General features: G+C 33.5%; 59 protein-coding genes and 2 pseudogenes (1 of these 61 running past the window's edge). 56 read left to right on the top strand and 5 right to left on the bottom strand.

The annotated features are described in order from the left end of the window. The 14 genes from CP370_RS00300 to CP370_RS00235 form a co-directional block, all read left to right on the top strand. On the top strand, positions 1-175 hold the 3' portion of the coding sequence (locus CP370_RS00300; RefSeq protein ID WP_004894252.1) for a YggT family protein. The gene continues 122 nt to the left of window position 1, outside the view; only the last 175 of its 297 coding nucleotides appear in the window; the start codon falls outside the window, past its left edge; the stop codon is at positions 173-175. Position 176: 1 nt separating this feature from the next. Then, positions 177-974 (top strand): RNA-binding protein, encoded by a 798-nt coding sequence (locus CP370_RS00295; RefSeq protein WP_087712864.1) that lies wholly within the window; start codon positions 177-179, stop codon positions 972-974. Between the two features lie 4 nt (positions 975-978). After that, on the top strand, positions 979-1,767 hold the full coding sequence (locus tag CP370_RS00290; RefSeq protein ID WP_087284137.1) for a DivIVA domain-containing protein: 789 nt from the start codon (positions 979-981) through the stop codon (positions 1,765-1,767). Between the two features lie 228 nt (positions 1,768-1,995). Further along, positions 1,996-4,782 carry an isoleucine--tRNA ligase gene (ileS, locus tag CP370_RS00285; RefSeq protein WP_087712865.1) on the top strand — a complete coding sequence of 929 codons (2,787 nt, stop codon included), beginning with the start codon at positions 1,996-1,998 and terminating at the stop codon, positions 4,780-4,782. Further along, on the top strand, positions 4,782-4,991 hold the full coding sequence (locus CP370_RS00280) for a cold-shock protein (RefSeq protein WP_004894259.1): 210 nt from the start codon (positions 4,782-4,784) through the stop codon (positions 4,989-4,991). The genes ileS and CP370_RS00280 overlap by 1 nt, the downstream gene beginning before the upstream one ends. Before the next feature lie 13 nt (positions 4,992-5,004). Beyond that, positions 5,005-5,568 carry an NUDIX hydrolase gene (locus CP370_RS00275; RefSeq protein ID WP_012846355.1) on the top strand — a complete coding sequence of 188 codons (564 nt, stop codon included), beginning with the start codon at positions 5,005-5,007 and terminating at the stop codon, positions 5,566-5,568. Continuing rightward, entirely contained in the window at positions 5,561-5,851 is a 291-nt protein-coding gene (locus CP370_RS00270; protein WP_087284146.1) for a hypothetical protein, read from the top strand. The genes CP370_RS00275 and CP370_RS00270 overlap by 8 nt, the downstream gene beginning before the upstream one ends. A 15-nt stretch (positions 5,852-5,866) precedes the next feature. After that, positions 5,867-6,568: a 5'-methylthioadenosine/adenosylhomocysteine nucleosidase gene (locus CP370_RS00265; RefSeq protein WP_087712866.1), complete on the top strand. Its 702-nt coding sequence runs from the start codon at positions 5,867-5,869 to the stop codon at positions 6,566-6,568. 101 nt (positions 6,569-6,669) lie between these two features. Then, positions 6,670-7,824, top strand: a complete 1,155-nt coding sequence (locus CP370_RS00260) for a cysteine desulfurase family protein (protein ID WP_087712867.1) — start codon at positions 6,670-6,672, stop codon at positions 7,822-7,824. A gap of 103 nt (positions 7,825-7,927) precedes the next feature. Further along, positions 7,928-8,263: a DUF1831 domain-containing protein gene (locus CP370_RS00255; RefSeq protein ID WP_011161851.1), complete on the top strand. Its 336-nt coding sequence runs from the start codon at positions 7,928-7,930 to the stop codon at positions 8,261-8,263. Positions 8,264-8,280: 17 nt separating this feature from the next. Further along, on the top strand, positions 8,281-9,408 hold the full coding sequence (gene mnmA / locus CP370_RS00250; protein WP_014567600.1) for a tRNA 2-thiouridine(34) synthase MnmA: 1,128 nt from the start codon (positions 8,281-8,283) through the stop codon (positions 9,406-9,408). A gap of 103 nt (positions 9,409-9,511) precedes the next feature. Continuing rightward, a complete protein-coding gene (locus tag CP370_RS00245; protein WP_004894281.1) occupies positions 9,512-10,171 on the top strand; it encodes a histidine phosphatase family protein in 660 nt (219 codons plus the stop codon). A 1-nt stretch (position 10,172) separates the two neighbouring features. Further along, on the top strand, positions 10,173-10,817 hold the full coding sequence (locus CP370_RS00240) for a lipopolysaccharide assembly protein LapB (RefSeq protein ID WP_087712868.1): 645 nt from the start codon (positions 10,173-10,175) through the stop codon (positions 10,815-10,817). Continuing rightward, on the top strand, positions 10,804-13,179 hold the full coding sequence (locus CP370_RS00235) for an ATP-dependent RecD-like DNA helicase (protein WP_012846348.1): 2,376 nt from the start codon (positions 10,804-10,806) through the stop codon (positions 13,177-13,179). Before CP370_RS00240 ends, CP370_RS00235 begins: the two co-directional genes overlap by 14 nt. A 65-nt stretch (positions 13,180-13,244) precedes the next feature. Here CP370_RS00235 and CP370_RS00230 read toward each other — a convergent pair. The 4 genes and pseudogenes from CP370_RS00230 to def form a co-directional block, all read right to left on the bottom strand. Then, positions 13,245-14,055 (bottom strand): annotated as a pseudogene (locus CP370_RS00230) (diacylglycerol kinase family protein). A 144-nt stretch (positions 14,056-14,199) separates the two neighbouring features. Further along, positions 14,200-15,879, bottom strand: coding sequence for a ribonuclease J1 (rnjA, locus tag CP370_RS00225; protein ID WP_012846346.1), 1,680 nt, complete (start codon positions 15,877-15,879; stop codon positions 14,200-14,202). 5 nt (positions 15,880-15,884) lie between these two features. Then, positions 15,885-16,112, bottom strand: coding sequence for a DNA-dependent RNA polymerase subunit epsilon (locus tag CP370_RS00220; protein ID WP_004894289.1), 228 nt, complete (start codon positions 16,110-16,112; stop codon positions 15,885-15,887). Between the two features lie 185 nt (positions 16,113-16,297). Then, positions 16,298-16,852, bottom strand: a complete 555-nt coding sequence (gene def / locus CP370_RS00215) for a peptide deformylase (RefSeq protein WP_004894291.1) — start codon at positions 16,850-16,852, stop codon at positions 16,298-16,300. 246 nt (positions 16,853-17,098) lie between these two features. On the opposite strand from def, the gene typA reads away from it, so the two are divergent. The 9 genes from typA (at position 17,099) to holA (ending at position 26,598) form a co-directional block, all read left to right on the top strand. Next, entirely contained in the window at positions 17,099-18,955 is a 1,857-nt protein-coding gene (gene typA / locus CP370_RS00205; protein WP_012846345.1) for a translational GTPase TypA, read from the top strand. Between the two features lie 113 nt (positions 18,956-19,068). Continuing rightward, positions 19,069-20,253 (top strand): FtsW/RodA/SpoVE family cell cycle protein, encoded by a 1,185-nt coding sequence (locus CP370_RS00200; RefSeq protein ID WP_012846344.1) that lies wholly within the window; start codon positions 19,069-19,071, stop codon positions 20,251-20,253. Further along, positions 20,250-20,585, top strand: a complete 336-nt coding sequence (locus CP370_RS00195) for a YlbG family protein (protein WP_087712869.1) — start codon at positions 20,250-20,252, stop codon at positions 20,583-20,585. The genes CP370_RS00200 and CP370_RS00195 overlap by 4 nt, the downstream gene beginning before the upstream one ends. After that, complete coding sequence (rsmD, locus tag CP370_RS00190) at positions 20,582-21,130, top strand: 16S rRNA (guanine(966)-N(2))-methyltransferase RsmD (protein WP_087712870.1); 549 nt, start codon at positions 20,582-20,584, stop codon at positions 21,128-21,130. Before CP370_RS00195 ends, rsmD begins: the two co-directional genes overlap by 4 nt. 1 nt (position 21,131) lies before the next feature. Beyond that, the gene (gene coaD / locus CP370_RS00185; RefSeq protein ID WP_087285282.1) at positions 21,132-21,632 is read left to right on the top strand and encodes a pantetheine-phosphate adenylyltransferase; all 501 of its coding nucleotides are present in this window, start codon (positions 21,132-21,134) and stop codon (positions 21,630-21,632) included. Then, positions 21,619-22,629 carry a SepM family pheromone-processing serine protease gene (locus tag CP370_RS00180; protein WP_087712871.1) on the top strand — a complete coding sequence of 337 codons (1,011 nt, stop codon included), beginning with the start codon at positions 21,619-21,621 and terminating at the stop codon, positions 22,627-22,629. Before coaD ends, CP370_RS00180 begins: the two co-directional genes overlap by 14 nt. A 57-nt stretch (positions 22,630-22,686) precedes the next feature. Then, positions 22,687-23,373 carry a helix-hairpin-helix domain-containing protein gene (locus tag CP370_RS00175; RefSeq protein WP_087285280.1) on the top strand — a complete coding sequence of 229 codons (687 nt, stop codon included), beginning with the start codon at positions 22,687-22,689 and terminating at the stop codon, positions 23,371-23,373. Then, on the top strand, positions 23,330-25,612 hold the full coding sequence (locus tag CP370_RS00170; protein ID WP_087712872.1) for a DNA internalization-related competence protein ComEC/Rec2: 2,283 nt from the start codon (positions 23,330-23,332) through the stop codon (positions 25,610-25,612). Before CP370_RS00175 ends, CP370_RS00170 begins: the two co-directional genes overlap by 44 nt. Further along, a complete protein-coding gene (gene holA / locus CP370_RS00165; protein ID WP_087712873.1) occupies positions 25,609-26,598 on the top strand; it encodes a DNA polymerase III subunit delta in 990 nt (329 codons plus the stop codon). The genes CP370_RS00170 and holA overlap by 4 nt, the downstream gene beginning before the upstream one ends. A 69-nt stretch (positions 26,599-26,667) precedes the next feature. Here holA and rpsT read toward each other — a convergent pair whose 3' ends face one another. After that, positions 26,668-26,925, bottom strand: coding sequence for a 30S ribosomal protein S20 (rpsT, locus tag CP370_RS00160; RefSeq protein ID WP_004894312.1), 258 nt, complete (start codon positions 26,923-26,925; stop codon positions 26,668-26,670). Positions 26,926-27,119: 194 nt separating this feature from the next. Here rpsT and rpsO point away from each other — a divergent pair, with 194 nt between their 5' ends. From rpsO to CP370_RS09890, 33 genes and pseudogenes are all read left to right on the top strand, one after another. Next, positions 27,120-27,389, top strand: a complete 270-nt coding sequence (rpsO, locus tag CP370_RS00155; protein ID WP_012846336.1) for a 30S ribosomal protein S15 — start codon at positions 27,120-27,122, stop codon at positions 27,387-27,389. 160 nt (positions 27,390-27,549) lie between these two features. Beyond that, complete coding sequence (locus CP370_RS00150; RefSeq protein WP_087712874.1) at positions 27,550-29,325, top strand: ribonuclease J; 1,776 nt, start codon at positions 27,550-27,552, stop codon at positions 29,323-29,325. Further along, positions 29,325-30,182, top strand: a complete 858-nt coding sequence (locus CP370_RS00145; RefSeq protein ID WP_087712875.1) for a hypothetical protein — start codon at positions 29,325-29,327, stop codon at positions 30,180-30,182. Before CP370_RS00150 ends, CP370_RS00145 begins: the two co-directional genes overlap by 1 nt. A gap of 177 nt (positions 30,183-30,359) precedes the next feature. Further along, a complete protein-coding gene (gene tuf / locus CP370_RS00140; protein ID WP_004894320.1) occupies positions 30,360-31,550 on the top strand; it encodes an elongation factor Tu in 1,191 nt (396 codons plus the stop codon). Between the two features lie 158 nt (positions 31,551-31,708). After that, the gene (gene tig, locus CP370_RS00135; protein ID WP_012846333.1) at positions 31,709-33,058 is read left to right on the top strand and encodes a trigger factor; all 1,350 of its coding nucleotides are present in this window, start codon (positions 31,709-31,711) and stop codon (positions 33,056-33,058) included. Positions 33,059-33,174: 116 nt separating this feature from the next. Continuing rightward, on the top strand, positions 33,175-34,440 hold the full coding sequence (gene clpX, locus CP370_RS00130; RefSeq protein WP_087712876.1) for an ATP-dependent Clp protease ATP-binding subunit ClpX: 1,266 nt from the start codon (positions 33,175-33,177) through the stop codon (positions 34,438-34,440). Next, on the top strand, positions 34,440-35,024 hold the full coding sequence (gene yihA, locus CP370_RS00125; RefSeq protein WP_012846331.1) for a ribosome biogenesis GTP-binding protein YihA/YsxC: 585 nt from the start codon (positions 34,440-34,442) through the stop codon (positions 35,022-35,024). Before clpX ends, yihA begins: the two co-directional genes overlap by 1 nt. A 212-nt stretch (positions 35,025-35,236) precedes the next feature. Then, entirely contained in the window at positions 35,237-35,713 is a 477-nt protein-coding gene (locus CP370_RS00120) for a low molecular weight protein-tyrosine-phosphatase (RefSeq protein ID WP_087712877.1), read from the top strand. Then, complete coding sequence (locus CP370_RS00115) at positions 35,713-36,228, top strand: hypothetical protein (protein WP_087712878.1); 516 nt, start codon at positions 35,713-35,715, stop codon at positions 36,226-36,228. Before CP370_RS00120 ends, CP370_RS00115 begins: the two co-directional genes overlap by 1 nt. Before the next feature lie 142 nt (positions 36,229-36,370). Continuing rightward, entirely contained in the window at positions 36,371-38,095 is a 1,725-nt protein-coding gene (locus tag CP370_RS00110; protein WP_087712879.1) for an IS1182 family transposase, read from the top strand. Positions 38,096-38,153: 58 nt separating this feature from the next. Further along, the gene (locus tag CP370_RS09810) at positions 38,154-38,324 is read left to right on the top strand and encodes a hypothetical protein (protein ID WP_164084810.1); all 171 of its coding nucleotides are present in this window, start codon (positions 38,154-38,156) and stop codon (positions 38,322-38,324) included. A gap of 18 nt (positions 38,325-38,342) precedes the next feature. Next, positions 38,343-38,993 carry a DsbA family oxidoreductase gene (locus CP370_RS00105; protein ID WP_087712880.1) on the top strand — a complete coding sequence of 217 codons (651 nt, stop codon included), beginning with the start codon at positions 38,343-38,345 and terminating at the stop codon, positions 38,991-38,993. A 110-nt stretch (positions 38,994-39,103) separates the two neighbouring features. Beyond that, positions 39,104-39,541 (top strand): annotated as a pseudogene (locus CP370_RS10175) (DUF4767 domain-containing protein). Between the two features lie 222 nt (positions 39,542-39,763). Continuing rightward, positions 39,764-41,032, top strand: a complete 1,269-nt coding sequence (locus CP370_RS00095; RefSeq protein ID WP_087712881.1) for a hypothetical protein — start codon at positions 39,764-39,766, stop codon at positions 41,030-41,032. Positions 41,033-41,099: 67 nt separating this feature from the next. Next, the gene (locus CP370_RS09900; RefSeq protein ID WP_232457432.1) at positions 41,100-41,210 is read left to right on the top strand and encodes a DsbA family protein; all 111 of its coding nucleotides are present in this window, start codon (positions 41,100-41,102) and stop codon (positions 41,208-41,210) included. Continuing rightward, positions 41,185-41,415, top strand: coding sequence for a hypothetical protein (locus tag CP370_RS00090; protein WP_232458492.1), 231 nt, complete (start codon positions 41,185-41,187; stop codon positions 41,413-41,415). Before CP370_RS09900 ends, CP370_RS00090 begins: the two co-directional genes overlap by 26 nt. Then, complete coding sequence (locus CP370_RS00085) at positions 41,366-41,686, top strand: hypothetical protein (protein WP_232457434.1); 321 nt, start codon at positions 41,366-41,368, stop codon at positions 41,684-41,686. Before CP370_RS00090 ends, CP370_RS00085 begins: the two co-directional genes overlap by 50 nt. Before the next feature lie 238 nt (positions 41,687-41,924). Further along, on the top strand, positions 41,925-42,929 hold the full coding sequence (locus CP370_RS00080) for an LCP family protein (RefSeq protein WP_087712882.1): 1,005 nt from the start codon (positions 41,925-41,927) through the stop codon (positions 42,927-42,929). A 6-nt stretch (positions 42,930-42,935) separates the two neighbouring features. Continuing rightward, positions 42,936-43,799, top strand: a complete 864-nt coding sequence (locus tag CP370_RS00075; protein WP_087712883.1) for a YveK family protein — start codon at positions 42,936-42,938, stop codon at positions 43,797-43,799. Positions 43,800-43,809: 10 nt separating this feature from the next. Beyond that, a complete protein-coding gene (locus CP370_RS00070; RefSeq protein WP_087712884.1) occupies positions 43,810-44,589 on the top strand; it encodes a CpsD/CapB family tyrosine-protein kinase in 780 nt (259 codons plus the stop codon). Between the two features lie 6 nt (positions 44,590-44,595). Further along, complete coding sequence (locus CP370_RS00065) at positions 44,596-45,366, top strand: tyrosine-protein phosphatase (protein ID WP_087712885.1); 771 nt, start codon at positions 44,596-44,598, stop codon at positions 45,364-45,366. Positions 45,367-45,391: 25 nt separating this feature from the next. After that, positions 45,392-46,051: a sugar transferase gene (locus CP370_RS00060; protein ID WP_087712886.1), complete on the top strand. Its 660-nt coding sequence runs from the start codon at positions 45,392-45,394 to the stop codon at positions 46,049-46,051. A gap of 58 nt (positions 46,052-46,109) precedes the next feature. Continuing rightward, positions 46,110-47,240: a glycosyltransferase family 4 protein gene (locus tag CP370_RS00055; protein WP_087712887.1), complete on the top strand. Its 1,131-nt coding sequence runs from the start codon at positions 46,110-46,112 to the stop codon at positions 47,238-47,240. Beyond that, positions 47,237-48,457 (top strand): glycosyltransferase family 4 protein, encoded by a 1,221-nt coding sequence (locus CP370_RS00050; RefSeq protein ID WP_087712888.1) that lies wholly within the window; start codon positions 47,237-47,239, stop codon positions 48,455-48,457. The genes CP370_RS00055 and CP370_RS00050 overlap by 4 nt, the downstream gene beginning before the upstream one ends. Before the next feature lies 1 nt (position 48,458). After that, positions 48,459-49,412: a glycosyltransferase family 2 protein gene (locus tag CP370_RS00045; protein ID WP_087712889.1), complete on the top strand. Its 954-nt coding sequence runs from the start codon at positions 48,459-48,461 to the stop codon at positions 49,410-49,412. A gap of 10 nt (positions 49,413-49,422) precedes the next feature. Next, positions 49,423-50,457 carry a sulfotransferase gene (locus CP370_RS00040; RefSeq protein ID WP_143467861.1) on the top strand — a complete coding sequence of 345 codons (1,035 nt, stop codon included), beginning with the start codon at positions 49,423-49,425 and terminating at the stop codon, positions 50,455-50,457. 72 nt (positions 50,458-50,529) lie between these two features. Then, on the top strand, positions 50,530-51,384 hold the full coding sequence (locus CP370_RS00035; protein WP_304441330.1) for a glycosyltransferase family 32 protein: 855 nt from the start codon (positions 50,530-50,532) through the stop codon (positions 51,382-51,384). After that, positions 51,384-52,442 carry a glycosyl transferase gene (locus tag CP370_RS00030; RefSeq protein ID WP_087712892.1) on the top strand — a complete coding sequence of 353 codons (1,059 nt, stop codon included), beginning with the start codon at positions 51,384-51,386 and terminating at the stop codon, positions 52,440-52,442. The genes CP370_RS00035 and CP370_RS00030 overlap by 1 nt, the downstream gene beginning before the upstream one ends. A gap of 15 nt (positions 52,443-52,457) precedes the next feature. Further along, positions 52,458-53,627 (top strand): hypothetical protein, encoded by a 1,170-nt coding sequence (locus CP370_RS00025; protein WP_087712893.1) that lies wholly within the window; start codon positions 52,458-52,460, stop codon positions 53,625-53,627. Beyond that, the gene (gene glf, locus CP370_RS00020; protein ID WP_087712894.1) at positions 53,627-54,739 is read left to right on the top strand and encodes a UDP-galactopyranose mutase; all 1,113 of its coding nucleotides are present in this window, start codon (positions 53,627-53,629) and stop codon (positions 54,737-54,739) included. Before CP370_RS00025 ends, glf begins: the two co-directional genes overlap by 1 nt. 5 nt (positions 54,740-54,744) lie before the next feature. After that, on the top strand, positions 54,745-56,178 hold the full coding sequence (locus CP370_RS00015; RefSeq protein WP_087712895.1) for a flippase: 1,434 nt from the start codon (positions 54,745-54,747) through the stop codon (positions 56,176-56,178). Positions 56,179-56,819: 641 nt separating this feature from the next. Further along, entirely contained in the window at positions 56,820-57,347 is a 528-nt protein-coding gene (locus CP370_RS09895) for an IS110 family transposase (RefSeq protein ID WP_232457435.1), read from the top strand. Positions 57,348-57,405: 58 nt separating this feature from the next. After that, a complete protein-coding gene (locus tag CP370_RS09890; RefSeq protein WP_308216145.1) occupies positions 57,406-57,564 on the top strand; it encodes a transposase in 159 nt (52 codons plus the stop codon). The last annotated feature ends 107 nt before the right edge of the window (positions 57,565-57,671 follow it).

Below are 57,671 nucleotides of genomic sequence, written 5' to 3'. Positions count from 1 at the left end.
GGGGCGAGTACTAGGGAAAATTGTTGAGCCTTATTTGGAGATATTTGAACGTTTTATTCCTCCAATAGCTGGAATTTCTTTTGCTCCCGTTGTAGCTTTGTTAGTAATTTATTTTGTAAACAATTATGTCCTTTATTGGATAGCAAATATAATTAGGTACGTGTTTATTAGATAAAATGGAAAAAAGACAAGCTAATAGTTTTTATCAACATTTTGATGAAAGTGAAAGACCGACGGTAGATTATTTCGTCGGTCTTTTTAATCAGTTTTTATTTAAAAATGAACCGATTTTAACTGATTTTCTTAATCCTAGAGAACAATATATTTTTCGAAAAATAGTTGGAGGATATGCACAGTTATACAGCTTTGGTGGCTTTTCAAATGCGGAAAAGAAGCGAATGCTTTTATGTGAGTGGAGTGAAGGGTACAAGCCCGATGAATTCAATATTTCGCTTTTAGAAATTGCTTATCCTCAAAAATGGTCTGAACTCACTCATAGTCAAATCTTAGGTGTTTTGACGCACCTAGGAATTGAATTGGATACTTTTGGTGATATTATCAATGATGAAAACGGAAATTGGCAGTTCTTCGTTAAAGCTGAATTGAAAGATTATTTTCTTGAGGAAATCGATCGAATTGGAAGAACAAAAGTGAAATTATCTGAACTGCCCCTATCCAAAGTTTTAATGCAGGAAGATGATAGCGAAGAAATGACTTCAGTAACGATCTCACTTCGACTTGATGCTGTTATCAGTGCGATTACGAACTTAAGCAGAAGCCAAGTTAAGAAAATTATTGAAGCGGGAGAAGTGAAATTAAATTGGCATCTTGTAACACAATCTAATATAATTATTTCTGTACAGGATATGCTTAGTATTCGCCATTATGGTAGATATGAGATTATTAATCTTGCCACTACGAAGAAAGGTAAAAAAAGACTTGAAATAAAAGTATGGCAAGCAAAGAAAAGGTGATAATATGACATTAACGCCAATGGATATCCATAATAAGGAGTTTAGTACAAAACTTCGTGGATATGATTCCAAGCAGGTAGATGGTTTTTTAGATCGAATTGTTGATGCATATGGGGATGCACTCGATCAAATTGTTGATTTGAAAAATGAAAATGTTGAACTAAAGAAAAAAGTAGATAAATTTGAAAAGGTTAAAGATTCGATTAATGAGTCTTTAATTTCAGCACAAGAAAATGCTGAAGAAATTAAAAAAAGAACAAATAAAGAAGCACAAGAAATTATTCAAAAAGCTAACCAAGACGCTGATGAAATAGTTAATAAAGCTCGAGATGAGGGTGAGAAAAAAAGAGCTGACCTTCAAAAACAATATGATACCTTAAATCATGATTATGAGTTACTTAAGGCAAAAGTAGAAGATTTTAGAGAAGCAGTTCAAGGAATGTTAAAAGATCAGATCAAAGAATTAAATGATTCTGATTGGCAATATTACCTAGATAAATACTATGGCCGCTCCCGCTTATATCCAGCTGACGGTTCACAACCACTTGAGGATGATCCTATTCCAGATGGTCCGGTAGATGATGAAGTACCAGCTGAAGAAACTACTTCTGCTATTTCAGAGGTTGACAATAATACAGTAAATGAAGTAAACTCTGTTCAAGAAAAGGAAGATAATACTGAACTCTTAGATGGAGAAAACTCTGTTAAGGAAAGTATGCATGCTACAGAAGAAAGTTCTGAGCGTCGTGATGCCCCAGTAATTATTTTTCCTGATGATGTAAAAGATAATTAAAATTTAAGTCGACAGTAACAACAAGTAGATACCTTAGCGAGTTAGTGATGGTGAAAGACTAACAACTTTCGAAAGTTAATCAGCTGCCAATTGACTTAAACGTTTTCTGTACGATACACAGAGAATAAGTGGAATAGGGTAAAGTGTATCCTATTCAATTTAGGTGGTACCACGAGAAGCTTCGTCCTATTTGGGATGAAGCTTTTTTTGATTAAGAAAGGATTTTTTATGAGAGTCAAAGATACATTGAATTTAGGTAAAACTAAATTTAAAATGCGCGGTAATCTTCCAGTTCGTGAAGCTGAATGGCAAAAAGAATGGGAAGAAAATAAATTATATGAACAAAGATTAAAACTTAATGAAGGCAAACCACGTTTTGACCTTCATGATGGTCCTCCATTTGCTAATGGTAATATTCACATAGGACACTCCTTAAATAAGATCTCGAAGGATATTATCGTTCGTTTTAAAAATATGAATGGTTATTATGCTCCTTATGTTCCTGGATGGGATACTCATGGACTTCCAGTTGAACAACAATTAGCCAAAAAGGGCGTTGACCGTAAAACAATGGATCGGGCTAAATATAGAGAACTTTGTCGCCAGTTTGCGGAAGAACAAGTTCAAAAACAAATGGCCGACTTCAAACGCTTAGGAGTAATGGCTGATTGGGATCATCCTTACATTACCTTACAACCAAAATTTGAAGCTGAAGAAATTAGAGTCTTCGGTGAAATGTTTAAAAAAGGTTATATCTATAAGGGTAAGAAACCTGTTTACTGGTCCTGGTCAAGTGAATCCACTTTAGCTGAAGCTGAAGTTGAATATCATGACATTAAATCACCAAGAATCTACGTTGCTTTTCCAATTAAAGATGGAAAGGGTATTCTAGATTCAGATACCTCACTAGTAATCTGGACTACTACTCCTTGGACTATTCCAAGTAATGTCGGAATTACTGTAAATCCTAAATTTGATTATTCAGTAGTTGAAGTTAATGGCAAAAAGTACGTCATCGGTTCACAACGTCTTTCAGCAGTTGCTGAAGATTTAGGTTGGAAAGATTATAAGGTTGTTAAGACCCTAAAGGGTACCGACTTTGATAGAATGACTTACCAACATCCACTATACGATGTAACTGGGTTGGTAATGAATGATACTTATGTTACTGCTGATGATGGTACTGGACTAGTTCATAACGCTACTGGTTTTGGTGAAGATGACTACAATGTAGGTCGTCGCTATGGCTTACCAGTATTTAGTCCAATGGATGCACAAGGTAGATTTACTAAAGAAGTGCCTGATCCAGACTTAGTGGGAATGTTTTATGATGATGCTAATAAAGTTGTTGCCGATAAGCTTGAAAAAGCTGGCGCACTCTTAAAGCTTAGTTTCTTTACTCACTCATACCCACACGACTGGCGTACTAAGAAACCTGTTATTTACCGTGCAACTACTCAATGGTTTGCTTCAATTGACAAATTTAGAGATCAAATTTTAGCAGAAATTGAAAAAGCTAATTTCATCCCTACATGGGGTAAGACTCGTCTTTACAATATGATTAAAGATCGTGGTGATTGGGTAATTTCTCGTCAACGTGCATGGGGTGTACCACTTCCAATTTTCTATGCAGAAGACGATACTCCAATTGTTACTCCAGAAACTATTGAACATGTTGCTCAAATCTTTGAAAAAGAAGGTTCTAATGCTTGGTACACTCATACTGCAGAAGAACTACTTCCAGAAGGATTTAAGTCAGAACATTCACCAAATGGTAAGTTTAGAAAAGAAACTGATATCTTAGATGTTTGGTTTGATTCTGGTTCTTCTTGGGCTGGTGTAATGCAAGAGCGTGATGGTTTAGGTTTCCCAGCAGATTTATATCTTGAAGGTAGTGACCAATACCGTGGTTGGTTTAACTCAAGTTTAATTACTTCAGTTGCTGTAACTGGTAAAGCTCCATATAAGCAAGTTTTATCTCAAGGTTTTGTTTTAGATGACAAGGGACACAAGATGTCTAAGTCATTAGGCAATGTAATTTCACCTAATGATGTAATCAAGCAAATGGGTGCAGAAATCATTCGTTTATGGGTTGCCGGAGCAGATACTACTTCTGATGTAGCAGTTTCTCAAGATATTTTACGTCAATCTGCTGAAAGCTACCGTAAGATTAGAAATACTATGCGTTTCATGCTTGCTAATACTTCTGACTTTGATCCTAAGGAAGATGCAATTGCTTATCCAGATATGTCTGGTGTAGATCAATATATGGAAATCAAGTTAAATCGCTTGATTGAAGAGGCAATTGAAGCATACAATAAGTTTGATTTTAATAGTGTTTATAAGAAAGTATTTAGCTTCATTTCTAATGATTTATCTGCCTTTTACTTAGACTTTGCTAAGGACATTCTTTACATTGATGCTGAAGACAGTGAAACTCGTCGTTCAATGCAAACTGTAATTTACGATGTTTTAGTTAAGCTAACTAAATTGATGACACCAATCCTTCCACATACTATGGAAGAAGTTTGGGGTTATCTCAAGGAACCAGAAGATTACGTTCAACTTGCTAATATGCCAGAAGTAGACCATTTTGCTAATGAGGATGAAGTTTTAGCAGATTGGAATGCCTTTATGAAAGTTCGTTCAGATGTGTTGAAGGCACTTGAGGAAGCACGTAATGCTAAGGTAATTGGTAAGTCATTTGAAGCACACGTTACTCTCTACCCAACTGAAGAAACGAAGGCACTTCTCAATAAATTAAACGCTAATATCAGACAAATTTTGATTGTTTCTGATTTAACTATTAGTGATGAAGAAGCACCTGAAAATGCTGAAAAATTGCCAACTGCATCCATTGTAGTGGAACACGCTGCTGGTGAAGTTTGTCCAAGATGTCGTCGTACTACAACCGATGTTGGTAGTGACCCACGTTTCCCAGAATTATGTGCGCGCTGTGCAGCTATCGTTGCTGAAAACTTTCCTGAAGCAGAAAAAGAAGGTTTAGAAAAATAATGCGTAAAGGTACTGTTAAACAATTTGATCCAAACTCTGCGTATGGATTTATTGAGGATGATTTAACTCATTCATCTTACTTTGTTTTTTATAAGTCAATTAAAGAAGAAGGTTATAAAAAACTGAACGTAGGTCAAAGAGTTCGTTATCAATTAGCGCAAGGAAAAAAGGGTCTACAATGTATCAACGTTTATGTTGATCATGACTAAAAGGAGAAATTAAGTGAATCTGAGAGAAACTGAAATCTCAAATAAACCTATTTTCGAGGGTAAACTTATTGATTTAAATGTTGAAACTATTAGTTTACCTAATGGAAAAACAGCTACTCGTGAGATAGTTAAGCATCCTGATGCTAGTGCTGCAATTGCCATCAATGATGAGAAAAAAATGCTTCTTGTAAAGCAATGGCGTGAACCCATTAAACAATTAACTTTGGAGATTCCTGCGGGTTTAGTTGATGAGACAGACGCTTCGCCTCTTGATGCAATGAAAAGAGAGCTGAATGAAGAGGGTGGCTACAAAGCCGAGTATTGGGAAAAGGTAAGTGAATTCTATACATCTGTTGGTTTTTGTGATGAAAAAATTCATTTATTCTATTGTGATACTTTGTCAAAAATTGAAAATAAACGTCCTCTTGATGAAGATGAATTTTTAACTCAAGAATGGTACAGTCTGCCAGAATTAAAGCAGTTAATTGCTTCTGGAGAAATTATGGATGCAAAAACTGTAATGGCAATTACATTTTGGGAAAATATGATTTTAACAGGAAATCAAAGTAATGACTGAAAAACGAGCAGATTATCGTAAAAAACAACAAAAAGAAAAAGTAAGCAAAATTTTCGATAATTTTAAACGATTGAAGAGAGATAGGAATCAAACTGATGCAAGTGATCAAAAAGTTGAGGTTCAAGATTCTTCAAAATTTGAATCAAGAGAGGATCTCGCAAATCGTGCTTTAAAAGAAAAGCGTGAAGATAAGGTTGATCGTTTAAAAAAGCGTCTAAACTATGCCATTTTGATTGTTGTTGTTTTGATAGTTATAGTTTTGTTCGCTTTGTTTAAACTTTAGATTTAGAGGTAAAAAATGAAAATCGCAATTATTGTCCCAATGGAAGAAGAAGCAGAATTCTATAAAAAGCATTTTAAGTCTGAAAATAAAGAAGTCTTTGGCACAACTGAATTTGATCATTTTTCAGTAAATGGAAATGACATTTACTTAGGATTAAGTGGAATCGGTAAAGTTAATGCAGCTATGAATTTGACCAGCCTGTTAACTAAAGAAGATATTGACGTGATTTTTATGACTGGCTCTGCTGGATCACTACAAGAAGATGTAAAGAGAAAAGATTTAATTTTACCTAATAAGTTTATGTACTATGATGCTCATAATACTAGTGCAGGTAACTACGTGGAAGGTCAAATTCCACAAGAGCCTGCAGGCTATACCCTAGATAATTCCTTCCGTGCAAAATTTGCAGCATATTTGAAGGAACACGATATTCCTTTTAAAGAAGGATTGATTGTAACTGGAGATAGTTTTATTGCTTCTGAAGCACAAAAGGATGAGATTAAAAAGAATTTCTCTAACGCATTGGGAGTAGAAATGGAAGGAGCTGCTTTTGCACAAGTAGCTAGACATTTTAATACTCCATTGGTTGCAATTCGTGCTATTTCAGATAATGGAGATGCTAATGCTGACAATGACTTTGATAAATTCGTCAAGGAAGTTGGAGCAAAAGCTGCAAGTATAATTGCATCCTATCTTGAAGAAACGGTTTTAGATTAAACTATTGATAGACTAAGTTCATCGTAACTTAGTCTATTTTTATGTTAAAATAAAAGAGCCACTTCCAAAATGTAAGGAAAGTAAAGAGGTTATAAGATAATATGACTAGGAAAAATGTATACTTAGATAACGCGGCAACTACGCCAATGGATCCAAAAGTTATTGAAAAAATTAGTAGTGAAATGGCTGATGATTTTGGCAACGCTTCTAGTCAACACGCATTTGGTCGTAAGGCACGTCATGTAGTTGAAACAGCTCGTCATCAACTAGCAGAAACAATTAATGCCCAAGATAAGGAAATAATTTTTACTAGTGGTGGCTCTGAAAGCAATAATACTGCTATTTTTGGTACAGTACGTTCTAGAAAAGATATTGGTAAAAAAATTATTACTACTAAAATTGAGCATCCTTCTGTCCTAAATCCTATGAAACGCTTAGCTCAAGAAGGATACGAAATTGTCTATCTTGATGTCGATGAAACCGGCCATATTAATTTAAACGACTTGAAGAGAGAGCTAACACCAGATACAATCTTAGTTTCTATTATGGCAGTTAATAATGAAGTTGGATCAATTATGCCGTTAAAAGAAATTGGTGAATTAGTAAAAGATTCTAATGCATATTTTCATGTAGACGACGTACAAGGCTTCGGAAATATTGAGATTGATGTTAAAGAAATGAACATCGACTTATTATCAACTTCTGCCCATAAAGTTAATGGACCAAAGTTTTTAGGTTTTCTTTATGAAAAAGATGGTCTAAAAGTAAGTAATCTACTTTTAGGAGGTGAACAAGAAACTAAACGCCGTCCAGGAACGGAAAATGTACCAGGTATTGCTGGCTTTGGTATAGCTGCTCAAGAACTAAATGAAATGGATAAGCAGAAGCTGCAAGAGAAGTACCAAAACTTTCAAAAAATAATTTTGGATGAACTTGATAAAAATCAAATTGATTATGAAATTAATGGTACTCTTGAAGGCGAAGTATCCCATCACGTTTTGAACTTATGGTTAAAAGGAGTAGGTACTTACTCGGCTCTAACTAATTTAGACTTAAGTGGATATGCTGTTTCCGGTGGTTCTGCCTGTACAGCGGGTTCTCTTACTCCTTCACATGTATTACAGGCAATGTATGGAGAAGATTCACCAAGAATTGCAGAATCAATTAGAATTAGCTTTGGTAGATTTAATACTGAAGAAGAAATTCAAGAATTTGCATCAGATTTAGTTAAGATGTGCAAGCGTATAGCTAAATAGTAAAATTATTTTTTTGAGAATTTGTCTTAAGGTATAATAATAGTAAAATCATATACTTGACACTTACAAAAAATAAGATAATAATATTGAGAGTGATATTTTTATGGCAAATACAGTAATTATTAACGGCGATAATCGTAAATTTACGATTAATCCTGAAATTAAGCGTTATGCATTGATTGATGCAGGTTTCACAAAAACTAAAAGAGGTAATTTTATGTATAAGCATCCCTTATATAATGAGTCCCCTTATAATGCTACCTGTCAATTAAAGCTAACAATTAATGAAGATTTAGATCATTTAACAATGGTAGTTACAGATACTAATGGTTTACAAAAGGTTAATATTTTTAAGAATAAACAACTAGCGCCAATGGTTGAACTGCTTAACTTCATTTTAAAGGATCTTGAAGATCGCCAAATTATTGCACCTTGCTAAAAGGAGAAAAGGATAAAATGGTAGATAACAGCAAAATTAGAGTCGTTGTTGGTATGAGTGGTGGAGTTGATTCTTCAGTTTCTGCACTTTTACTCAAACAACAAGGCTTTGATGTTGTCGGCGTCTTCATGAAGAATTGGGATGATACTGATGATTCCGGAGTTTGTACGGCAACTGAGGATTACGAAGATGTAAAAAAAGTTGCAGATGAAATCGGTATTCCTTACTATTCTATTAACTTTGAAAAGGATTACTGGGAGCGCGTATTTGAATATTTCTTGGATGAATATAAAAAGGGCAGAACTCCAAATCCTGATGTAATGTGTAATAAAGAAATAAAATTTAAATCTTTCTTAGATTTCGCAATGGATTTAGATGCGGATTATATTGCAATGGGTCACTATGCAGCAACAAGAGTTGACGACAACGGTGTTGTTCATATGATGCGTCCAAAGGATGGCAATAAGGATCAAACTTACTTTTTAAGCCAACTTTCACAAGATCAATTGAAGAAGGTAATTTTCCCACTTGCTAATTTAACTAAGCCACAAGTGCGTGAAATTGCTATTGCTTCAGGTCTAGCAACTGCTAAAAAGAAGGATTCTACAGGAATTTGTTTCATCGGTGAACGTAACTTTAGAAAGTTCTTGAGTGAATTTTTACCAGCTCAATCAGGAAAAATGGTTACTCCAGATGGAAAAGTTGTTGGTGAGCATGCTGGTTTAATGTACTACACTATTGGTCAAAGATCCGGCCTTGGTTTAGGTTCAACTAAGGAATCAACTGATCCATGGTTTGTAGTAGGTAAGGACCTAAAGAAGAATGAGCTAATTGTTGAGCAAGGTTATGACAGTAAGCTTTTATATGCTACTAGTTTAGATGCAAGCGGTGTATCATTCTTTACAGGCCAACCAGATCACGACGTTGATTTGAAGTGTACTGCTAAGTTTAGATATCGCCAACCTGATGTTGGTGTAACTATGCACTACCGTGCAAAGGATAATACAGTTCATGTTGAGTTTGATGAGCCAGCACGTGCTGTTACTCCTGGACAAGCTATTGTGTTCTACAATGGTGAAGAGTGCTTAGGTGGAGCTACAATTGACCGTGCATACCAAAATGAAAAGCAATTACAACTAGTATAGTTTAGAAGAAGTCTCTTTTGAGGCTTCTTTTTTATTTTTATAAACTGTTATTTTCTCCTCTTAAAACTTATAATAGTAATAAAAGTGGAGGGATAAGCAAATTATGCAATTATATTTTGTAAGACATGGAAAAACAAAATGGAACTTAGAAGGACGCTATCAAGGTGGTAGTGGTAATTCACCTCTTTTGCCTGAAAGTTACGAAGATATCAAAAAATTAGCTGGATACTTAAAAGGAACAAAGTTTAGAGCTTTTTATTCTAGTCCTTTACAGCGCGCATTAACAACTGCAGTAATGCTTAGAGATGATATGGGAATTACTGTACCAGTCATTGTTGACGACCGTTTAAAAGAGTTCAATTTAGGGGATCTGGAAGGAATGAAATTTGTTGATGCTGAAAGTAAATATCCAGATCAAATAAAAGCATTTCGGTATTTTCCTGATCGTTATGATCCATCAACTTTCCATGGTGAAAATTTTGACCATATGATAGAACGTGGAAAGAAATTGATTGCTGATATTGTAAAAAGATATCCTAACAAGGATGATAAAGTATTATTAGTAAGTCATGGAGCTGCCTTGTGTGCCTTAATTAGAACTCTAGAGGGGTACGATATTGCCGATATTAGAAAGCGCGGCGGCTTAACTAATACAAGTCTTACCATTCTTGATACAGAAGATCGTGGAAAGACTTTTGATGAAGTAGCGTGGAATGAAACAAGCTACCTAGATCGAAAAATTACTAGTAGGGATACAATTTAAAATGGATAAAAAGATAGCCAACTTATATGGTGCTGGTAATGTAGATAAAGCTATACATTTATTAATTGAAAAGATAAACAAGCATCCCCAGGATATTGAGAATTATTTGCAACTTTCAACTTATTTAATTGAACAAAATGCTGCTGATCAGGCGCTAGAACTGTTAGAAAAGGCTCGTGGCCTTGTTAAGCATCCTGAAGATCTAACCTATAACATTGCTGTCTGCTACTACATGCAAGGAGATTTTGCCAAGTCACTTACGTTGCTTAGCTCCATTGCAGATGATGAAGAGACAATGTATCAAAAAGCTTTGATCTTTATGAAATTAGGGCAGTATCAAAAGGCACTAGCCTATGCCTTAACTTTAAAGAATCAGGATGAACGAACTTTAGAATTAATTGGTGATATTTGGCTTAGTTTGGGTGATTTAAAATCTGCAAATCAAACTTATAAGAAAATTTCAGAAGACCAGAGAAATGCAAAAGTTAATTTTTTATTGGGGTTAACTTTATTTGATACTGATCCTGATGAAGCAGAAAAATATTTTAAATTATCAAAAAATCAAGATCCCAAATATTTTGCTCAAGCACAAAAGCAATATAATGCGGTAGCAAAATTGATTAGAGGTAAAAATGGCAGAAACTAGTTTTACTGGACGAATAAATGGAATTGTTTTTGAAAACAATCAAGATCTTTTCAAGATTATTGATGTAGATTTAATCAGTAAATTACCTGATTACGATCGTGATAATATCCGAGTAACTGGAAATTTTGGGGATATTCAAATTGGATCAACCTATAAATTTACCGGTAATATTGTTGTACACGAAAAATTTGGTAAACAATTTCGTATAAGTTCTTATGAACCAGTTTTGCCTCATGAAGAGGGTAGTTTAGCTAAATACCTTAGTTCTGATAAGTTTCCTGGAATTGGTAAGAGGGCTGCTGAAAAGATCATTGATAGTTTAGGAACAAATGCTTTAGATCTGATTAAGTCGAATCCAACCGAAATTGACAATCTTGATTTAACTCAAAAGCAAAAGGATAGCTTATTATCTGGAATCAATCAAATGGATTCTTTTTCAGAGATTGTAATTAAGCTGGCTAGATATGGGATTAACAAAAAAGTAGCTGGTAATATTTATAAAGTATATCATGGTGATTCCTTGAAGAAATTGGAGGAAGACCCTTACCAAGCTCTGGGTGAAGTTCGTGGCTTTGGTTTTAAAACTGCAGATAATATGGGACGGCTACTAGGAATTGAACTAAATGATCCTAGGAGAGTTAGAGGAGCACTTCTAAGTATTTTACAGACTGCGCTTAATACCTTGGGAGATACCTATGTTGCACTTGATGAATTATTAACACAAGCTTATGATTTAGTTCAATCTACCTCTTATGATGAGCTTGCTAATAGTGTTAATGAACTTCAAAGGCAAGGAAAAGTTGTTGTTTCAGGTGATAAGGCAGCTTTGCAGACAATTTTTCAAACTGAACTTGATATAGCAACTGAATTAAAACATGTAGTTAATAATCAAGTCGAAAAAGAAGAATTTGATGATAGCGATATTGAAAAAGCAATAAAACATGTCGAAGAAACACTTGAAATTGAATATGATGATACTCAAAAAAATGCAATTAAAAACGCGCTAAATAATCCAATCTCGATTCTTACTGGTGGTCCTGGTACTGGTAAAACGACAATTATCAATGGAATTTTAATGTGTTTAAAGGAACTTGCGGAAATTCCAAGTGCAGCTTTGTATAGCGATGATCCACCATTTTTACTTGCTGCACCAACGGGTCGAGCAGCCAAACGAATGAGCGAGGTTACAGATATTTCAGCAAAAACCATTCACCGTTTATTAGGGTTAGGCATTGGTGAAAATGATGCAACTGATGTAAACGAATTAAACGGTGAGATCTTAATTATTGATGAAATGTCTATGGTTGATATGTTTCTCTTTAAACAGCTTTTATCCGGTATTAATTCAACAAAGAGGATAGTTTTTGTTGGGGACAAAGACCAGCTCCCTTCAGTTGGAGCGGGGAATGTTTTTAGTGATTTGATAAGTTCAGGAGCATTTCCCACGACACGATTGCAAGTGATTCATAGACAGGGAGAAGACTCCTCGATTATTAAGTTGGCCCATGCAATTAATGATGAAGAAGCAGAAGAGACTATTTTTAATAAAACTAAAAACTATTCCTTTATTCCATGTCAACCAAGCTTGGTGGGGGATGCAATCGATCAAATCGTAAATTTGGCTATTAAACGTGGTTTCAAAAAGGATGATGTTCAAGTTCTGGGAGCAATGTACAACGGTCAAGGTGGAATTACTCACTTGAATGATATTTTGCAGGATGTGATGAATCCACTATCAGCAAAAACTAAAGTAATTGAAGCTCACAATGAAAGTTTTAGAATCGGGGACCGAATTTTACAATTACAAAATAATCCAGAAAAAGATATTTATAATGGTCAAATTGGTAAAATTATTGGCCTTAATCCTGATGATAAGGCCAAAATATTAATTGCTGATTTTGATGGTCGTGAAATAGAATTTGGTATTAAAGACTTAAATGATATTACCCGTGCGTATGCCATTACCATCCATAAGTCCCAAGGATCAGAATTTCCGTTAGTAATTTTAAACCTTACGATGCAAAATTATATGATGTTGAGGCGGAATTTGTTATATACTGCCATTACTCGTGCCGAAAAAAACCTAGTTATGGTAGGAGAAAAAAAGGCATATATTATGGCATTGCGTACTCCAGGTAATGACCGTAAGACTGAGTTAGCAGCTAAAATTAGGCATGAGTTAGGTTTAAAAGAAGTTGAAAATACTTCAAATGTAAATGCGGAACAAGAAAAAACTAAAACTGAAGTTAAAGAGGAAAATGTTGAGCCAGAAGATTATGTTTTGACTCCTGAGCTAATTTATTCTGGACAGATTGATCCAATGATTGGAATGGAAGATATTAAATTAGAAGAAAAAAGATAGCAAAATAGCCAGCTCATTATGAGCTGGCTATTTGTCGTTTATTGCAAAAGATCAAAATGATCCACTTAAAATTTTAGATGAAACTTTCTTTTTGATAGTTCTTCTCCATCAAGTTGATCGTACTCAGGATCATCAGTTTTAACTTCAATTGCAGAGGATTCAAAATAATAAAATTGTTTACTTTTCATATGTGATCCATTGATGAGTAACTTGGAAAATAGATAAATAAATTTTGCCAAATTTGGCTTTTCTACAATTGCAATATCTAATTGGTAATTATGAATGCTAGCAATCGGTAAGATTGGTACGCCGCCACCGAAATAGGAATGGTTAGTAGTAGTAACTAAATAGGCGTGTTCATAGTAAGAGGTGTGACCATTAGTCGAAACTCTGACTTTAAAATTATCTTGTCCCTTGAGCGCTTGAACAATATTAATTCCGTAAGTTAAGTTACCTATATTAATTTTATTAAATTTAGTTTTTAGTTTTGAGTGGTTCGTTTTATTAACTACATAAGCATCAAAACCAATTCCTAAATTGTTAACAAAGTATCTCATCTCACCGTTAATTAGATCATGGTATTTTCCGCAATCTACTTTAGTAACGGTCGGATTATTCTTTAGATGTCTAATCAATTTTAGAGGATCTGTTTCAAGTTTAGCTGCTCTAGAAAAATCATTTCCAGTGCCTGCTGGGAAGTAGGCAAGGGGAGTGTTAGGCTGTTCGGAATTTTACACCATTTAATGCTTGGTTTAGAGAACCATCGCCACCAACTACAATAGCATATTCAGTTCCGGAACTAATTTCATTGGCTACCTTGGTTGCAAGTGGAACCAATTGTCCCGGATAATTGGAGATATGAATGTCATAGTCCATTTTTTAATTTTTAAGTACAGTTTCAATTTGCTTGAGAGCTTTGTCGCCTCTGTTGCTCCCAGATTTTAGGTTTACAAGTAAATGAATCTTTCCCATTATTTTGTGCCTATGTAATATAAAAATAAGCCCCATTTGGGGCTTATTTTATTTCTTTTCAATTAGCATTGGCAGAATCATTGGTCTTCTTTCAGTCTTTGAATATAGGAAATCTTGAAGATTCTCAATAATTGCCTTTCTAATTTCATTTTCTTTCGGTTGTGGATCTTTCGCCATTTCTGTCTTAAGAACATGGTAGACATGTTTCTGAGCTTGACTAATCAATTCTGTTGATTCACGCATGTAGACAAAACCACGACTCAAAATGTCTGGCCCTGCAAGAACGCGTTGGTGCTTGTAGTCAACAGTTGCTACTACTACTACAAGACCTTCTTCAGCTAAGATTTGACGGTCACGAACAACGATATTACCAACATCATCGCTACCAGAAGTATCAACAAAGACATCTGGTATATTAATGTGACCAGCAATTCTAGAAGAATCTCTTGTCAAAGCAAGGACATCCCCATTTTTAAGAACAAAAGTATGATCTTTAGGCATACCAGTAGATTGAGCAGTTTCAGTATGAACTACTTGCATTCTATATTCACCATGAACTGGAATGAAGTATTCAGGTTTAGTTAACTCAATCATCATTTTTTGTTCTTCTTGGCCAGCATGTCCAGAAGTGTGGACATTGTGAATCTTGCCGTGAACAACATTCGCACCAGCTTCAGTTAACTTATTAATTAGGTGGTTAACGCTAATAGTGTTACCTGGAATTGGATTGGAAGAAAAGATGACGGTGTCGCCTGGTTGTAATGAAATCTGACGGTGAGTTCCATCTGCAATTCTTGAAAGAGCAGCAAGAGGTTCACCTTGAGAACCAGTACATAAGATCATTGCCTTTTCTGGTGGAGTATGGTTAATTTCATTAGCATCAACTAAGGTTCCTTCAGGAATATCTAAGTAGCCAAGATCAATACCATTTTGAACCCCATTTTCCATTGAACGACCAAAGATAGCTACTTTTCTTCCGGTATCAACAGCGGCTTTGATCGCAGTTGATACACGGTAAAGATTGGAAGCAAAAGTGGCAAAAATAATTCTGCCTTTAATTCCAGTAATGATATCGTGTAATGAATGAGCAACAAATCTTTCTGACTTTGTAAATGTAGGAACCTCTGCATTAGTGGAGTCAGATAAAAGGGCTAAGACGCCCTCTTTTCCAAGCTTAGCCATCTCTTGGAAATCAGGAGCTGGTTGATTCATAACTGGAGTTAAGTCAAATTTAAAGTCTCCAGTAAATAGAACGGCTCCTTCAGGAGTATGAACTGCAATTCCTAGAGTATCTGGAATTGAGTGAGTGGTTCTGAAGAAACTTACTGATAATTTATCGAATTTTAAAACAGTATCTTCATGTTCTTCATGAAGTTCACTAGAGTTTAAAATTCCATGTTCATCAAGTTTTCCTCGAATTAAGGCTAAAGCAAATGGAGTAGCATAGACAGGAATTTCAGGAATTTTCTTTAAAAGGTAAGGAATTCCACCGATATGGTCTTCATGTCCGTGCGTAACAACTAATGCTTTAATTTTTTTTCTATTCTTAACTAAGTAGGAATAGTCTGAGATAACATAATTAATTCCCATCATATCGTCTTCAGGGAATTTGATACCGCAGTCCATGATGATAATTTCATCTTGGTACTCAACGCAGTACATATTACGGCCGATTTCGCCTAGACCCCCTATAGCGTAAACGCCGACTTCGTTATTCTTTAATTTCAAGGTCGTTAGTTATCCTTAGAATCAAAAGTTGTCAGTTTGAAATCTGGACTTTGCTTTTCGTAAGCAAGGGAATTTCCAGTTAATTCTTGGATGAGTTCAATGTTGTAGGGGGTATTATCCTCAACCATAGTTCTTGCTGCAACTACATTATCTGCTTCTAAAAAAAGAGTCTTAGTGGTTTCTCTTCTTGGATTAACGATCTGGTCTTTTTGGTATAAAACTTTGTAGATCATTTCTTATAATCTCCTTATATTTAAAACGTTCAAAAAAACTTCTGCATAAACTTGCAGAAATTCATAGCTATTAAAATTTTATCATAAACTTGCTTTTAAGTATACCAATTTACTTCATATATAGTATGGAAAAAGGCGATAGAACATCTTGCTCTAACGCCTAATAGAAAATTAAAAGTTTAATTTTAAGAAATTACGATTGTATCTTCTGCTAATTCAAAAGGATTTTGCTTATTGATGCGATCATAGAATAAATGACCATTTAAGTGATCAATTTCGTGGGAAGCAACGATTGCTGGATAGTCTTTTAAGCGAATAGTTTTTTCTTCACCATCTACTGTGTAGTAACGAATTTTTAATTTGTCAGGACGAGGAACATATCCTTCAATGTCTTTGTCTACACTTAAACAGCCTTCTCCTTCAGCAAGACAAGTTCTTCTAACTGATTCAGAAAGAATTTTAGGATTAACAAAAACTTCTTTAAAGATGATTTCACCTTTGTCGTTTGGAACTAAAAGAGCAGCCATTTGAACACTTTCACCAACTTGTGGAGCAGCCAAACCAACACCGGCTCTTAATTGATGCTTTTCAGCAATCTTAGGATCTTGTGAGTTGATTAAGTATTGCATCATGTCGTCAGCTAATTTTTTGTATTCATCGGATAATGGAAAAGTTAAAGGCTTAGCAACTTGTCTTAAAACTGGATTGCCATCGCGCGTAATATCATGCATTAAAATCAAAATTATATCTCCTTAATTAAATAATTTACTATAAACTATAATAACAATTGAAAGAAAAGACGGCAACGACCGAAGTTTTTGGTATAATATTTTTGTTAAAAATAAACAGTTCACAGCTTGTACTTCCGTTGACGACATTATATTTTTAGAGTAGAATTGTAAAACGAAACTATAGAGATATAAAGCTTCAATAACTGCATTATTATTTTTGCGTAAAAGGGCTGTGACTGGAGTCACAGTTTTTTTATGAAGTTCGGGGAGGAATTTCTTTTGCAAAGAAGAGACGATATTAGAAATATTGCCATTATCGCACACGTTGACCACGGTAAGACTACTTTGGTTAACCAATTGTTAAAACAATCAGATACATTGCCAGAGCACATGAATCTAGAAGATCGTGCTATGGACTCCAATGCTATTGAACGTGAACGTGGTATTACTATCTTATCTAAGAACACTGCTGTTAAGTACGGTGATACTACTATTAACATCTTGGATACACCAGGACACGCTGACTTCGGTGGTGAAGTAGAACGTATCATGCACATGGTTGACGGATGTTTATTACTTGTTGATGCTTACGAAGGTACTATGCCACAAACTCGTTTTGTGCTTAAGAAGGCTTTGGAAGCTGGCGTTAAGCCAATCGTAGTTATTAATAAGATTGACCGTCCAGGTGCTCGTCCAAAGGAAGTATTGGATGAAGTTCTTGAATTATTCATCGAATTAGGTGCTAGTGATGAACAACTTGATTTCCCAGTTGTTTACGCATCTGCTTTAAACGGTACTTCTTCATACGAATCAGACCCAGCTAAGCAAGAAGAAACAATGGATCCTATTTTTGATACTATTGTTAAGAACATTCCTGCTCCAGTTGATAATTCTGATGAACCATTACAATTCCAAATCACTATGCTTGATTGGGATGACTACGTAGGTCGTATCGGTGTAGGACGTATTTACCGCGGAAAAGTTAAAGTTGGTGACAACATTACTGTTATGAAACGTGATGGTTCAACTCAAAACTTCCGTGTTACTAAATTATTTGGTTACTTCGGTTTGAAGCGTAACGAAATTCAAGAAGCAAAAGCCGGCGATATCATTGCTATTTCTGGTATTAATGATATTTATGTTGGTGAAACTATTGCTTCTGCTGACAAGCCTGAAGCATTGCCACTTCTTAAGATTGATCCACCAACTCTTCAAATGGACTTTGTTGCAAACGACTCACCATTTGCTGGTCGTGAAGGTGATCAAGTTACTCCTAAGAAACTTGAAGACCGTTTAATTCGTCAAACTCGTACTGATGTTTCTTTGAAGGTTGAACCAACTGACCAATTAAATGCCTGGACTGTTTCTGGTCGTGGTGAATTACACTTGTCAATTTTAGTTGAAGAACTTCGTCGTGAAGGATTCGAATTACAACTTTCACGTCCTAAAGTTATTTACCGTGAAGTTGATGGACAAATGTGTGAACCATTTGAAGCAGTTCAAGTAGATACTCCAGATGCTTATGTGGGTTCTGTTATCGACTCTCTTTCACAAAGAAAAGGTGAAATGAAGAATATGGAATCTACTGGTAACGGTCAAACTAGACTTGAATTCTTAGTTCCATCACGTGGCTTGATCGGTTACAACAACGAATTCATGTCTCAAACTGCTGGTTACGGAATTATGAACCATACTTTTGATTCATACAAGCCTGTTGTTAAGAACTGGGAACCAGGTCGTCGTAACGGTGCCTTAGTTTCAATCAACCAAGGTCAATCAACTACTTATTCACTTCAATCAGTTGAACAACGTGGTGAATTATTCATCGGTGCTGGTGTTGAAGTTTACGAAGGTATGATTGTTGGTCAATCATCACGTGAACGTGATATTGCTGTTAACGTAACTAAGGGTAAGAACTTAACTAACACCCGTGCTGCCGGTAAGGACCACTCAGCTTCAATTAAGACTCCTAAGACTATGACTTTGGAAGAAGCTATTGAATTCTTGAACGATGATGAATACTGTGAAGTAACTCCAGAAAGTATTCGTTTACGTAAGAAGATTTTAAACACTAACGAAAGAAAAAAGGCAGATAAGAAACGTAACAAATAGTTTATTTCTTATTTAATTTTTAAAAGTAGCTCAATTTATTGAGCTACTTTTTTTGTTATGCAGAGGTAGTGATATAATAAGAAAGATTATTTAACTAAAGGGGCAGATATATTGTGCGACAAAAACTAAGATACTTAGACTATAGCATCTTGATCCCATATCTTATTTTGTCAACTATCGGGGTTATTATGGTCTATTCAGCAAGCTCGGACATTTTATTAGTAAATGGTTTTTCACCGAGTGTATACATGAAAAGACAGATTATATATTTCTTGGCAGCATTTATAGCCTTTGGAATTCCTTGTTTTGCTTTAAAATTAGGAGTATTCAAAAACAGAAAATTTGTTATGTCCTACTTAGGAATTTCATTTTTGATGTTAATGTTTTTAATCGTTCTAAAAATTGTTAGTCATGGAAAAGCTGCTGTTAATGGTGCTGTTGGTTGGATTGATTTAGGATTTATTAATATTCAGCCAGTGGAAGTAGCCAAATTATCTCTAGTTCTTTATTTGGCTTTTGTCTTGTCAAGACGAGATGGGAAGTTTATTCCGGGACAAATCTGGCATAATTTATTTGGGCCAACTGTAATTTCATTTTTGATGATTGTTTTGGTAATTTTAGAGCCTGACTTTGGTGGTTCAGCAATTCTATTTATGATTGTTTTTGTCATGTATAGTGTCTCAGGAATCCCCACAAGATTAGCCGTTTATTGGTTAGTAGGATTACTGCTAGGAATTGTTTTATTGATGGCAATTTTATTGTTTTGGACCCCAGGATTCATCAAAGATTCCTATCAATTTCAGCGGTTGCTCGCTTTTGCCCATCCCTTTAAGCTAGAAAAAACAGGTGGTGCACAGTTGGTAAACTCCTATTATGCAATTCATAATGGTGGTTTGTTTGGTGTTGGATTAGGTAATAGTATGCAAAAAAGAGGCTACTTACCTGAACCATATACTGATTTCATTTTATCTATTACCGCTGAAGAGTTAGGAGTAATTGGCGCCATTGTGATTATTACCTTATTATTCTTTTTAATGTGGCGCATTATGGAAGTAGGAATTCATGCCGATTCACAATTTAATGCTTTAGTTTGTTTCGGGGTTGTAACCATGATTTTTACAGAAACGCTCTTTAATGTAGGGGCAGTTTTAGGATTATTGCCAATTACTGGGGTAACCTTACCATTTATTTCTTATGGGGGATCATCAATGATTGTACTAACTGCCGCTTTAGGTTTAGTCTTAAATATTTCAGCTGCTGAAAAGAAAGCATTAGTAGAAAGTAGGAGTGTACTTTGAGTTTGGTTTTTAAGGATGAGTCAAATGAAAAAATGACTCCCCGTACGCAGATAATTGTTTGGCTGAATCAAATTAGCGATCAGTATAAGTTGCGTAGATTTGGTAATATTATTTATTTTTCACGTAAAAATAAGTATGTGATTTTATATGTCAGTTCACAATACGCAGCTAAGACAATTGCAGAGCTCAAAAGCAAAAGTTATGTGCAGTCTGTGGAAACATCAAAAACTGATGAGCTCGATTTCTCTGCTGAACACGAGGAAAAAATGATGCGGGAATTAAAAGAAGAAGCTGAAAAATTACGAGAAGAAAACGAGGATTTACGAGTTTGAGAATTATTGCAGGAAAATATGCTAAGCGTAATTTACATACATTGAAGAGTAATGCCACTCGACCAACTAGTGATAAGGTAAAAGGGTCTTTATTTAATTCTTTGGGGCAATTTTTTGATGGCGGCCAAGTACTCGATCTATATGCCGGCAGTGGTGCCTTAGGAATTGAAGCTGTTTCTCGGGGTTATGATGGGGCTGTTTTAGTAGATATTAGTGGTCAGGCATGCCAAGTTATCAAAAAAAATGTTGAACTCACCAAGGAAGAAGAAAGATTCAGAGTCTTAAAGCGTAGTGATAATCGCGCAATTAAAATTTTGCAGGATGAGGGTAAGAAATTTGATCTTGTTTTTCTTGACCCACCTTATGCTAAACAAAAAATTGTAAAGATTATGACGAAATTGCTTGAGAATAATCTATTAAATGAGAAAGCGCTTGTTGTAGCGGAAACAGATGAACATGATGAATTACCAGAGGTTTCTGGCTTTTCAATTATTAAGGATCATCAGTTAGGACGAACGAAGGTAAAGGTTTACGAAAGAGATTAAAATGACAAAGGCGATTTTTCCCGGAAGTTTTGACCCAATAACTAATGGACATGTTGAGGTGATTGAAGGTGCATCTCATATGTTTGAAAAATTGTATGTAGTAATTATGACTAATACTAGTAAAAAGTATCTTTTTAATGAAAAAGAACGTTTAGAATTGGCGAGAAAAGTTTTTGAAAACAACGAAAAAGTTGAAGTTATTGCTCGACCAGCCGAGTTAACCGTGGAAGTAGCACATGAACTTGGTGCAGGTGCAATTGTTCGTGGATTGCGAAATACAGCCGATTTTAACTACGAGCGTGATATAGCTGGAATCAACAAGACATTAGATCCAGATTTAAATACAGTTTTATTGTTTACTCGCCCAGAAGATAGTTTTATTTCTTCTAGTATGATTAAAGAAACTGTATTTTTTGGTGGGGATGTTTCAACCTTAGTTCCAAAACCAGTCGCAGCTGCATTGGAAGAAAAATTGAGGAATAGAAATAATGAAAAAAAATAGAAAATTAAAGTTTTGGCTGCTAGGAATAGCAGCATTTTTAATAGCAGTTGTATTTTGTCTGTGGCCAACGCAATATTATATTGAAGCTCCTGGTGAAGCTTTTCAGATTAGTAAATATGTAAAAAGTACTAGAAAGGCTAATCCTAATTTTTATTTGGTAACCGTAAGCGAACGACCGGCGGTAATGATTGATTATTTGACAAGTTTTTTGAGGCCAGCAGATAGTCGCTACTCAAAGGATGAATTAATGGGAACATCGACTAGTGCCGAATATAACCAAATGCAGCAGTATTACATGGAAACTAGTCAAAATAATGCTATTTACTATGCGGCTAAGAAGGCAAACGTTCCGCATCGTCAAGAGTTCTTAGGCGTTTACGTAATGAAAATAATGAGTAATTCAACTTTTAAGAATAAGTTGAAGGTAGGAGACGTATTAGTTAGCGTAAATGGTAAGAAATTCAATTCTAGTCAAGAATTAATTAAATATGTTTCTTCTTTAAAGAAGAGTAAGGTAAAGATTGAAGTTATTAGAGAAAAAAAACACCTAACTTTCTCTGGTGAAACGGTAAAACTTTCTGGAACTAACCGTTACGGAATCGGTATTCAACTTGTAGATCATACGCGAGTAGTAACAAAGCCTGCAGTAAAAATTGATGCGGAAGATATTGGTGGACCCTCAGCTGGATTAATGTTTACGCTCGAATGTTATCAATTATTTACCGGAAAAAATCTTAGTTCTAAAAAGATAGCAGGGACTGGGACGATTGATGATCAAGGAAAAGTAGGAATGATTGGCGGCGTTGATAAGAAAGTAATAGCAGCTAGTCGACAGGGAATGAAAGTCTTCTTTGCTCCAACTGATCAACCAGCGGGAGTTAAAAAGAGTGAAACGAACTATGCAGAAGCAGTAAAAACTGCTAAGAAAATTCATACTAAAATGAAGATTGTACCCGTAGCTCGATTTGAAGATGCACTAAATTATTTAGAAAAATAAGAAAAAAGCAGCAAAAAATTGCTGCTTTTTTTCGTAATAAATAATGAGGTGATAAAAATGGATTTTGAAAAAATAAAAGGCTTCATCTTAGAAAAGAAAGGACTAGTAATTGGAATTATTGCGACGATTTTAATTGGTGGATATTTTATTCAAAAAAATAATCAGCCAGCAATTAATAACAGCCAAGTTTTAAGTGAAAATAATAAGAACCAATCAACAGATTTTTCTAAAAATAAAAGTAATAACATTCCTTCTGCTACTGGCGTTAATAGCCCATCTAAACAAAATACTGTAACTGTAGATATTGCTGGAGCTGTTAAACATAGTGGAGTTTATACCTTGAAAAATGGGGCACGCTTAAATGATTTATTAAAAGTATGTGGCGGCTTAACCGATAAGGCAGAGACAAGAGCAATAAATCGAGCAGCTCTTTTAAAAGATCAAGATCAAATTTATGTCCCCCACATTGGTGAAAAAATAGAGAATGTGCCAGCAGTCGGAAATACAACAACTACTAACTCATCTGCTTCAGATTCTACTAGTTCAAATTCTGAGCAGGTCCATTTAAATTCTGCAACAGTTGAAGATTTACAGAAATTAAATGGAGTGGGTCAGAAGAAAGCAGAACAAATTATTGCGTATCGCGATCAAAATGGAGGTTTCAAACAAATTGAAGATTTAACTAAAGTGACAGGAATTGGTGAAAAGACTTTTGAAAAGCTTAAAGATCAATTGGCTCTCTAGTTTTTATGCTCCCGGATTCTATTTATTACTTAGTTTGGGATGTATTTCAGTTACTTTTCTAATTTTGCAAGCTACTTCTTTTGCTCAAAGAGTTGTAGCTGTAATTTTTTTGCTTTTTTTCTGCTTCTTGCTCATTTATAAATTTCCTCAGTATCGACAATTACTGGGTTTGTTTTTAGGAATAATATCTCTTATAACTTTACTTAATCAGCAAACAAGTGAAACGAAAATTGGAGAACCAATTCAAATATATAGTGATCAGGTGAAGGTGAGTGACCAATTTTTCTATGGGGAGGGAAGAATTGGAAAGAATAAAGTTTTAATTAGTGGAAGTATAAACAAGTCACTTGAAAAAGAATTAAATCGCTTTGAGGGATGTTATTTAGTAAACTACAAGGCAAAAGTAGAACAAATTATGCCAGCAACTAACCCAGGTGAATTTGACTACCAAAAGTATTATCGTAGTAAAAAAATAAGGGAAAGAGTGAAACTTGAAAGCTATGAGCTTTATCCTAAGAAAATTACTATTTTTGATTGGATTCATATTTTACGTAAGCGACTGATCGATTATTTTGAAAAAATGCCCCAGTTCACAAGATTTTTTGCCAATGAAATGGTTCTAGCACAAAATCCTAGTCCGGAAAATAAGGTTTTACTCAATAGTTATCGTGACTTAGGAATTATCCATTTGTTAAGTATCTCTGGTCTGCACGTAAGTTTATATGTTCTGGGAATTATGTGGCTTGGGACAATTATGAAAAGAACAGAAGAAGAGCTAACGATTTTCTGTGTTCTTTTTTTAATAATAGAAATCTTACTCTCTAATTTTCAGGCTGGTTTTGTGCGGGCAAGTTTAAGCTACTTTTGGAATGTATTCTTTAAAAGAAAAAAGATTATGATTAGTAGCGGAGATAAATTAGGAATAGTAGCGTTAACTCATCTCATATTTAACCCACTATTATTTTTAAATAGTGGGGCGATTTTAAGTTATTTGTTAGTCTTTGGATTAGAAATAAGCAAGGATTTTAAAAAAGTTAAACAAAATATAGTTCTCAATTTATTAATTACACCAATTCTATTACATAATTTTTATCGGATTAACTTTCTAACTATCATTTATAATTTCTTGATTGTTCCAATTTTTAATTTTATTCTTTTGCCTTTAACCTTTATTGTGATTTTTATATTTTGGTGTTTACCAGATATTGTCAAAATAAGTGAACCAATTTTTAAAGTCATTGCGGACTTAACTAATTTTATTGCTGATAAGCAGGTGGGATTAATAACTTTTGGGCAAGTAAATTGGTTTCAAACTATATTTTTATTAGTTGTGACTTTGTTTTTGATTATTATGCCTAAGAATACAGTAAAGAAATTGAAGTTAAGAGTAATTTTAATTGGAGCATATACTAGCTTTTTTTGTTTGATTCATTTTCCACTAAAAGGACAAGTTTCTTTTATTGACGTAGGACAGGGGGATAGCATTTTAATTACGACGCCCTTAAATAGAAAAACATATTTAATAGATACAGGTGGAAAGCTAAATTTTGGTAAAAGAAAAAGTGAGCCGCAGTTAAATCGGATCACTATTCCATTTTTATATGCGCAGGGAATTGATCATCTTGATGGAGTCTTTTTAAGTCATCAAGATGCAGATCATATTGGTGATTTAAAGGCGTTGCTAGATCAAATTCCAGTAAATCGGCTATATTTTGCTAAAGGTTTGACTGATAATCAGTCTTTTATGAAGAAAATAAGTAATCATTTAAATGATGTGCAACTGATGCCACTTCTTGTAGGCGATAAAGTTAGAGAAGGCGCGATCGACTTTGACGTGGTTTATCCTTTTAAACCGGGCTTAGGGAAGAATGAGGATTCTTTATCTATAACTTTTAAGTTAGCAAATAGACGCTGGCTTTTTACTGGGGACTTGGGCAGAGAAGGAGAAAAAGAGATACAAAATCACTATAATTTCCAAGTTGATTACTTTAAATTAGGACATCATGGTAGTAAAACTTCTAGCGATCCAGATTTTTTAAAGCAGTTAAATCCACGCCTAGTCTTTATTTCTTCAGGACGCAATAATCGTTTTGGACATCCCCATCAAGAAACTTTAAAAACATTGAAAGACTTAGGTATTCCATATTTAAATACGCAAGATAGTGGTACAATTACTTGGAATTACTCACCATTTCAAGGTGATAAGATTACGACTTTTTATAAAGGAAATACAAAATGACATTAATCTCTCTTTTTAAACAGACTAATCCTAAGAATTCTAATCTTTTGATTCAAGGACCAGATTCATTTTTTAATGATTATTTGGTTCGCAACTATCTCAATCAAAAATCTTTTTCTGAACTTGATCAAGTGATTGTAGACTGCCTTGAAGATGGACTTGATGAATTGATGGCAACTTTAACCGAGTCTTCTTTATTCAGTAACCAGAAAGTTGTTGTTATTAAGAATCCTTTCTTTTTAATGGCTAAAGTACCACAAAAGTTTAAAAAACAAGTTGAAAAATTAACTAAAATCGTTGAACATTTAGGTGATTTAGAGGATGTAGTTGTTTTTGTGGCTAATTATGAAAAAATTGATCGTAGAAAAAAGATTAGTAAACTTTTGCTTGAACATGTTAATGTGATTGAAACTACTTTTAAGCCTTATGAAGTAAGTGGAATAATTAAGGCTATAAGTAAAGAAGAAGGATATCAAATTACTAATATGGCGCTTCAAGTATTGATCCAAAGAAGTGACCAAGTTTTAGATGTCTCTTTAAGTAACTATGTAAAATTAAAAAATATTGTTGGTGAAGATAAAAGGATCACGGAAACACTAATTAATGAAAATATTGATCGTTCTCTTTCAGAAAATATTTTTGAAATATTAACAGCTGCTTTTGATAAAAAATACCAGGAGGCTACTCAACGTTTAGAGGATCATTTACGAGAAGGCGCAAGTGCAATTCAGCTACTAGCTATTTTTGAATCTCAACTTGAATTTTTGACTTGTGTTAAAGTTTTGCAGAATAGACGGTGGAGTAAAGATCAAATTACTAAAGAGTTAAAAGTGAATCCATATCGAGTAAAATTAGCCCTTGAAAATAAAGTCTCATTAAGTAAATTAACAGTGTTGCTAAAACAGGCGATTGAACTTGATTTTGGCTACAAAAACGGAACTTATCATGGGGATGAGTTCTTGAAGCTCTTTTTATTAAAAATTTAGACAACAAAAAAGCCCGGAGGAAAACTCCGAGCTTTTATTTTGCCTAATATCAGGTGTCAAGTAAATAATTTACTTGTTAGCAGCCTTTTTAGATAAGCGTGATTTATCACGGTTAGCTTTGTTCTTAGAAATAAGACCTTTAGAAACAGCCTTATCTAAAGCACGTGCAGCTTTAACTTCTAAATCGAGGACATCTTTTGCGTCATTTTCAACAGCTTCGTTGAATTTTCTTACGGCAGTTCTCAATTTACTTAATTCAGCAGCGTTGCGCTTGTTAGCAGTAGCATTAGTCTTAACACGTTTAATTGCTGATTTAATTTGTGGCATCAAAATCACCTCGATAAAATAGATTTACTCGTTAATTATACTTAATACAAGCCGTTGGTGCAAGGTAATTTGGACTTGCTTTTTTAAAAACTTCCATGTATTATTAATATCTGTTGGAACCATTGACGCTGTTTTCCCGCCGCCGACGGTTAACGTTGTTAATGGCAATTATTTAAAAGAGAGGTATTTTTCTAATGGCTATTTCAAAAGAAAAGAAAGATGAATTAATCAAAGAATACGCACGTCACGATGGCGATACTGGTTCTCCAGAAGTTCAAGTTGCACTTTTAACTAGTGATATCAACAACTTGAACGACCACTTAAAGGCTAACAAGCAAGACCACCACTCATACGTTGGTTTGCTTAAGAAGATTGGTCACCGTCGTAACTTACTTCGTTACTTGAAGAACAAAGATATTCAACGTTACCGTGAATTAATCAACAAGTTAGGTTTACGTCGTTAATTCTAATAATTCCTAAACCTCAGCTACTCTTTATCTTAAAGAGTAGCTTTTTTGTTCCTTTCAAATTCATACTACTATATGGTAAAATTAATTAGATTAACTTCGTTTTGATCATTAAGATCCATAAATAATTTAAGTAAATATAGAAAGAAGCAAAAAAATGTCACAAAAGATTAAGATAATGATCTTGGGTGGCGCACGTGAAAATGGTAAAAACATGTACGCTGTTCAAGTAGAAGACGAAATTTTTATTATGGATGCGGGTTTGAAGTATCCTGATTCATCTTTATTAGGAATTGACGTTGTTATTCCTGACCTACAATTTTTCCAAGATTATGCCGATAAAATTGCCGGTATCTTTTTAACTCATGGTCATGCTGACTCAATCGGTGCTCTTCCATATATTTTAAGAGATCACGATATTCCTGTTTTTGGTTCAAAATTAACTATTGAATTGGCTAAGATCGCTGTTCAACGTGAAAATAGACGTCGTAAAAATGACTTGTTCCATGTTATTGACGCTGACACAGAAATTGAATTTAAAAATGCAAATGTCTCTTTCTTCAAGACTACGCACTCAATCCCAGATTCTTTAGGAATTGATATTTCCACTAAAGAAGGAGAAATTGTCTACACTGGTGACTTTAAGTTTGATCCATCAGCTAAAAAGGGTTATCGAACTGATTTTGTTCGTTTATCTGAAATTGCCCAAAAGGGCGTCCTCGCACTTCTTAGTGACTCCACTAATGCTGAAGCAAACTTCCCAAATGATCGTCAGACTAGTATTGAAAAATACATTTACAATATTTTTGAGAATTATGATGGTCGAATCATTGCTGCAGCAAAAGCATCAAATATAGTCCGTGTTCAAGAGATTTTCCAAGCAGCGGCTGCCACTGGAAGACATGTTTTCTTGACAGGTAGAGATGCTGGTAAGATTGTCTATACAGCAATGAAATTAGGTTACTTAAACGTACCTAAAGGATTACTTGTTCACAGTAAGGACTTAAAGAAGATTCCTGACAATGAATTAGTAATCTTAGAAACTGGTCGGATGGGTGAACCACTTAAATCCCTTCAAAAGATGTCAACTAATCGTCACCGTATGATTAAGATTAAAAAGGGTGATTTAGTTTTCATCGCTACCACTCCTTCACACTCAGTTGAAACTATGGTTGCCCAAACTAGTGATATGATTTATCGTGCTGGCGGAACAGTTAAAGAACTCGGTAGAGATAAGCATACAAGTGGACATGCCACTGGCCGTGACTTACAAATGTTAATTGATACACTTAAGCCTAAGTTCTTAATTCCAGTTATTGGTGAATACCGTCTTCTTGAGATCCATAAAGATTTAGCCATTGAAGCAGGTATGAATAAGAAGGATATTTTCCTACCACATAACGGGGATGCATATGCTTTAGAAAAGGGACGTTTCTATCGTACAGATGCTGTTCCTGGTGAAGATATCATGATTGACGGTTCTGGTGTCGGTGATGTTGGAAACATCGTTTTAAGAGACCGGGAAGTTCTATCTGATGACGGTGTCTTCATTGCTGCAGTTACTATTGACAGAAAGAAAAAGAAGATCATCTCAGAACCACGTGTTTCAACTAGAGGATTTGTATACATTAAGGCTAACCATGCCTTGATGAATGGCGCTGCTGATGTAATTAAAGAAGCAATAAACAATAACTTTGAACATAAGAAATTTGATTGGACTGAATTAAAGCAAGATGTTCGTAATAATGTTGAAAAATATCTTTACAAGCAAACAGGACGTCGTCCAGTTGTTTTACCAGTTGTAATGGAAGTTAATCAAAATAGACACCGTGCAATGGCTAGACGAAACAATCAAGAAAATAATTCTGAGAAACGGCCAGTTAGAAAAAATAATTATAAAAAAGATTCAGAACAAAAGAAGGCAAAAGCTTAATGTCACATGCAAGTCAAGATAACTTTCTTCTTTTAGCAAAAGAGGCTAAAAAGCACAATGATTTACCACAAGCTAAGCAATATTTACTTGAAGCTTTACGGTTAGGTCATGATTCAGATATTGTTTGTGAGTTATGTGAAATATATTTAAGCCAAGAGAAGGGAGATCAGGCATATTCCTTGATTAAGGAAGAGCCTGACCTTTTTTCTAATCAAAGAGTATATGATACTTATCTTAAAATTTTAGCTTTTCAGCATTATGCAATTGAAGCGGCTGAACTTGAGTACTTACTGCAAAAAAAACTACCAGTAAAAATTGAACCGGTTAGTCAAATTAAGCAGTTAGAAATAATGAAAAATTTTAAACAGCTTAAATATATTCAAGAAAAAGATTATTTACTTTTATATTGCTTAAGTACAGAAAACTTTACTAATTTGGCAAAAAGTATTTTAATGGATCCATCTCCTAATTTTGCTTTGCGTTTATCCTTATGTGAAGATTTAATAAAACTTGGATACAGCGAAAAAGTTCAAGTTTACATTTTAGGAGAATTAAAAGAATTTATTCCTAAAGAAACGGACTTACTTGAAAAAAGTCCAATTTATCGTGAAGTTTGTGTTAGCTTAGCGGATTACTTTAGACAGGATCCAAGCAAACTGCCAATAATGATTGGTGAAATGAATGTTTGTTTAGGGATGCTATATCCGTGTTTAAATGATTATATTAGAGATCCGGATCAATTTGCTCATGATTTTAGAAATTATCTTGAGCAAAAGAAGGGCGGAGCTAATCAGAAACTTTTAAATAAAATATATGAATATTTGGCATATGAAAAAGCAACAAATTCTGATTTTTAGTGCCGATATTGAGTAAAAAAGGTTTACATTTTCTGTGGATCTAGTATAATCAATAAAGGATATTTTCAAAGGGGTACGAGCTAGGCTTTTACCTTTGAAAGTAGTATAATAATCAACAGAGAATTATCCGTTACTTACTCAACGGACTTCTTGCAAATTTACAGGAGGGTCATATTAATGGCAGAAAAAGAACATTACGAAAGAACTAAGCCGCACGTTAACATTGGTACTATCGGCCACGTTGACCATGGTAAGACCACTTTAACTGCAGCTATTACTACTGTTTTGGCAGAAGACGGTTTGGCACAAGCTGAAGATTACTCACAAATCGATGCTGCTCCAGAAGAAAAGGAACGTGGTATTACTATTAATACCGCTCACGTAGAATACGAAACTAAGAATCGTCACTACGCTCACATGGATGCTCCAGGTCACGCTGACTACATCAAGAACATGATTACTGGTGCTGCACAAATGGATGGTGCTATCTTGGTTGTTGCTGCAACTGATGGTCCTATGCCACAAACTCGTGAACACATCTTACTTGCTCGTCAAGTTGGTGTTCAATACATCGTTGTATTCTTAAACAAGGTTGACTTAGTTGACGATCCAGAATTGATCGACTTAGTTGAAATGGAAGTACGTGACTTGTTATCAGAATACGATTACCCTGGTGACGATGTTCCTGTTATCCGTGGTTCAGCTTTGAAGGCACTTGAAGGTGACCCAGAACAACAAGACGTTATCAGAAAATTAATGGAAACTGTTGACGAATACATCCCAACTCCAGAACGTGATACTGACAAGCCATTCTTAATGCCAGTTGAAGACGTATTTACTATCACTGGTCGTGGTACTGTTGCTTCTGGTCGTATCGACCGTGGTACTGTTAAGGTCGGCGATGAAGTTGAAATCGTTGGTTTAACTGACAAGATTGAAAAGTCAACTGTTACTGGTTTGGAAATGTTCCACAAGACTCTTGACCTTGGTGAAGCCGGCGATAACGTTGGTGTATTGCTTCGTGGTATCGACCGTGATCAAGTTGAACGTGGTCAAGTTTTAGCTGCACCTGGTTCAATTCAAACCCACAAGAACTTCAAGGGTCAAGTTTATATCTTGAACAAAGATGAAGGTGGTCGTCACACTCCATTCTTCTCAGATTACCGTCCACAATTCTACTTCCACACTACTGACGTAACTGGTAAGATTGAATTGCCAGAAGGTACTGAAATGGTTATGCCTGGTGATAACGTTGAATTCACTGTTGAATTGATCAAGCCAGTTGCCATTGAAAAGGGTACTAAGTTTACTATCCGTGAAGGTGGTAAGACTGTTGGTGCTGGTCAAGTTACTGAAATCCTTGACTAATTCCAAACTTTCTTAAAAAAGATGTATCTTAGGATACATCTTTTTTTTATACAAAAATTAACAAATTTCTCTCTGGATTTGTGTTTTAGCAAGGTTTAGGGTAAGATAGTTAAGTGTGCAATAGCAAACCCAAATTTGACATCGGAGGTATTTAATTAATGTCTGTAAAATGGGAAAAGACCGGTAAAACATCCGGTGAATTAACTTTTGAAATCTCACAAGAAGAAGTAAAAAAGGGCTTAGATCAAGCTTTCAAACGTGTTAAGAAGAACTTACGTGTACCTGGTTTCCGTAAAGGTCACGTTTCTCGTATTGTTTTTGATCAATTTTACGGTGAAGAAGCTCTTTACGAAGATGCTTTAAACATCGTTTTACCAGAAGCTTACACTGCTGCTGTTAAAGAAGCTGGTATTGACCCAGTTGGCCAACCACAAATTACTCCAGTTTCAATGGATAAGAACAAGCCTTGGGTAATGAAGGCTACTGTTTCTGTTAAGCCAGAAGTTAAGTTAGGTGACTACAAGGGTATTGAAGTTCCTAAGCAAAACACTCGCGTTTTAGTTAAGGACGTAGATGCAGAATTAAACAAGCGCCGTGAACAAAATGCTGAATTAGTATTGAAAGACGGTAAGGCTGCTCAAGGCGATACTGTTACTATCGACTACACTGGTACTATTGATGGTAAGCCATTTGATGGCGGTAGTGCACAAAACTACTCATTAGAATTAGGTTCTGGTACTTTCATTCCTGGTTTTGAAGATCAACTTATTGGTCACAAAGCTGGCGATGATGTAGATGTTGTTGTAACCTTCCCAGAAGATTACGGTGCAAAAGACTTAGCTGGTAAAGAAGCACACTTTGCTACTAAGATTCATGAAGTGAAATCTAAAGAATTACCTAAGTTAGATGACGAGTTTGCTAAAGATGTTGATGATTCAGTAGAATCACTTGATGAATTAAAAGATAAGATCAAGAAAGACTTGAAGAAGCACAAGGAAGATGACGCAAAAGACGCTATCCAAGATGCTGCAATCAAGGGTGCAGTTGAAAATGCAACCATTGATGAAGTTCCTCAAGCAATGATCGACGAAGATGTTCAAAATCAATTGAACCAATACTTAGGCAACATGCAACGTCAAGGTATTGACCCACAAACTTACTTCAAGTTAACTGGTACTACTGAAGCTCAATTGCGTGAACAATTAGCTAAGGGTGCTGCAGAACGTGTTAAGACTAACCTTGTTTTGGAAGCAATCGTTGCTAAAGAAAAACTTGACGCAACTGCTGATGAAATTAAGCAAGAAATCAAAGACTTAGCACACGACTACAACATGGACGAAAAAGTTGTTCGTCGTAGCTTGAGTGATGATATGCTTAAGCATGATATTGCTATTAGAAAAGCTATTGATTTAGTAGCTGACAAGGCAAAGCAAGTTGCTAAGAAAGCTACTAAGAAATCAACTGCTAAGAAGTCAACCAAAGAAGACGACAAAAAGGCTGATAAATAATAGTTGATAACTAGTTTAAGAAAAGGGCGGCTATGACAGTCGCTTTTTTCTTTACTCTGTTAAAGTGAACTGCTAAGCTTATTTTGACATAAAGTAAGTGAAAAGGAGGATGGCTGATGGCTAACGAAATTACTGAGCAAGAAGAAGTAAAATGTTCTTTTTGCGGTAAACCACAGTCACAAGTTAAAAAAATTGTGGCTGGAAATGGAGTCTACATTTGTAATGAATGTATCGATCTTTCTAAGAAAATTATTGATGATGAATTAAAAGCAGATTCCATTAAAGAAACTAAAGATTTACCTAAGCCAATGGAAATTAAAAAGCAATTGGATGAGTACGTAATTGGTCAAGATCGAGCCAAGAAGGTGCTTTCCGTTGCTGTTTACAACCACTACAAACGTATCAGTCAAATGGATATTGATAGCACTGGAACTGAGTTGCAAAAATCAAATATTGCTTTGATTGGACCAACTGGTTCGGGTAAAACTTATTTAGCTCAAACTTTGGCTAAAATTTTGAATGTTCCATTTGCTATTGCGGACGCTACTACTTTGACTGAAGCCGGCTATGTTGGTGAAGATGTAGAAAATATTTTGCTCAAATTGTTGCAAAATGCCGACTATGATATAGAGCGTGCCCAACGCGGAATCATCTACATTGACGAAATTGATAAGATTTCTAAAAAGGCAGAAAATGTTTCAATTACTCGTGATGTTTCCGGTGAAGGGGTACAACAGTCATTACTTAAGATCTTAGAAGGAACTATTGCTTCTGTTCCTCCTCAAGGCGGACGTAAACACCCGCAACAACAAATGATTAAGATTGATACTACTAATATCTTATTCATTGTCGGTGGTGCTTTTGATGGTATTGAAAATATCGTTAAAAACCGTCTTGGTAAGAAAACAATTGGTTTTGGCGCAGAAAATGGCCTTAACCAAGTAGATGTAGATGACTGGCAAAAGAATCTTACAACTGGAGATTTGGTTAAATTCGGTTTAATTCCTGAATTTATTGGACGTATTCCAATTATTGCTACTCTTGATAAGTTGAGTACTGAGGACTTAATTAGAATTTTAACTGAACCAAAGAATGCTTTAGTAAAACAATACAAGAAATTATTGTCACTTGACGATGTGGACCTTGAATTTACGGATGGAGCCCTACAAGCTATTGCAGATATGGCTATTAGTCGTCATATGGGTGCACGTGGTTTACGTTCTATTGTTGAAAATTCATTAATGGATGTAATGTACCGTACACCAAGTGATGATAACATCCAAGAAGTCCAAATTACTAAGGATGTTATTACTAAGCATGCAGAGCCTAAGATTACCTATAAAGAGGATAAGGCTGAAAAGACGAGTGAGGCGACTAAATAATGAAAGTCGTAGATGCTGAATTTGTCATTAGTGCTGTTTCTGAAAAACAGTATCCGAAAGATGATTTACCAGAATTTGCCTTGGCTGGCCGTTCTAATGTTGGTAAATCTAGTTTGATTAATACGATTGTTAATCGCCGTAAACTAGCCCGTACATCCCAACAACCAGGTAAGACTCAAACTCTTAATTTTTATAAGGTTAATAATGAGTTGTATTTGGTTGACGTACCAGGTTATGGCTATGCAAAAGTTTCTAAAAAGCAAAGAGCTGCTTTTGGTGAAATGATTCAAGATTATCTTGAAACGCGTGCCGATTTAAAGGGATTAATTCTTTTAGTTGATGCACGTCACAATCCAACTGCTGATGATATCAATATGTTTAATTATGCTCTCTATCTCGATATTCCAATCTTGGTTGTAGCAACGAAGATGGATAAGTTGAAAAAGATGGAAGCAAGTCAGATTAAGCAAAAAATCAGCAAGAGTTTGGATCTATCACAAGAAAATGTATCTTTCTTACCATTCTCTAGTGTTTCTAAATTAAATGTAGATAAATTCTGGGATTGGGTCGAAGATAAGATGTAATTTAAAAAAATTGCATAATTTGCTGATTAAATTCATCTATCTTTGATATAATTAGATACGTTGAAAGTATTGAACTAATAATGTTTCGACAACCTTTGAAAAAGAAGAATACCGGTTGGAGCTGACAAGCTCTAGTCGGTATTTTTTCTTGCCTAAATAAATGTATTAGCTTTAGAATTAAAATATACACTTTAAAGAAATAAGGGAAAGAAATGACTAAAAAAATCTTATTTGTTTGTCATGGGAATATTTGTCGTTCGCCAATGGCCGAATTTATTACTAAGAAGATTGTTAAAGATCTGGGTAAAGAAAATGAATATGAAATTGCTTCAGCCGCTACAACCGAAGATGCAATTATTAGTGGGATTGGCCATGATATCGATGTACGTTCTCAACGAGTAATGAATGAGCATGGAATTCCTTTTAACCATCGGCAGGCTAGAAAAATGGTTAAGAGCGACTATGAGAAATATGACTACATTATCGGGATGGATGAAGAAAACTTCTTTGATATGAATCATATTTCAGCTGGAGATCCTAAAAGAAAAGAATATAAGCTTTTATCTTTTACTGGCTCGATGATGGATGTTGATGACCCTTGGTATACTGGTGACTTTGAAGCAGCGTATCAAGAGATTTATCGCGGCTGTGAAGCTCTTATTAAGAAAATCGAGATGTCTGATAACTAATGCAAGTTTTACCAATTTTCCTGGTTATTTTAGCAATAGTAATATCAGAATATATTTTTACTTCTAAACATCGTTTTTATTTTTTAAAAGCAATTATTTTATTTTTAGTATTACTACTGCTTAGTACAGTTAACTTCTCAATTTTCTTTGGAATTGCGGCACTATTTATTGATCGGGTTCATGATATGAAATTAGGAAATCTCTTCTTGCTTTTAGCAGCGTTAGTAATTCTATCAGGCTTACTATTATATGAGGGATTAAAGAGATTCAATAAACATTATCATATTTCCGAAATAACGTTAACGCTGATTGAATACTGTATTCAATGGTCATTAATTTATGTTACAGTTTATCAATCAATCTTCAATAACATTGTTAAGATCCATACAATTACTAAAATGATCAAAACAGTTCGTATCCTCAATCCGGATTTACTGGTAGTAATTATTTTGCCATCATTTATTTCAATTTGGATTGCGGTTGTTTTATTGAAGAAATATCAACATGATTTGTAAAGTGTCTGGGAAAAAACTAATTTCCAGGCCATGAAAAAAGCGATGAACTTCATAAGAAGTCATCGCTCTTTTTGTATACTTTAAACCCATTCCTTGATATTATTTAATCACCACAAAAAAACAATAGAAAGTGGGCTTAAACATGTATCAAAATTATATCACAGGACAAACTACTTTATCATTAAATTTAGATTTTTCTATCCCTGCAAATCACATTGCCAGTGTTATCAGTGAATTCGTTGATTCTATTCCTAACGAAGTTATCTTAGAAACTACTTCTAATACAGGCAGACCTGCATATCACCCGGCAATGATGCTTAAGATTTTACTCTTTGCTTATTCTAGAAGAGTTTTTTCAGGCAGACAAATTGAAAGAATGCTAGAAGAGAATCTGCCCATGATGATTTTGGCTGACAATAGAAAGATTTCTTATCACACGATCAATAATTTCAGATCAAGCGACCATGCCAATAAGGTAATTAAGCAGTGCTTTGTCTACTTTACTTCATTATTAGAAGATGAGGGATTAATCCGTGAAAATGCAGTTTTTATCGATGGTACTAAGATTGAAGCGGACGCCAACAGGTACACTTTTGTCTGGCGAAAAGCTATTGAGAAGTATCATGCCAAGTTAAAGGAAGACGTGTCTGCTTTATATGAAGAACTGATCAATAAAGAAGTAGTCAAAGCCATGGCCGAAGAAAAAGCCCAAACTAGTCAAGGCTTAGAGATTCTGGCTCAAGAAACGGAAAAAGAAGTTGAGAAGCTGACCGAGAAAATTGATCGAGAACCTAAAGCCATTCCAGGCGGATCAAAAAATAAGGCCAAGCGCCGTGAATTAAAGAAGATCGCACATAAACTCAGAAAAGATTTTATTCCGCGTGCTAAAAAGTACGAAGAAGCTGAAGAGATCTTTGCTGGCCGTAACAGCTACTCTAAAACAGATCATGATGCCACCTTCATGCATATGAAAGAAGATCATATGAAAAACGGGCAGCTAAAGCCAGGCTACAATATTCAGGCAGCGACTACTAATCAATATATAGTTGATTTTGCCCTGTTTCCTAATCCGACTGACTTTAGAACATTCGAACCATTTCTAGACCAAATGAAGTCCAGAGGAATTCTCGATAAGTTTCAAAATATTGTGGCCGATGCGGGCTATGGCAGTGAGTACAATTACTCGATTCTGGAAGAGAATTATTCAGATAAGAACTATCAGATTCCGTATACACAATACGAAAAAGAACAAACGCGAAAATATAAGAAAGATCCATCAAAGGTCGACAACTGGTACTATAACGAAGAAGAAGACTATTACGTAGATAAATCAGGCGTCCGCTTTAACTTCAAATATTATAGTCAAAGAAAAGATCAATCTACTGGCATGGTCAGAAACTTCAAAATTTATGAAGCTGATGAGTTCCAGCTGACTGAAGAACTGACCCAATTGGCTAAGACCAAAACAGGTCGACAAAGACAGATTCGCTACAATCCTAACTGGCAGTATTTAAAAGAAAAAGCAAAAGAGACTCTTCAAAGCGAAGAAGGCAAACGCATCTATGGCTGTCGCAAGTCAGATGTGGAGCCAATTTTTGGGCACATGAAGAGTGTATTTGGTATGCGCAGAACGCATTTAAGAGGCAAAAAGAAAGTCGAAACGGATGTCGGTATCATGTTCATGACGATGAATCTGAAAAAATATGGAGCCAACAAGAAGGTAAAACCTTCGAATTTTCATTTCAAAAACAAAAAACACAGGAATTCACTAAAAATAATGAATTTCTGTGTTTTTATATCCGGGCTAAAAATCGAGTTTCTTCCCAGACACTTTTATTATGTTAAGACTAAGTCTTTGTCATTATGACTTCAAGCTCATACAATAAAAAGTGAAAGCGGATTATATATGAAAGAAGGCTGTAATTATGACAGTTCCAACATTTGATCGTGAAAAAGAAGCTATTATGAAAGACGTTCGTGAAATGATTCACCGTAATCGTGACAATGGCTTTATTTTAGAAGAATTACAAAATAAATACGGTAAAGACTTTTCTGATGATGATTTGAAGGCTTTAATTAAAGAAGCTACTAAATAACCGGAAAGTAGGCATACTATGAGAATGAGTTTTTGGATGGATTATGCATCTCCATTTTGTTATATTGCTTTTCATAAGCTAACTGAGGCAGTTAAGGCAGTAGGAATTGATCAAAACAAGTTAGATTATAACTTTCGCACTTTTCAAATTGATCCAACTGCTACTGAAAATCCAACGCAAACGCGGGGAGAGAAGTTGATGAAAAAAGATGGTTTAACCCAAAAGCAACTTCATGAAAGATTTCAAAATATTACTGAACAAGCTAGAGATGCTGGTTTAACAATTAATTATGTAAATACACTTCCAGTCACTACGATGAAGGCATTGCGTTTAACTAAATGGGCTAATGATACACAAAGTAATCAAAAGACAGCCAAGTTAATTGACGCAATCTTTAAAGCTTATTTTGTTGAAAATCAAAATATTGCTGATAATGACGTCTTAGTAAAATTAGCAAAAGACGCTGGATTGGATGACTCATCTGCCAAAAAGATTCTTGCGAGTGAAGAATATAAGGACGTAGTTATCGAAGATGAAAATGACTTAGCCAGTCGAAATGCGGATGCAGTACCATACTTTGAAATTGGCCATTATCATGACGAAGGTGTGCCTACTAAAGAAGCTCTAATTGAAGCAATCAACAATTTAATATATCAGAAGGCAAACTAGCCTCTATTACTAAATTTCTTCTATTCAAAGTGTAATTTCGTCTAAAAAGTGAAATTACACCTTTTTTATTCAAGATTAAAAAGGTTCTAAAGTTGAAATTTAATGGTAGGATGAGAATGGAAGAAAAGGAGAAACATTATATGAAGAAAATATTATTAATGAGTGTGATTGCTCTCAGCTTAGTAGGAGCAAGCGGCTGTTCCAATAACTCTAATTCAACTAATAATAGTAGCGCTAAGAGTTCAAAGACTACTCAGAAGAAGCACTGGGATAAGAAAAAAGATCAAAAACTAGCTAAGGAAATGGATAAGTACGGTAAAAATAAGAGCCAAACCTATACAAAATATGATGGTAAAAACAAGCTTTCTACTTCAGCAAATCGTGTTTATCCAGATGCCTTTAAGAAAGATACTTTTAAGTTGAATGGTAAAAAGATAAGCATTGGCTGAAGCCTACAAGGCGAACATCATTATGATTATGACGTCTTGGCTATCTATAATCATGACTTAACTAAAGATGGACAACATAAGACTTTTCTCTTTTGCTGACACAAGCAAAAACCAATTGTTTTGGTAGATGAGTCTGGTAAGGGGAACGTTGTTAACTTACATGTCAGTTAAGACAAGTCATTAAATGGTAGCTTTTCAAACATTATGTATGGTGAAAATATCTAGCTTAAGGTCTGCTTCTTTGCAGACTTTTTGTTTCTAAAAATAAATATCCGTATAATAGATGAAAAGTGAGATGATTGGAATAGGTAGGGTATAAAAATGTTAAGTAATAAAATGAAAGAACTGCTTGATAAGGTGTATGAAACGCCAAATACAATGGACCTCGCAGTCGTAGTACAGACACCGGACTTTGAAGAAACTTTTATTAGTGATAATTTACGCCGCTCTTATCAACCAGCACGAGCTGAGGGTCTTGTTTTTAGGTTAATTGGGACTTTCGTTCAAAGACTTGATCTAGACTATTATGAGTTCATTGATGTATTAAAGGGCGATTTAGAAAGTGACTTATTTAATGTGCATGCTATGAGAAAGCTCAAGCGCCCTAGTCAAAAGATTACTGATGATAAGCTTAAGCAACTAGAAACACGAGTAGAAGACATCATTGATTTAGCTGAAGAACTAGCTAGTGAAGAAGAGATTGGTGACTATGTCTTGGTTGTTAATTATACTGACCAGTTAGGGGATGTTTTCTTCCATGATACTAGTGATCAAAATATGTCGACTTATCATGATATTCAAGTGATGCTCATGGAATATGCAAACCGCAATATTCTTAATCCTTTAGCTCTAATAAAAGATTTAGAAAAAAAGCGTCCTAGTGAAGCTAAATTACTCAATAAAGCTGCTTTTGAAGATCGAAATATTGATGGCTTCAATGTAGAAGACTTTTGGCAAATATATCGAGCTCCTTATCAGGGTGGCCAATTTGACTTAGAAAATATTGAAGGCTATCGCTTTGAAAAAGAACTAATTAAATATAGTAGAAACTTGCAACATTTAGATTTGACGTACTTTCTTCTATTTTTGAGAACAGACCGCTATGTTTATGTATTAACCCCATCCTTTAAGACAGAAGATGATCTAGTAGAAGCCTTAGCTGGTTATTTAACTAGTCTAGAAGTAAATATGGACTTTACTGATGAAAAGTTTAAAGAAATTAGCGATATGATGCTTGAGAGAAAGTCCTATCTTGATTTAGCTCATGGAAGGGATTCTGCATATGCAATTGACTTACCAGTGAAACGAGAGGTGACTGATGGTCAAGAAATTCGAAAAGAAATTAATGACATTTTCAGTGAGCTAGTAACTTATCAAAATATGGATACAGTCCGTGATTTTTACATGTTCGCAAATATTAAAGACAATAATTTCACTGGTGGGATGATGAAAGACAATAATTTAACGAGTTACTTACTAAACTTCGTTGAATTATTAGCTTACCTTACTCATATGTATCCAAATCTAGCACCAAAGAAGATAATTGACTTAGTTGCAACTAAAGAAGACTTAAAACGTAAGCGAAAATAGTTGCTTTATACGGATAAAGTTTCTATTGTAGAGGTGAGAGTGTAATAAGAGAAAGAAGAGTTGAAAAATGAAAATTTCAATTTGGGGCGATTATGCATGTCATTACTGCTACATTGGTGAAACTAACTTACAAAAGGCAATTGAAGAGTTAGGTGTTCAAGATAAGATTGAAATATGACTTGAATGCTTTTCAAATTGATTTAGATGCTCCTAAGTCAACTAAGCAAACTAATGCAGTCTTTCTAGCTTATGAAAAGGCTATTCCGTTAGCTAAGGCAAACGCAGCCTATGATCATGCTAAGGCGATGGGTAAGTCAGTTGGTTTAACAATTAATGAAGCAACTGCTTATAATACAAACACCATGGATGCTCACCGGAGATGAGTTAAGAAAGGTTCAACGCCGCGAAGAAAAAAGCGAAGAGATAAATAACGAGCTTGAATTTAAGAAAGAAAAAGTCGAATGGGATAACTTAATAATTTTGAAAAATAAAGTCAAGGAATTAAATGAAATTGAAAAACTAGTGTTTTTTGAACATCTGCTCGCACAAAAAGAAATTACAAATTTGGTTGAAGTGGCGGGATGTTCAAGGCGAACTTTGCAGAAAGTAAAGAAGTTCTTGCTCCTTAAATTGAAAAACGCTTTGAAAAATTAAATAAAAAGCGTAGCAAATTAAATAACAAGAGCCGGGTTTTTACCGAAATAAGGTTGATTTCTAGGGGGTGCCAGTATACTTATCAACGTGAAGGTGGTTAGACCGCTATTTAGAGTATGTTTTGATTCAATAAATGTGTTTTTTTATGCTAATTGTGAATTTTCTATGAATTTTCATATATTTTTTTGTATAATGACTTTTAGTGTTACTAAAAAGCAAAAAATAAAAGAGGAATAAAATGGATCATAAGAATAGTGATAATGAATTAAGACATCGCTCACATCATCGCCGTCATCATCGACGTAAAAAGTTTTGGCGTATCTTTTGGATTGTATTGGGTGTCTTCCTAGCAGTAGATATCATTGCGGTTATTATCGCTTGGCACAATATCCATGTTGCCACAAATACCATGTATAATCCTATCAGTGGTGATATCAGTGATCGAAACTTAACTAATACACTTAAGAAAAAGAAACCGGTAAGCATTTTATTATTGGGAACTGATACGGGCGAATTTGGTCGTGATTATAAGGGAAGAACGGATTCTATCATGATAATGACAGTTAATCCTCAAACAAATAAAACGACTATTGTTAGTGTACCGAGAGATATGAAAGTTAATTTACCAGGATATGCTGATTATTCACCAGCAAAAATAAATGCTGCGTATACTTATGGAGGAGTAGACGAAACTATAAAAACATTGAAGCAATACTTTAATGTTCCAATAGATGCTTATGTTTTGGTAAACTTAAAGGGATTAGTTAAGGCAGTTGATCAAATTGGAGGTGTAGATGTTACCTCACCATTAACTTTTACTAATTTGGGCTATTCATTTCAAAAGGGAAGAACTTATCATATGAATGGCAAGCGTGCATTAGCTTTTTGTGATATGAGATATGATGATCCGCGGGGAGATTATGGTAGACAAGAAAGGCAAAGACTTGTTTTAATGTCTATATTAAAATCATCTATTTCATATAAGACAGTATTGAATCAAAAATTCTTAAATACATTATCTAAAGAAATGCTGACAAGTTTAACTTTTGATAATATGACTCAGTTAGCAACGGGATATCGATCTGCAACAAATAAAACTATTAGTGATCATGCTCAAGGCCAAGGTGACTGGGAAGATGGAGTTGCATATGAATCAGTTAGTTTAACTGAACGTCAAAGAATTAGTAATAAGTTACGTGCTGCCTTAGGGCTTAAGCCGGAAACCTTGAAGACAGGAGAATAGGAAAAAGTGGAAAGAAGTACAAAAACTGAAAATACAATCGATTTACGCAGATTATGGATGCTTCTTCGTACCCATATTTGGTCTATTGTCTTATGGGCCGTTGGTTTAGGAGTAGTAGGATTTGTGTTAGCTGCTTTTGTAGTTGAACCTAAATATACTTCAACTACACAAATTTTGGTTAATCAAAAGCGAAATGAAAATGATGCCAATCAAGCTTTTAATGCTCAACAAGCTGATGTACAGGTAATTAATACTTATAAGGATATTGTTACTAGTCCAGTTATTTTAAAAGATGCTTCTAAGTGGCTAAAAAATCCTACTGAAGTAGTAAAAGCAGCTAAACCAGCTAAATATCGCACTTTAGCAGATGGGACTAAAAAGTTAGTAAGCCCAGCTGAACCAGCAGTTGTTAGAAGAGCAGGACGTAGTTATAATGTGAGCACTAAGGAAATGCAAAAAGCAGTTTCTGTAACTACGCAACAACAATCTCAAGTTTTCACGATTAGTGCTAAGAGTAATGATCCAGAAAAAGCTCAAGCAATCGCAAATGCAGTTGCTCAAACGTTTAAGAGCAAAATCAAGAGCATTATGAATGTTAATAATGTGACAATTGTATCACCTGCTTCTCGTGGTGCTAAAACTTTCCCTAAGACTTCACTATTTACATTTGCCGGTATTATTCTTGGATTAATTATTAGTGTAGCTTTAATTGTCTTACGTGATTCATTTAATACTACAGTAAGGGACGATGATTACTTGACTAAAGAATTAGGTTTAACTAATTTAGGTCATATATCTCACTTCCACTTGTCTAATAAATTTAGTATTAATGACAATGATAGCAATTCTGGTAAAAAGAAACGTGTATAGGAGAGTATAAATGGGATTGTTTAATAGACGTAAAAAACATGGTACTGATGAGACCATGCAATATGGTGCTAAGTTAATTACCGTAGCTAAGCCACAAAATCCAGTTAGTGAACAATTTAGAACTGTTAAGACTAATATTGATTTTACAAGTGTTGATCATCAGATTAAGGTCTTAGCCTTTACTTCTGCCAATATTAGTGAAGGTAAGTCGACGGTGGCAGTTAATACAGCTGTAACTATGGCTCAATCAGGGAAAAAAGTCTTATTAATTGATGCTGATCTTCATAGACCTACTCTACATAAAACCTTTGATATTCCGAATAGAGTAGGATTGACAACAATTTTGACTTCACATTCTAATGAAGTAGACATGGCAGATATTGTAAAAGAAGATATTATTCCTAATCTTTCTATTATGCCAGCTGGTCCTATTCCACCTAACCCAGCCCAATTGTTAGGTTCTAACAGAATGCGAGCATTCTTAAATATGGTTAAAGAACACTATGATTTAGTCATCTTAGACCTTGCTCCAGTTCTTGAAGTTTCTGATACCCAAATTTTAGCTGGTGAAATGGATGGTGTAGTGTTAGTTGTACGTCACGGCATTACCCAAAAGGCTGGAGTTGAGCGGGCTATTGAAATGCTTAACTTAACTAAGATACATGTTTTAGGTTATGTAATGAACGATGTAAGAACTGGTCCTGATGGATATGGTTATGGATACGGCTATGGCTATGGATACGGCTATGGCTATGGTTATAGCCAAGAAAAAGATACAGAAACGAAGTAGTAAATAATGGTATTAGTTGATATTCACTCACATGTATTACCAGGAGTTGATGATGGATCACCTGATTTAGAATCCTCATTAGGTTTAGCAGAGGCTGCAGTAGCAGATGGAATTACGCACGCATTAATGACACCTCATACTCTAAATGGAAAATATCTAAATCATAAAAAGGATATCATTAAGGATACAGCTAAGTTTCAGGAAGAATTAAATAAACATAATATTCCATTAACTGTCTTTCCAAGTCAAGAAGTTCGTTTAAATGGAAATTTACCGCAAGCTTTAGACGATGATGATATCTTATTCTGTGATGAAGATGGCAGATATATGTTATTAGAATTTCCAAGTGAAGATGTACCAACTTATGCCAAAGATATGACCTTTAAATTATTGGGCCGGGGAATAACACCAATAATTGTTCATCCAGAAAGAAATTCTGGTATTTTGGCTCATCCAGAAAAATTACAAGAGTTTATTGAGCAAGGCTGTCTAACGCAAATAACTGCTAGTTCGTATGTGGGAGTATTTGGTAAAGAGATAGAAAAATTAGCTGATCGATTTGTAGAAGCTGGTCAAGTAGCTACTTTTGCTTCGGATGCACATACGTTGCCAAAACGTGAAAGTCGTATGCATGACGCTTACGAGAAGTTAGAAAAGACGCAAGGATTGGATGTTGCTAATAGCTTTAAGCAGAATGCGAGAAACATTATCAATTCTGATAATGTTAATTTAAATTGGAAACCTTTAAAGAAAAAGAAAAGATTTTGGTTATTTTAAATTTATTGGGGGGATAGAGTTTTAAATGATGGCACAAGAGGTTAAGAAAATAAAACTAGATCCGTCAAAGGTGCATGATCGACTTGGTTATCATGTAGTGAAACGTGGATTTGACGTTTTAGCCAGTGGAGTTGCTTTAATAATATTATCGCCACTTTTTTTAGTTTTAACTATTCTAATAAAAAAAGAAGATGGTGGCCCAGCTTTTTATTCACAAGAACGAATTGGAAAGAATGAAAAACCATTTAAAATGTGGAAATTTCGTTCAATGATTGTGAATGCTGATCAAATGGTGGAACAATTAGAAGAACAGAACGAAATCGATGGGGCAATGTTTAAGATTAAAGATGATCCTCGTGTAACTAAGATAGGCCATGTAATTAGAAAATATAGTCTTGATGAATTACCGCAACTTTGGAACGTTTTAAAGGGTGATATGTCTTTAGTTGGTCCCCGTCCGCCTCTACCAATGGAAGTGGCAGATTATACTGATTATGATAAGTTACGATTAACTGTTACCCCAGGATGTACTGGTTTGTGGCAAGTAACTAAGCGAAATGATGCAGATTTTGATGAAATGGTAGAATTAGATCTTGAATATATCAATAAGAGTAGCTTATGGTTTGATTTTAAGATTTTATTGAAAACTGTTGGTGTTGTTATTCATCCAAATAGTGCGTATTAAAAATAATGAGATAATGAATTTTCATTTTTCATTATTTTTTATTATAAAGGAAATTTTTATGAGTAGGATAAAGGTTTTACATGTTGCAGAGGCAGCTGGTGGCGTAGAAAGATATTTGGAAACTTTGTTTAAATATAATGATAATAGTAAAGTTGAAAATATTTTAGTTTGTTCACAAAATTATGATTATAAAAGACTGAAAAAATTAACTCAAAAAATAACTATATTACAAATGGAGCATGAAGTATCTCCGATTAAAGATATAACAGTTGAGAGAAAGTTAAGAGATATTATAAAAAAAGAAAAACCTGATATTGTCTATGCTCATTCCACTAAAGCAGGTGCCTTTGCACGAATTGCAAATTTGGGAATAAATAATAAGCTTATATATAATCCTCATGGTTGGGCTTTTAATATGCAACAGTCAAGCAGAAAAAGGCAAATGTATAAATGGTTTGAAAAAATCTCTTCTAATTTTTGTGATAAAATTATTTGCATTTCGAATTCAGAGAAAAAATCTGCTTTAAGAGAGGGAATTTGTAAAGCATCAAAATTGGAAGTTATTTCTAATGGAATAGATATAGAAAAATTGAAAAGAGTTGAGAAATCAGCTCGCTCATTAAACCAAATACCAACAAATGCTTTTGTGATTGGACAGGTAGGGCGATTGTCAAAACAGAAGGCTCCAGATATATTTGTGAGAGCAGCTGAATTAATTAAGAAAAAAATCTCTAATTCTTATTTTATCATGGTGGGAGATGGTGAATTACGTGATGATATTGAGAAACTAATTAGGGATAAGAAATTAGAAAATTCCTTTTTAATTACTGGTTGGGTAGATAACCCTAGTGAGTATATGAAAGTTATGGATGTTGGAACATTATTTTCACGGTGGGAAGGTTTTGGATTGGTTTTGCCAGAATATATGCTTTGTAAAGTTCCTGTTGTAGCAACACGTGTTGATGCAATTCCGAATATAATTAAAGATAGCGTTAATGGATTATTGGTGAATTGCGATAATTATAGAGAAGCAGCTTCAGCAATAGAAAACTTATATGAGGATAAAAAACTAAAAAACAATCTAGTAAGAAATGGATATAGAATAGCTATCCAAAACTTTGATGGAAAAGAAATGAGTGCTAAAGTAGAGCAATTATATATGAATCTTATAAAGAGGGAAAATATATGAAAATTTGTTTTTTAGTTGCCGATTCTAATGGTGCCTTTCCAGTACCTGCTGCTAAAGGTGGTGCAGTTTCAACTCTTGTAGAACAATTGATTGAGGAAAATAGTAAAAATAAATTTGCTGATTTAACAGTTATTTCCTTTTATAATAATAAAGCTAAACAAATAGCTAAAAAATATAAAAATGTAGAATTTATTTGGATTAAGGTTCCAAATAAATATAAATTTTTAGATAAAACATTATATAAAATGGTTAAGAAATTCTTTAAAAATAAAAAAGCTATATCTTACAAGTCTATTTTTTCATTGCTTTTTTATATAAAAAAATCTAGTAAATATTTGAAAAGAAAAAAATTTGATAAATTAATTCTTGAAAATAATATACCATTGGTATGGACGATTTATTTATCTCGTTATTCAGGTGAATTTTTTTATCATTTTCATAATTTGCCACGCACTACTGCAAAAGCGGAAGAGATTTTAAAGAAGTGTACAGGTTTTTTATGTGTAAGTGATTATATTTCTAAGCAATTGATAAATGGAAATACTCCTCTTGGAAAAATTGATCGAAATAAGGTACATACTTTATATAATTGTGTGGATACTAAAATGTTTTATCCAATGCAAAATCGAAAGAAGTATAGAAAAGAAATAAAAGGAAAATACAAGATTCCTGTAGATGATAAAATTATTCTTTTTGTTGGACGAATTTCGCCAGAAAAAGGTCTTAATATTGTTTTAGACGCTATTAATAAAATGAAGGTATCTAATTTTAAATTGCTAATTATTGGAAGTGTTATGCATGGTAATAATGAAAAAGATGCGTATTTTTCAAAATTAGTATATAATTTTGAAAAATTAAAAGATAAGATAATATTTACTGGTTATGTTTCCCATTCACAGCTTCCTTTATTTTATAATGCAGCTGATTTAGTAATTCTTCCTTCAATGTGGGAAGAACCTGCAGGATTAACCATGGTTGAAAGTTTAGCTTGTGGGACCCAATTGATTACTACAGATTCTGGAGGAATTCCTGAATATGTAAAAGATAAGGGTATTATTTTAAAGCGAGATAAAGATCTTGTAGAGAAAATAGCAGAAATATCTGATTCACTTTTAGAAAAAACATATGAAAATAAAATGAGTAATTTTGAATATGTACAAAAATATTTTTCTCCGCATAATTACTTAAAAAATTTTATAAAGATTTTAGGTGAATAAAATGAGACCAACTATTTCAATTATTATACCAGTATATAATGTTCAAGATTATTTAACTTCTTGCATAGAGTCAATAATTAAACAAGATTATAAGGATTACGAAGCAATTTTTATAAATGATGGATCTACGGATGACTCTTTAGAAATTTTAAAACAATATGTAAAGACGGATAAAAGATTTAAACTAATTTCGCAAAAAAATTCAGGATTATCAAGTGCACGTAATACGGGCATAAATCAGGCTAAAGGCAAATATATTACATTCATTGATTCAGATGACTGGATTAGCAAAAATTATGTGGGAGCTTTAGTTTATAATGCTGAAAAATATGACGCAGATATCGTTTCTATTAAGGAATGTTTAGTATATAGTAATGGAAAAAAAGTTTATAAAAAACAAGATTTTAAAATTTTAAAGGGAAAAGCAGCAGATATGCTGTTTGGATTTTATGATACAAATTTTGCATGGGGCAAATTAATTAAAACTTCAATTATTAAAGATAATAACATCTATTTTCCTGTTGGAAAAAATTATGAAGATATAGGAACCATGTATAAGATATATGATAAAGCACATTGTTCAGTGCGCCTTTCAAATGAAAATTATTTTTATCGTTCACGTGAAAGCTCAATTACTGCTACACGCAGCATAAAAGATGTGAAAGATAAAATTTCTTTTATTAAAGAAATGAGAAAGTATTCGTCGTTAAGAAAAAAGTATAATTATTGGGACTTGTATCTATTAGTTAAAGGGTTTGGTGCAATATCAGATGTATATAAAGTCCCTAATATAACGAAAAAACAAAGAGATGTTTTGGTAAAAGAAATAAAAGTTGCGGTAAAAACTTGTAAAATTCATTTAAGAGATTTTAGAGCGGCTGACGGAATAGATAGAGCCCTTTTAGTGAAGATTAATTTGGCGGCATTAATTTTAAGAATAAAACATAAAGGTTAGGATGAAAGTAATGATTATTGGAATTTGTAGTTATGGAGGAACAGGCTCCAGTGCAGTAGTCGATTTATTGAAAGAGTATAAGGAATTACAGGTTCTTGGAAATGCGGAATTTCAGTATTCTTTTCAAGTAGATGGATTAGAGGACTTAGAGTATCATCTGCTTAAACAATATTCTAGACATATGTCAGGTGATATTGCAATTCACCGCTTTTTAGACTCAACAATTTCGTGGGCTAAAACTCCCTTAGTGCATAAAACTATTCCACCCAAGGAATTTATAAGATTAACGAAAAAATATACAAATTCTTTAATCCAAGAATGTTGGATAGGGCTTGATAATTCAGATTATATGAGTAAAAGCATTCTGAAAAATTCTGTTGTTTTAGGATTTAAAAAAATAATTTTTCCTTTATATGAAAAAATTACTCATCATTCTTGGGATAAATGGCCAGCTAGACGTTTATATTTGTCAATTAATCCTGATGATTTTTATAAACTTACGCAAGAGTATACTACTAGTTTGTTGAAAGCTGCTGGAGCAGATTTTAATAAACCAGTAGTACTTGATCAACCTTTTGAGGGAAATGCACCGCAACAAAGTTTTCCATTTTTCAAAGATCCTAGGGCTATTGTTGTGGATAGAGATCCACGTGATCTTTGGATTTTAGCAAAATATGCTGGTAACTGGACTGGTGAAGGTCGGTTTATGCCTAGAAAAGATGTAAAAACTTTTGTAGAGTATTATAAAAAATTAAGAAAAAATCAGTTAAGAGAAGATAGTGAAAATATTATATTTGTAAACTTTGAAGATTTGATTTACGAATATGATAAGACAATTGAAAAAATTGAAAATTTTCTTAATATTTCACATCATGATAATCCGTATAAATACTTCAATCCCAAAATTTCTATAAATAATACAAGATTAATGGATAGATATCCGAATAGTAAGGCCGATATGGAATATATTGAAAAAAATTTATCTGACTATTTGTATGATTTCTCAAAATATAAAAAGGTTAAATATGATCGAAACATTTTTTAATTAAAATTTATATTATAGGTTAATTTATAGTTCTAAGTAATTAAAAATCATAATTAAGTATAATATCAAAAAATATTACAAGATTTGCAAAAAAAGGAAAAGATAATGAAAAATCAACAAATCCCCAAAGTTATAAATTATTTTTGGTTTGGTGGAAAAGATTTACCTCCTAAAGTAAAAAAATGCATAAAAAGTTGGGAAAAGTATTGTCCTGATTATGAATTAAAATTATGGAATGAGACTAATTTTGATATTAACTGTTGTTCATATGTTAGAGAAGCCTACGATTCAAAAAAATGGGCGTTTGTAAGCGACTATGCGAGATTTTGGGTTTTATATAATTATGGTGGAATATATTTAGATACAGACGTTGAATTGATAAAGTCTTTAGATAATATTATTAAAAATGGGCCTTTTTTTGCATTAGAAACTGAAGAATATGATAGTGTAAATCCAGGTGTAGGAATGGCTTCACAAAAGAAAAATGTTTTTTATAAAGAAGTATTAGATGATTATGAAAACTCTCATTATCTAACCAAAGACGGAATACCGAATAATACTCCTGTGGGAAAAAGGGTTGCAAGGCTATTGAAAGAATATGGTTTAAGCAGTAATAATAGTGAGGGCATTCAAGTAGTAGATGGTATTTATATCTATCCAGCAGAATATTTTTGCCCTTTGAACTACTTTACAGGAGAGTTACATATAACGGATAAAACTGTTGCTATTCATCATTTTCAAGCATCGTGGTTAAGTGAAAGCGAAAAAAAATACCATAAGATTAGTCAACATGTAACCAAACTTTTTGGGAAAAGAGCAGGCGAAAAGTTTGAAATGATTATAAAGTTTCCTTATTCATTTAACAAAAAGAGAAAAAAATTAGGATTAAAAACATCTATTAAATATTATTTGAGGAAATATAAATAATGAAAAAATATCAATTTGTAGAAACCTATGCTAATACACGGAATGCGGGGAGTAAGGCACCTCAAGATATAGAATTTATAGCTAATAAATTGAAATTTGAACCATTAAAAATTATTCTTGGAAAAGAAAAAGGTTCATTTTCCAAGATAAGTAATCAGCTATCTTTTATTACTCAGTGGGAAAAAGCATATAATGCTATTTCAAGTAATTCTATTGTTTTATTGCAGTATCCGAAGTATGGTAGGCAGATTAACAGATTGCATTGTTTAAAGAAATTGAAAGAAAGAAAGAATGTACATTTTGTTTCTGTAATTCATGATGTTAATGAGTTGAGAAATATAGATCAGAAAAAATCTTTAAGGAATGAATTTGAATTTGTAATTAAAAACTCAGATTATGTCATACTACATAATGAATCAATGATTGATTATTTTGTAAAAAGAGGAATAGATCCTAAAAAATTAGTTAATTTACAAATTTTTGATTATTTGAGAAATAATTATATGTCTGATTTTCCAGTTTTTAGTACTACAATCAATATTGCAGGCAATTTAGATACAAACAAGAGTGAGTATTTAAAGTATTTAGACAAAGTTGATAATAATTTTCAATTGTTTGGACCAAATTTTTCATTGAATAGTTATTCGAATGTTATATACGGGGGAAGCTTTAAACCATCTGAAATTCCAAATGTCTTAAATTCCGGATATGGATTAATATGGGATGGTACGAGTATACACAGCTGTGAGGGTAGTTTTGGAAACTATTTAAAATATAATAATCCTCATAAATTATCTTTATATTTAGCATCTAATTTACCTGTTATTATTTGGAGTAAAGCTGCTGAAGCAAATTTTGTAAAAGAAAATGGTATAGGGTTGTTAATCGACGATTTGAGTAAATTACCTAATATTTTGAGTCAGATATCTAAAGAAGAGTATTTAACAATGTGTTCGAATGTCCAAAAGATTGCTAAAAATTTGTCTAATGGCTTTTATATGACAAGTGCTTTAAATACAGTAATTACTAAAATAGAGAATAATTTGAATGATGAGTAGATTGGGTAGTTAAAAGTGAAGATAAAGGTTAAAACTTTAGAGTATTTATATTGTATATTATATTTTATTTGGGGACTGTTTACGCAAATAAATTTGACTGTCAATATTAAAAACTTTAACTTTTCAGGTATATCTTTTTATTTAAATGTAGCTATCATTATGGGGTTGGCAGTTTTATATGTGCTTAACTTTTCCATACAACCCAATTATGAAGTATCTGTAAAAAATTTCTTTCTTTTTATCTTATTTTTAATTTGTTTAGTTTATACATTTAAGAATATATATGGATTACCATTTCTAACTGGATATATTTTCTTATTAGTAGGAAAAAATTTTGATTTTAAATTAGTTATAAAAATATTTTTGTGTTTCTCTATTTTAGTCTTTATTGGAACAATTTTATTATCACATTTTAATATTATTTCAACGCAGTTAAGTTATGGTGCACGGTATAGAAATAGTTTAGGATTTGCATTTGTTTCATTTCCAGCACAAATATTTTTCTTTATTACCTGTTCTTATCTAGTAGTTAGAAATTATAATATAAAATATTTTGAGCTAATCATATTAGGTTTAATTAACATTCTGTTGTATCGTATTACACAAACTCGAGATCCATTTTATTTAAGTATTATTTTATTAGGTTATCTTACACTTTCTAAAATTACAGGTTATAAATTGCGATTATACAAAATTAAAATATTTTCTTTTATAGAAGAATATATATATTTGATAATACCATGTATATTAGGAATGTTATTATTTATATGTCCTAAAAACATTTTTTATATATTAAATGATATTTTATCAAATAGACTAGTTTTGTCACAAAATGCTATTGAAACATATGGTATTAGACCTTTTGGTACGTCAATTCATTTTTTAACGTCTTATAATTGGTTAGGACAAATAACAGGTCAATATAATTTTATAGATAGCGCATATGTACAGTTATTAGTAGGAAATGGATATGTTTTCACATTTTTACTTTTATATTTTTTAACTGTTATAAATAAAAGAGTAAGGCAAAATAATGATATATTTTTGCTGGGAGTACTTTGTGTAATTGCTATTCATGGGATGTTTGATCCACAATTTATTTTACCGTGGTATTCTCCGTTTATTTTAATAGCTGGCAAATATTTTATGACAGAAACAAAAGAAAAGAAAGAGAGTTTGATTTAATGAACTACTTAGTAGTCGGATCAGGTTTATTTGGAGCAGTATTTGCTCATGAAGCAGCAAAACGTAATAATAAAGTTACTGTAATTGAACAAAGGGATCATTTGGCAGGAAATATTTACACTAAGGAAGTTGCTGGAATTCAAGTTCATCAATATGGCGCACATATTTTCCATACTTCAAATAAAGAAGTATGGGATTACGTACAACAATTTGCTGAATTTAATCGTTATACTAACAGTCCTGTAGCAAATTATTATGGTAAAATATACAATTTGCCATTTAACATGAATACGTTTAGTGAGATGTGGGGCGTAAGAACTCCACAAGAAGCTATGGATAAGATTAATGAACAACGTCAAGAAATGGCTGGAAAAGAGCCTCAAAATCTTGAAGAACAAGCTATTTCATTAATTGGACGCGATATCTATGAAAAATTAATTAAGGGATACACAGAAAAGCAATGGGGCAGAGAAGCTACAGAATTACCTGCATTTATCATTAAGAGACTACCAGTTCGTTTAACTTATGATAATAATTATTTCAATGACGATTATCAAGGTATTCCTAAAGGTGGATATACGCAAATTGTTGAAAAAATGCTTAATAATGAGAATATTGAAGTTAAATTAAATACTGATTTCTTTGATAAAAAGGATGAATATTTAAAGAACTTTGATAAGATCGTTTACACTGGCATGATTGATAAGTTTTTTGATTATAAGTTAGGCGAACTAGAATATCGCTCACTTCATTTTGAAACTGAAGAAAAAGATGTAGATAATTATCAAGGGAATGCAGTAATTAACTACACTGATGCGGAAACGCCATATACTCGTGTAATTGAACATAAGCACTTTGAATTTGGTAAAGGCGATAAGAATAAAACTATTATTACTCGTGAATATCCTGCGGATTGGAAACGTGGAGATGAACCATATTATCCAGTTAATAATGAAAAAAATAATACTTTGTATGCACAATACAGAGATTTAGCCGAAAAAGAAAACAATAAAGTTATTTTTGGTGGACGTTTAGGTCAATATAAGTACTATAATATGGATCAAGTAATTACAGCAGCTTTAGAATCTGTAAAAAATGAGTTTGGTGAATAGTTTTTATGAAGGTCATTAAAAATTACCTTTACAATGTTGGATATCAAGTATTAGCAATAATTGTACCTTTAATTACATCGGCTTATGTAAGTCGGGTTTTAAGACCAGAAGGAGTAGGTGCTAATTCTTTTACTAATTCCATAATTCAATATTTTATTTTATTTGCAAATATGGGAATTGGATATTATGGAAATAGACAAATAGCCTATGTAAGAGAAAATAAGGATCAAATGTCGAAAACTTTTTGGGAAATCCAAATAGTTAAAACAATTATGACTTTATATGCTTTTGTAGCATTTGAAATATTTATGATCTTTTATACTCGTCAATCTGAGTATATGTGGGCTCAATCACTTAATTTAATAGCGATCGCTTTTGATATTTCATGGTTTTATGAAGGCATAGAAGATTTTAAAGTTACAGTCTTAAAAAATTCATTGGTAAAAGTAATATCGATGATTGCAATATTTGTCTTTATAAAGGGACCTAAGGATGTGACTTTATATATTATTGTACTTGCGTTATCAACATTAATTGGTAATTTAACACTATGGCCAAATATAAGACGTGATCTCAATAAGGTTTCTTTTAATTTTCTAAATCCGTGGCAACACTTTTTACCAATGGCGGAATTGTTTATTCCGCAGATTGCAACACAAGTTTATGTTCAGCTTAATAAAACTATGCTGGGTGTAATGGATAGTGAAACTGCATCTGGATATTATCAATACTCTGATAATTTAGTAAAATTAATTTTGGCATTAGTTACCGCAACCGGTACTGTTATGTTGCCACATGTTGCTAATGCGGTTTCACATGGTGATATGCATAAAGTAAATAAAATGCTGTATAAGTCATTTAATTTTGTCTCTGCAGTTTCTTATCCTATGATGTTTGGGTTAGCTGCTATTTCACTTACTTTAGCACCTAAATATTATGGTTCGGGCTATGGTCCCGTTGGTCCCGCTATGATGATTGAATCTATTGTGATTTTAATTATTGCATGGAGTAATGTATTAGGTGTGCAGTATTTATTACCTATCCATAAACAAAAACAATTTACTTGGTCTGTTACGTTAGGAGCTGTCGTTAATTTAATTCTAAACGTACCATTGATACGGATTTGGGGATTAAATGGAGCTATGTGGTCAACTGTATTATCTGAAATTTCAGTGACTCTATATCAAATGTGGGCAGTAAGACATTTGCTTAATTTTAAAGAGTTATTTGCAGATTCATGGAAATATTTTATAGCTGGCTTGGTAATGTTTGTACCTGTTTTTTGGATGAATGCCCATTTGAAAAATTCATGGTTAATGATGGGGATAGAAGTTATTGTTGGTGTAATTGTTTATATAGTAATTGTAGCTTTACTAAAAGCTTCTATAATAAAGGAAGCAAAAGAATTAGTAGATCAGAAATTGCATAAACATAAATAAAAAGATAATTGAGTCATACTAATAAATAATTTGTTTTGATGATTGTAAATAAAAGGTCCATGTATTAAATGACTTAAAGTGGATAATATAACGATGTTGTAATTTATTTTTAATTGTTAAACGTATTGATGGACAATTTTGGCTGTTTGTCAACAACCTAAAGTAGGAGATGAACTATAACATGACGATGTTGTAGTTCACCTCTTATTTTTTGTTTAAAATTAAATTGAGGTTGAGGTCGACAACAGGAATGAATTGAAAATTCGTTTGTTAAACTGGCCCATTAATATGCCTCACTTAAAAGCTAGATTTAGGTTGTTGATTGTTAAGATCGTATTTTGGAAATTGAGTAAGTGAGATATATTAGCCTCAATGAGTATTGTGAGGTGATATTGTGAATTTTATAGGAATAGATGTTAGTCAAGGGAAGAGTCACGCAACACAAATAACTGATGAGTTAAAAAAAGACGTTTGTTTTTATTCATAATAAAGGCGGATTTAATGATTTATCTATCCACTTTACGTCGGATACTTGCTTAATTTTTGAAAAGACTGGATGTTATTCAAATGCGCTTGTCCGTTATCTACAACAAAAGTAGATAAATTTTATTGAACTTAATCCTTTTAAGGCAAGTTTAAGAATGGCAGAGCTTAGACGCAATAAAAATGACAGTAATGATTCATTTAAATTAGCAATGTTTGGCATAACGCAATATGATGAAATTAAGTTTAGAGGAAGAAAATACCCAGATAACTCTTATAAGAACTTAAAAAAATATTGTCTTGATTATTTGTATCTTCAAAAGTGTCAAACAAGAGCAATTAATCATTTACGATCATTAATTGAGTTATCTTTTCCTGAGTTAAATTCAATTTTTGTTCATGCATCTTCGATAATGGCATTACAAATGTTTAGAATGTATGCTCATCATGACTTTTTAGTCGGCTTAACTGTTAAAAATATGGTTGATAGTCTTTATCGAATAATTGAAAAACATATAAAGCGAACTTTAATTGAGAAATACTGTGCTAAGGTTGGGCTAGCTGATAAAGGATCTTATCCTAGTATTGAAGCAGATGATCCTACGATCCTTTTAATTTCTGATTATTGTGATGAAATAGAAGCATATAATAATCGTTTGATAAAAGGCAAAAAGGGAAGTAATTAGACGAGCTTCTAAATTTAAGGAATTTAGAATAATTACAAGTATTCCTAGTACTGGGCAATTGAGCACTGCATTGCTATTAGGCTTTACTGGCGATCTTAATCGCTTTTCAACTTATAAGCAGTTAAATGCTTATCTTGGAGTGGATTTAAACAGATATCAATCTGGGAAATTTGAGAAAAGAGATAAGATTAATCGTCGTGGTAGTAGTCAAGGGTGATATATTGAATCAAGTATGATAAGAAGTATGTTGGTAAGCGTCAAATAACCGGGTATCTGTTTTAGCCTTCATTTTTCAGGTATTCTAATCTCATCAATTTAATGGAG

Origin of the sequence: Lactobacillus sp. UMNPBX19, assembly GCF_002553805.1 — a bacterium.
GTDB lineage: Bacteria > Bacillota > Bacilli > Lactobacillales > Lactobacillaceae > Lactobacillus.
The sequence above is the reverse complement of the archived record's forward strand: the minus strand, read 5'-3'. Positions and strand labels throughout refer to the sequence as shown.

Excerpts from the sequence above, each read along its gene's own strand:
- typA (WP_012846345.1), top strand. The coding sequence starts at position 17,099 with ATGAAGTTCGGGGAGGAATTTCTTTTGCAAAGAAGAGACGATATTAGA.
- CP370_RS00235 (WP_012846348.1), top strand. The coding sequence starts at position 10,804 with ATGGCAGAAACTAGTTTTACTGGACGAATAAATGGAATTGTTTTTGAA.
- coaD (WP_087285282.1), top strand. The coding sequence starts at position 21,132 with ATGACAAAGGCGATTTTTCCCGGAAGTTTTGACCCAATAACTAATGGA.
- CP370_RS00105 (WP_087712880.1), top strand. The coding sequence starts at position 38,343 with ATGAGAATGAGTTTTTGGATGGATTATGCATCTCCATTTTGTTATATT.
- rpsT (WP_004894312.1), bottom strand. The coding sequence starts at position 26,925 with ATGCCACAAATTAAATCAGCAATTAAACGTGTTAAGACTAATGCTACT.
- CP370_RS00065 (WP_087712885.1), top strand. The coding sequence starts at position 44,596 with ATGGTATTAGTTGATATTCACTCACATGTATTACCAGGAGTTGATGAT.
- CP370_RS00080 (WP_087712882.1), top strand. The coding sequence starts at position 41,925 with ATGGATCATAAGAATAGTGATAATGAATTAAGACATCGCTCACATCAT.
- CP370_RS00085 (WP_232457434.1), top strand. The coding sequence starts at position 41,366 with ATGAAGCAACTGCTTATAATACAAACACCATGGATGCTCACCGGAGAT.
- CP370_RS00270 (WP_087284146.1), top strand. The coding sequence starts at position 5,561 with ATGACTGAAAAACGAGCAGATTATCGTAAAAAACAACAAAAAGAAAAA.
- CP370_RS00220 (WP_004894289.1), bottom strand. The coding sequence starts at position 16,112 with ATGATCTACAAAGTTTTATACCAAAAAGACCAGATCGTTAATCCAAGA.
- clpX (WP_087712876.1), top strand. The coding sequence starts at position 33,175 with ATGGCTAACGAAATTACTGAGCAAGAAGAAGTAAAATGTTCTTTTTGC.
- yihA (WP_012846331.1), top strand. The coding sequence starts at position 34,440 with ATGAAAGTCGTAGATGCTGAATTTGTCATTAGTGCTGTTTCTGAAAAA.
- CP370_RS00265 (WP_087712866.1), top strand. The coding sequence starts at position 5,867 with ATGAAAATCGCAATTATTGTCCCAATGGAAGAAGAAGCAGAATTCTAT.
- CP370_RS00260 (WP_087712867.1), top strand. The coding sequence starts at position 6,670 with ATGACTAGGAAAAATGTATACTTAGATAACGCGGCAACTACGCCAATG.
- holA (WP_087712873.1), top strand. The coding sequence starts at position 25,609 with ATGACATTAATCTCTCTTTTTAAACAGACTAATCCTAAGAATTCTAAT.
- glf (WP_087712894.1), top strand. The coding sequence starts at position 53,627 with ATGAACTACTTAGTAGTCGGATCAGGTTTATTTGGAGCAGTATTTGCT.
- CP370_RS00115 (WP_087712878.1), top strand. The coding sequence starts at position 35,713 with ATGCAAGTTTTACCAATTTTCCTGGTTATTTTAGCAATAGTAATATCA.
- CP370_RS00280 (WP_004894259.1), top strand. The coding sequence starts at position 4,782 with ATGCGTAAAGGTACTGTTAAACAATTTGATCCAAACTCTGCGTATGGA.
- CP370_RS00245 (WP_004894281.1), top strand. The coding sequence starts at position 9,512 with ATGCAATTATATTTTGTAAGACATGGAAAAACAAAATGGAACTTAGAA.
- tig (WP_012846333.1), top strand. The coding sequence starts at position 31,709 with ATGTCTGTAAAATGGGAAAAGACCGGTAAAACATCCGGTGAATTAACT.
- CP370_RS00060 (WP_087712886.1), top strand. The coding sequence starts at position 45,392 with ATGATGGCACAAGAGGTTAAGAAAATAAAACTAGATCCGTCAAAGGTG.
- CP370_RS00045 (WP_087712889.1), top strand. The coding sequence starts at position 48,459 with ATGAGACCAACTATTTCAATTATTATACCAGTATATAATGTTCAAGAT.
- ileS (WP_087712865.1), top strand. The coding sequence starts at position 1,996 with ATGAGAGTCAAAGATACATTGAATTTAGGTAAAACTAAATTTAAAATG.
- CP370_RS00070 (WP_087712884.1), top strand. The coding sequence starts at position 43,810 with ATGGGATTGTTTAATAGACGTAAAAAACATGGTACTGATGAGACCATG.
- CP370_RS09900 (WP_232457432.1), top strand. The coding sequence starts at position 41,100 with ATGAAAATTTCAATTTGGGGCGATTATGCATGTCATTACTGCTACATT.
- CP370_RS00150 (WP_087712874.1), top strand. The coding sequence starts at position 27,550 with ATGTCACAAAAGATTAAGATAATGATCTTGGGTGGCGCACGTGAAAAT.
- CP370_RS00055 (WP_087712887.1), top strand. The coding sequence starts at position 46,110 with ATGAGTAGGATAAAGGTTTTACATGTTGCAGAGGCAGCTGGTGGCGTA.
- tuf (WP_004894320.1), top strand. The coding sequence starts at position 30,360 with ATGGCAGAAAAAGAACATTACGAAAGAACTAAGCCGCACGTTAACATT.
- CP370_RS09810 (WP_164084810.1), top strand. The coding sequence starts at position 38,154 with ATGACAGTTCCAACATTTGATCGTGAAAAAGAAGCTATTATGAAAGAC.
- CP370_RS00180 (WP_087712871.1), top strand. The coding sequence starts at position 21,619 with ATGAAAAAAAATAGAAAATTAAAGTTTTGGCTGCTAGGAATAGCAGCA.
- CP370_RS09895 (WP_232457435.1), top strand. The coding sequence starts at position 56,820 with ATGGCAGAGCTTAGACGCAATAAAAATGACAGTAATGATTCATTTAAA.
- CP370_RS00290 (WP_087284137.1), top strand. The coding sequence starts at position 979 with ATGACATTAACGCCAATGGATATCCATAATAAGGAGTTTAGTACAAAA.
- CP370_RS00295 (WP_087712864.1), top strand. The coding sequence starts at position 177 with ATGGAAAAAAGACAAGCTAATAGTTTTTATCAACATTTTGATGAAAGT.
- CP370_RS00095 (WP_087712881.1), top strand. The coding sequence starts at position 39,764 with ATGTTAAGTAATAAAATGAAAGAACTGCTTGATAAGGTGTATGAAACG.
- CP370_RS00120 (WP_087712877.1), top strand. The coding sequence starts at position 35,237 with ATGACTAAAAAAATCTTATTTGTTTGTCATGGGAATATTTGTCGTTCG.
- CP370_RS00240 (WP_087712868.1), top strand. The coding sequence starts at position 10,173 with ATGGATAAAAAGATAGCCAACTTATATGGTGCTGGTAATGTAGATAAA.
- CP370_RS00030 (WP_087712892.1), top strand. The coding sequence starts at position 51,384 with ATGAAAAAATATCAATTTGTAGAAACCTATGCTAATACACGGAATGCG.
- CP370_RS00110 (WP_087712879.1), top strand. The coding sequence starts at position 36,371 with ATGTATCAAAATTATATCACAGGACAAACTACTTTATCATTAAATTTA.
- CP370_RS00015 (WP_087712895.1), top strand. The coding sequence starts at position 54,745 with ATGAAGGTCATTAAAAATTACCTTTACAATGTTGGATATCAAGTATTA.
- CP370_RS00175 (WP_087285280.1), top strand. The coding sequence starts at position 22,687 with ATGGATTTTGAAAAAATAAAAGGCTTCATCTTAGAAAAGAAAGGACTA.
- CP370_RS00145 (WP_087712875.1), top strand. The coding sequence starts at position 29,325 with ATGTCACATGCAAGTCAAGATAACTTTCTTCTTTTAGCAAAAGAGGCT.
- mnmA (WP_014567600.1), top strand. The coding sequence starts at position 8,281 with ATGGTAGATAACAGCAAAATTAGAGTCGTTGTTGGTATGAGTGGTGGA.
- rpsO (WP_012846336.1), top strand. The coding sequence starts at position 27,120 with ATGGCTATTTCAAAAGAAAAGAAAGATGAATTAATCAAAGAATACGCA.
- CP370_RS00040 (WP_143467861.1), top strand. The coding sequence starts at position 49,423 with ATGATTATTGGAATTTGTAGTTATGGAGGAACAGGCTCCAGTGCAGTA.
- CP370_RS00255 (WP_011161851.1), top strand. The coding sequence starts at position 7,928 with ATGGCAAATACAGTAATTATTAACGGCGATAATCGTAAATTTACGATT.
- CP370_RS00050 (WP_087712888.1), top strand. The coding sequence starts at position 47,237 with ATGAAAATTTGTTTTTTAGTTGCCGATTCTAATGGTGCCTTTCCAGTA.